At 72.4% G+C, this 57,671-nt stretch carries 41 protein-coding genes (1 of these 41 only partly in view); 21 read left to right on the top strand and 20 right to left on the bottom strand.

Going from position 1 to position 57,671, the window contains the following annotated elements; genetic code table 11:
- From ACFCXS_RS16425 to ACFCXS_RS16415, 3 genes are all read left to right on the top strand, one after another.
- On the top strand, positions 1-1,440 hold the 3' portion of the coding sequence (locus ACFCXS_RS16425) for a gamma-glutamyltransferase family protein (RefSeq protein ID WP_376643981.1). Its footprint begins 354 nt before the window's first position; only the last 1,440 of its 1,794 coding nucleotides appear in the window; its start codon lies beyond the left edge, outside the window; its stop codon occupies positions 1,438-1,440.
- Positions 1,441-1,503: 63 nt separating this feature from the next.
- The gene (locus tag ACFCXS_RS16420; RefSeq protein ID WP_376643980.1) at positions 1,504-3,807 is read left to right on the top strand and encodes an ATP-binding cassette domain-containing protein; all 2,304 of its coding nucleotides are present in this window, start codon (positions 1,504-1,506) and stop codon (positions 3,805-3,807) included.
- A gap of 52 nt (positions 3,808-3,859) precedes the next feature.
- Positions 3,860-4,060 carry a 4-oxalocrotonate tautomerase family protein gene (locus tag ACFCXS_RS16415; RefSeq protein WP_376643978.1) on the top strand — a complete coding sequence of 67 codons (201 nt, stop codon included), beginning with the start codon at positions 3,860-3,862 and terminating at the stop codon, positions 4,058-4,060.
- 62 nt (positions 4,061-4,122) lie between these two features.
- Here ACFCXS_RS16415 and ACFCXS_RS16410 read toward each other — a convergent pair whose 3' ends face one another.
- Positions 4,123-5,307, bottom strand: a complete 1,185-nt coding sequence (locus ACFCXS_RS16410; protein WP_376643976.1) for an FAD-dependent monooxygenase — start codon at positions 5,305-5,307, stop codon at positions 4,123-4,125.
- Between the two features lie 170 nt (positions 5,308-5,477).
- On the opposite strand from ACFCXS_RS16410, the gene ACFCXS_RS16405 reads away from it, so the two are divergent.
- On the top strand, positions 5,478-7,391 hold the full coding sequence (locus ACFCXS_RS16405; RefSeq protein WP_376643974.1) for a chorismate-binding protein: 1,914 nt from the start codon (positions 5,478-5,480) through the stop codon (positions 7,389-7,391).
- Between the two features lie 25 nt (positions 7,392-7,416).
- Here ACFCXS_RS16405 and ACFCXS_RS16400 read toward each other — a convergent pair whose 3' ends face one another.
- The 3 genes from ACFCXS_RS16400 to ACFCXS_RS16390 all read right to left on the bottom strand — a co-directional run bounded on the left by ACFCXS_RS16400 (position 7,417) and on the right by ACFCXS_RS16390 (position 9,637).
- Complete coding sequence (locus ACFCXS_RS16400) at positions 7,417-8,865, bottom strand: flavin monoamine oxidase family protein (protein WP_376643972.1); 1,449 nt, start codon at positions 8,863-8,865, stop codon at positions 7,417-7,419.
- A gap of 102 nt (positions 8,866-8,967) precedes the next feature.
- Positions 8,968-9,219 carry a hypothetical protein gene (locus tag ACFCXS_RS16395; RefSeq protein ID WP_376643970.1) on the bottom strand — a complete coding sequence of 84 codons (252 nt, stop codon included), beginning with the start codon at positions 9,217-9,219 and terminating at the stop codon, positions 8,968-8,970.
- A gap of 103 nt (positions 9,220-9,322) precedes the next feature.
- On the bottom strand, positions 9,323-9,637 hold the full coding sequence (locus ACFCXS_RS16390; RefSeq protein ID WP_376643969.1) for a hypothetical protein: 315 nt from the start codon (positions 9,635-9,637) through the stop codon (positions 9,323-9,325).
- A 467-nt stretch (positions 9,638-10,104) separates the two neighbouring features.
- On the opposite strand from ACFCXS_RS16390, the gene ACFCXS_RS16385 reads away from it, so the two are divergent.
- The 9 genes from ACFCXS_RS16385 to ACFCXS_RS16345 all read left to right on the top strand — a co-directional run bounded on the left by ACFCXS_RS16385 (position 10,105) and on the right by ACFCXS_RS16345 (position 20,174).
- Positions 10,105-11,328, top strand: a complete 1,224-nt coding sequence (locus ACFCXS_RS16385) for an ATP-grasp domain-containing protein (protein WP_376643967.1) — start codon at positions 10,105-10,107, stop codon at positions 11,326-11,328.
- 16 nt (positions 11,329-11,344) lie between these two features.
- Entirely contained in the window at positions 11,345-12,574 is a 1,230-nt protein-coding gene (locus ACFCXS_RS16380; protein WP_376643966.1) for a lysine N(6)-hydroxylase/L-ornithine N(5)-oxygenase family protein, read from the top strand.
- On the top strand, positions 12,571-12,948 hold the full coding sequence (locus tag ACFCXS_RS16375; protein ID WP_376643964.1) for a cupin domain-containing protein: 378 nt from the start codon (positions 12,571-12,573) through the stop codon (positions 12,946-12,948). The genes ACFCXS_RS16380 and ACFCXS_RS16375 overlap by 4 nt, the downstream gene beginning before the upstream one ends.
- On the top strand, positions 12,941-14,044 hold the full coding sequence (locus ACFCXS_RS16370) for an NAD(P)/FAD-dependent oxidoreductase (protein WP_376643962.1): 1,104 nt from the start codon (positions 12,941-12,943) through the stop codon (positions 14,042-14,044). Before ACFCXS_RS16375 ends, ACFCXS_RS16370 begins: the two co-directional genes overlap by 8 nt.
- Complete coding sequence (locus ACFCXS_RS16365) at positions 14,041-15,672, top strand: class I tRNA ligase family protein (protein WP_376643960.1); 1,632 nt, start codon at positions 14,041-14,043, stop codon at positions 15,670-15,672. The genes ACFCXS_RS16370 and ACFCXS_RS16365 overlap by 4 nt, the downstream gene beginning before the upstream one ends.
- Positions 15,669-16,916, top strand: coding sequence for an acetyl-CoA carboxylase biotin carboxylase subunit family protein (locus ACFCXS_RS16360; protein WP_376643958.1), 1,248 nt, complete (start codon positions 15,669-15,671; stop codon positions 16,914-16,916). Before ACFCXS_RS16365 ends, ACFCXS_RS16360 begins: the two co-directional genes overlap by 4 nt.
- A complete protein-coding gene (locus ACFCXS_RS16355; RefSeq protein ID WP_376643957.1) occupies positions 16,909-18,186 on the top strand; it encodes an MFS transporter in 1,278 nt (425 codons plus the stop codon). The genes ACFCXS_RS16360 and ACFCXS_RS16355 overlap by 8 nt, the downstream gene beginning before the upstream one ends.
- A 72-nt stretch (positions 18,187-18,258) precedes the next feature.
- Positions 18,259-19,458, top strand: a complete 1,200-nt coding sequence (locus ACFCXS_RS16350; RefSeq protein WP_376643956.1) for a threonine aldolase family protein — start codon at positions 18,259-18,261, stop codon at positions 19,456-19,458.
- A 299-nt stretch (positions 19,459-19,757) separates the two neighbouring features.
- Positions 19,758-20,174, top strand: coding sequence for a 4-oxalocrotonate tautomerase family protein (locus tag ACFCXS_RS16345; protein WP_376643954.1), 417 nt, complete (start codon positions 19,758-19,760; stop codon positions 20,172-20,174).
- 53 nt (positions 20,175-20,227) lie between these two features.
- Here the strand turns inward: ACFCXS_RS16345 and ACFCXS_RS16340 are convergent, their stop codons facing one another.
- The gene (locus ACFCXS_RS16340; protein ID WP_376643953.1) at positions 20,228-20,815 is read right to left on the bottom strand and encodes a TetR/AcrR family transcriptional regulator; all 588 of its coding nucleotides are present in this window, start codon (positions 20,813-20,815) and stop codon (positions 20,228-20,230) included.
- A gap of 58 nt (positions 20,816-20,873) precedes the next feature.
- Between ACFCXS_RS16340 and ACFCXS_RS16335 the strand changes: the two genes are divergently transcribed.
- The 3 genes from ACFCXS_RS16335 to argB all read left to right on the top strand — a co-directional run bounded on the left by ACFCXS_RS16335 (position 20,874) and on the right by argB (position 24,355).
- A complete protein-coding gene (locus ACFCXS_RS16335; RefSeq protein WP_376643952.1) occupies positions 20,874-21,818 on the top strand; it encodes a patatin-like phospholipase family protein in 945 nt (314 codons plus the stop codon).
- Positions 21,815-23,287 carry a flavin-containing monooxygenase gene (locus tag ACFCXS_RS16330; RefSeq protein ID WP_376643950.1) on the top strand — a complete coding sequence of 491 codons (1,473 nt, stop codon included), beginning with the start codon at positions 21,815-21,817 and terminating at the stop codon, positions 23,285-23,287. The genes ACFCXS_RS16335 and ACFCXS_RS16330 overlap by 4 nt, the downstream gene beginning before the upstream one ends.
- A gap of 138 nt (positions 23,288-23,425) precedes the next feature.
- The gene (argB, locus tag ACFCXS_RS16325) at positions 23,426-24,355 is read left to right on the top strand and encodes an acetylglutamate kinase (protein ID WP_376643949.1); all 930 of its coding nucleotides are present in this window, start codon (positions 23,426-23,428) and stop codon (positions 24,353-24,355) included.
- Here the strand turns inward: argB and ACFCXS_RS16320 are convergent.
- From ACFCXS_RS16320 to ACFCXS_RS16310, 3 genes are all read right to left on the bottom strand, one after another.
- A complete protein-coding gene (locus tag ACFCXS_RS16320; protein WP_376644246.1) occupies positions 24,342-24,803 on the bottom strand; it encodes a GNAT family N-acetyltransferase in 462 nt (153 codons plus the stop codon). The two genes, argB and ACFCXS_RS16320, sit on opposite strands and share 14 nt — an antisense overlap.
- A gap of 251 nt (positions 24,804-25,054) precedes the next feature.
- Positions 25,055-26,629 carry an amidohydrolase gene (locus ACFCXS_RS16315; protein WP_376643947.1) on the bottom strand — a complete coding sequence of 525 codons (1,575 nt, stop codon included), beginning with the start codon at positions 26,627-26,629 and terminating at the stop codon, positions 25,055-25,057.
- 8 nt (positions 26,630-26,637) lie between these two features.
- Positions 26,638-26,850, bottom strand: coding sequence for an MbtH family protein (locus ACFCXS_RS16310; protein ID WP_361881879.1), 213 nt, complete (start codon positions 26,848-26,850; stop codon positions 26,638-26,640).
- Positions 26,851-26,943: 93 nt separating this feature from the next.
- Here ACFCXS_RS16310 and ACFCXS_RS16305 point away from each other — a divergent pair, with 93 nt between their 5' ends.
- Positions 26,944-28,050, top strand: a complete 1,107-nt coding sequence (locus ACFCXS_RS16305) for an alpha/beta hydrolase-fold protein (protein ID WP_376643946.1) — start codon at positions 26,944-26,946, stop codon at positions 28,048-28,050.
- A 191-nt stretch (positions 28,051-28,241) separates the two neighbouring features.
- On the opposite strand, the gene ACFCXS_RS16300 is transcribed toward ACFCXS_RS16305, so the two are convergent.
- The 8 genes from ACFCXS_RS16300 to ACFCXS_RS16265 form a co-directional block, all read right to left on the bottom strand.
- The gene (locus ACFCXS_RS16300; protein ID WP_376643944.1) at positions 28,242-29,942 is read right to left on the bottom strand and encodes an ABC transporter ATP-binding protein; all 1,701 of its coding nucleotides are present in this window, start codon (positions 29,940-29,942) and stop codon (positions 28,242-28,244) included.
- Positions 29,932-40,860 (bottom strand): amino acid adenylation domain-containing protein, encoded by a 10,929-nt coding sequence (locus ACFCXS_RS16295; protein ID WP_376643942.1) that lies wholly within the window; start codon positions 40,858-40,860, stop codon positions 29,932-29,934. Before ACFCXS_RS16295 ends, ACFCXS_RS16300 begins: the two co-directional genes overlap by 11 nt.
- A 57-nt stretch (positions 40,861-40,917) precedes the next feature.
- Positions 40,918-42,705: an ABC transporter ATP-binding protein gene (locus ACFCXS_RS16290; RefSeq protein ID WP_376643940.1), complete on the bottom strand. Its 1,788-nt coding sequence runs from the start codon at positions 42,703-42,705 to the stop codon at positions 40,918-40,920.
- Positions 42,706-42,709: 4 nt separating this feature from the next.
- Positions 42,710-43,765 carry an iron-siderophore ABC transporter substrate-binding protein gene (locus ACFCXS_RS16285; protein ID WP_376643939.1) on the bottom strand — a complete coding sequence of 352 codons (1,056 nt, stop codon included), beginning with the start codon at positions 43,763-43,765 and terminating at the stop codon, positions 42,710-42,712.
- Positions 43,766-43,856: 91 nt separating this feature from the next.
- Positions 43,857-44,711, bottom strand: coding sequence for an ABC transporter ATP-binding protein (locus ACFCXS_RS16280; RefSeq protein WP_376643938.1), 855 nt, complete (start codon positions 44,709-44,711; stop codon positions 43,857-43,859).
- Positions 44,712-44,750: 39 nt separating this feature from the next.
- Positions 44,751-45,812 carry a FecCD family ABC transporter permease gene (locus tag ACFCXS_RS16275; protein ID WP_376643937.1) on the bottom strand — a complete coding sequence of 354 codons (1,062 nt, stop codon included), beginning with the start codon at positions 45,810-45,812 and terminating at the stop codon, positions 44,751-44,753.
- Positions 45,809-46,870: a FecCD family ABC transporter permease gene (locus ACFCXS_RS16270; RefSeq protein WP_376643935.1), complete on the bottom strand. Its 1,062-nt coding sequence runs from the start codon at positions 46,868-46,870 to the stop codon at positions 45,809-45,811. Before ACFCXS_RS16270 ends, ACFCXS_RS16275 begins: the two co-directional genes overlap by 4 nt.
- A gap of 53 nt (positions 46,871-46,923) precedes the next feature.
- Positions 46,924-48,279: a lysine N(6)-hydroxylase/L-ornithine N(5)-oxygenase family protein gene (locus tag ACFCXS_RS16265; protein ID WP_376643934.1), complete on the bottom strand. Its 1,356-nt coding sequence runs from the start codon at positions 48,277-48,279 to the stop codon at positions 46,924-46,926.
- Positions 48,280-48,529: 250 nt separating this feature from the next.
- Between ACFCXS_RS16265 and ACFCXS_RS16260 the strand changes: the two genes are divergently transcribed.
- A complete protein-coding gene (locus ACFCXS_RS16260) occupies positions 48,530-49,477 on the top strand; it encodes a methionyl-tRNA formyltransferase (protein WP_376643932.1) in 948 nt (315 codons plus the stop codon).
- 158 nt (positions 49,478-49,635) lie between these two features.
- Positions 49,636-50,115: a MarR family winged helix-turn-helix transcriptional regulator gene (locus tag ACFCXS_RS16255; protein ID WP_376643931.1), complete on the top strand. Its 480-nt coding sequence runs from the start codon at positions 49,636-49,638 to the stop codon at positions 50,113-50,115.
- On the opposite strand, the gene ACFCXS_RS16250 is transcribed toward ACFCXS_RS16255, so the two are convergent.
- From ACFCXS_RS16250 to ACFCXS_RS16235, 4 genes are all read right to left on the bottom strand, one after another.
- On the bottom strand, positions 50,097-50,798 hold the full coding sequence (locus ACFCXS_RS16250; RefSeq protein ID WP_376643929.1) for a response regulator: 702 nt from the start codon (positions 50,796-50,798) through the stop codon (positions 50,097-50,099). The two genes, ACFCXS_RS16255 and ACFCXS_RS16250, sit on opposite strands and share 19 nt — an antisense overlap.
- On the bottom strand, positions 50,795-52,423 hold the full coding sequence (locus ACFCXS_RS16245; protein ID WP_376643927.1) for an ATP-binding protein: 1,629 nt from the start codon (positions 52,421-52,423) through the stop codon (positions 50,795-50,797). Before ACFCXS_RS16245 ends, ACFCXS_RS16250 begins: the two co-directional genes overlap by 4 nt.
- Before the next feature lie 95 nt (positions 52,424-52,518).
- Complete coding sequence (locus ACFCXS_RS16240; protein ID WP_376643926.1) at positions 52,519-53,022, bottom strand: hypothetical protein; 504 nt, start codon at positions 53,020-53,022, stop codon at positions 52,519-52,521.
- A 102-nt stretch (positions 53,023-53,124) separates the two neighbouring features.
- The gene (locus tag ACFCXS_RS16235) at positions 53,125-55,020 is read right to left on the bottom strand and encodes an ABC transporter ATP-binding protein (RefSeq protein ID WP_376644245.1); all 1,896 of its coding nucleotides are present in this window, start codon (positions 55,018-55,020) and stop codon (positions 53,125-53,127) included.
- 214 nt (positions 55,021-55,234) lie between these two features.
- Here ACFCXS_RS16235 and ACFCXS_RS16230 point away from each other — a divergent pair, with 214 nt between their 5' ends.
- On the top strand, positions 55,235-56,218 hold the full coding sequence (locus tag ACFCXS_RS16230) for a YbhN family protein (RefSeq protein ID WP_376643925.1): 984 nt from the start codon (positions 55,235-55,237) through the stop codon (positions 56,216-56,218).
- A 240-nt stretch (positions 56,219-56,458) separates the two neighbouring features.
- Positions 56,459-57,556, top strand: a complete 1,098-nt coding sequence (locus ACFCXS_RS16225; protein WP_376643924.1) for a mechanosensitive ion channel family protein — start codon at positions 56,459-56,461, stop codon at positions 57,554-57,556.
- Positions 57,557-57,671 lie beyond the last annotated feature (115 nt).

The following is a 57,671-nucleotide window of genomic DNA, read 5'->3' as shown; positions in this document are numbered from 1 at the left end:
CTGAAGGAGTACGGCACGCTGCCCCTGGAGGACGTGCTGGAGCCCGCCATCGGCTACGCGGAGCGCGGCTACCCGGTGCTGCCCAAGTGCGCCGCCATGATCAGCGCCCTCGCGGAGCTGTTCCGCGGCACCTGGACGGAGTCGGGCCGCACCTACCTGCGAGGCGGGGTCGCCCCGCGCGCCGGGGAGCTGGTCACCAACCCGGCGCTGGCCCGCACCTACCGGCGGCTGCTCGCCGAGGCGAAGGCGTCCGGCCGGGACCGTGAGGGGCGGATCGACGCGGCGACGGAGGCGTTCTACACCGGCTTCGTGGCGGAGGCGATCGACACCTACCTCGCCAAGGCCGAGGAGATGGACTCCACCGGGCGGCTCAACGGCGGCCTGCTCACCGGCGCGGACCTCGCGGCCTGGCGGCCGGGCCTGGAGCGGTCCCTCAGCCTCGACCACCGGGACCTCACGGTGCACAAGGCGGGCCCCTGGTCGCAGGGCCCGGTCTTCCTCCAGCAGCTCGCCCTGCTGGCCGACGCCGACCTCGCGGCGACGGGCCCGGAGAGCGCGGCCTACGTCCACAGGGTGGTCGAGGCCGCCAAGCTCGCCTTCGCCGACCGCGAGGCCTGGTACGGCGACCCGGACCACGCGGACGTCCCCGTCGACGCCCTGCTGGACCCGGCGTACTCCGCCGCGCGGCGGGCGCTGCTGGGGGCGGAGGCCTCCCACGAGCTGCGGCCGGGACGGCCCGGCGGGCGGGAACCGCTGCTGCCGCCGCTGCACGACGAGAGCGGTGCGCCCGCCGACCCGGCCTGGCTGGGCGAGTTGGAACAGGGCATCCCGGCGATCATGAAGCTGACCGCGGCGACCGGCGACACCTGCTGCGTCAGCGCCACCGACGCCGCGGGCAACATGGTGGTGGCCACGCCCAGCGGCGGCTGGCTGAAGAGCTCCCCGGTGGTGCCGGGGCTGGGCTTCCCGCTGGGCACCCGGGGGCAGATGGCCACCCTCACCCCCGGCCACCCCAACACGGTGGCACCGGGCAAGCGCCCGCGGACCACGCTCAGCCCGACCCTGGTCCTGCGGGACGGCCGGCCGTACCTGGCGTTCGGGACGCCGGGCGGCGACCAGCAGGACCAGTGGACGCTCAGCTTCTTCCTGCACCACTCGGAGCACGGGATGGGCCCGCAGGCGGCGATCGAGGCGCGCACCTTCCACACCGACCACGTGCCCACGTCGTTCGCCCCGCGCCGCTTCCGCCCGGGGACCGTCGTCCTGGAGGGCGGCTGGCCCGCGGAGGAGGTCGAGGCGCTGCGGCGGCGCGGGCACCAGGTGGACCTGGTGGCGGACCGTTCGCTCAGCAAGGTGTGCGCCACCGGTCTGACCGGGGACGGGCTGGTGCTCGGCGCGGCGAGTCCGCGCGGCGCGCAGGCGTACGCGGTCGCGGGGTAGGAATGAAGGACATGGAATGATTTCCCACAGGAAACCACCAGTCCTATCGCGGAAGGTGCTGACATGGAGGCTCACCGGAAGAACCACGCCGAGGACTTCATCGTGCTGGGCGAGGCCCGGCAGAACAATCTCAAGGGCGTCGACCTGCGCATCCCCAAGGGGAAGCTGACCGTCTTCACCGGGGTCTCGGGGTCGGGGAAGTCCTCGGTGGTCTTCGACACCCTGGCGATCGAGTCGCAGCGGCAGCTCAACGAGACCCTGCCGGCCTTCGTCCGCCACCGGATGCCGAAGTACGAACGGCCGGCGGCGGAGGTGATGGAGAACCTGTCCACGGCGATCGTCGTCGACCAGCGGCAGGTCGGCGGCAACGCCCGCTCCACGGTCGGCACGATGACCGAGATCCTGCCCATGCTGCGGGTGCTGTTCTCCCGCGCGGGCACGCCCAGCGCGGGCCCCTCCCACATGTACTCGCCCAACGACCCGCGCGGCATGTGCGAGGAATGCCAGGGCCTCGGCACGACGGTCCGCCTCGAACTCGGCAAGCTCCTCGACGAGGACAAGAGCCTCAACGAGGGGGCGATCCGGTTCCCGTCCTTCGCGGTCGGCACCTTCCAGTGGCAGCTGTACGGCGAGTCCGGGCTCTTCGACCCCGACAAGCCGTTACGCGACTTCTCCGCCAAGGACCGCGAACTGCTGTTGCACGGCAAGGGGTTCACCGTCGACCGGCAGGGCCGCAACGGCGTCTACAAGAACGAGTACGAGGGCATCGTCGAGCGCTTCACCCGCCGGTACATCACCCCCGGGCTGGACAACGCGAAGAGCAAGGAGCGCGCGGAGATCGAGCGGGTGGTGACCCAGGGCCCCTGCGCCGTCTGCCACGGCGGACGGCTCAACAGGGCCGCCCTCGCCTCACGCATCGACGGCGACAACATCGCGGACTTCTCGGCGATGGAGATCACGGACCTGATCGAACGGCTCGCCCGGATCGACGCGCCGGCCGTCAAGCCGGTGGTGGCGGGCGCGCGGGCCGCGCTGGAGCGCATCCGGGCGGTCGGCCTCGGCTATCTGAGCCTCGGGCGGCAGACCAGGACCCTGTCCGGCGGCGAGGCCCAGCGGCTCAAGATGGTGCGCCACCTGGGCAGCAGCCTGACCGGGCTGACGTACATCTTCGACGAGCCCAGCGTCGGCCTGCACCCCCGCGACGTGCGGCGGATGAACGACATCCTGCTCGCCCTGCGCGACAAGGGGAACACCGTGCTGGTCGTGGAGCACGACCGGGACGTCATCGCGATCGCCGACCACGTCGTCGACATGGGCCCGGGAGCCGGCCGCGACGGCGGCGAGGTGACGTTCGAGGGCACCCCCGCGGGGCTGCGCCGCTCCGGCACCGTCACCGGGAAGCAGCTGCGGAGCGTGACCGGGATCAAGGAGGAGGTCCGCTCCCCCACCGGCGAGCTGACCGTGCGGGCGGCGAAGCTGCACAACCTGCGGGACGTCACCGTCGGCTTCCCCACCGGCGTGCTCACGGCGGTGACCGGCGTGGCCGGGTCCGGCAAGAGCACCCTCGTGTCGAAGGTGTTCACCGCGCAGTACCCCGAGTCCGTGGTGATCGACCAGTCGTCGGTGGGCATCTCCGCGCGTTCCAACCCGGCGACGTACACCGACATCATGGACAGCCTGCGGCAGCGGTTCGCGCGGGCCTCCGGCGAGAAGCCGGGACTGTTCAGCTTCAACTCGGAGGGCGCCTGCCCGGAGTGCGACGGCAAGGGCGTCATCGAGACCGACCTCGCCTTCATGGACCCGGTCACCACGGTGTGCGAGCGCTGCGACGGACGCCGGTTCAACGAGGAGGCGCTGCGCCACACCGTGCGCGGGCGGACGGTCGTCGACGTCCTCGCCATGACCGCCGAGGAGGCGTCGGACTTCTTCGACGACGCGCCCGTACGGCGCAAGCTGGCCCTCCTCACCGAGGTGGGGCTCGGCTACCTCACCCTGGGCCAGCCGCTGTCGACGCTCTCCGGCGGCGAGCGGCAGCGGCTGAAGCTGGCGCACCGGCTGAAGGAGACCGGCACCGTCTACGTCTTCGACGAGCCGACCACCGGCCTGCACATGAGCGATACGCGCCGGTTGCTGAACCTGTTCGACCGGCTCGTGGACGGCGGCAACACGGTGCTGGTGATCGAGCACGACCTCGACGTCGTCAAGCACGCCGACTGGGTCGTGGACCTGGGCCCGGAGGCGGGCAGCCAGGGCGGCCGGGTGGTGTTCGAGGGCACACCCGCCGAGCTGGCCCGGTCGAAGGACTCGCACACGGGCCGCTGTCTCGCGGCCGATCTGCGGGCCGCGCGCAAGCACACCTCGACCTGAGACGCCGTGCCCGGGACGCACCGTCCCGGGCACGCGACGGAAGGAGTCGGAGATGCCCCTCATCCGCGTCACCCTGCTTCAGGGCCGGACGCCGCAGGAGGTGGCCGCCCTCGGCAGGGCGCTCACCGCCGCGCCGCACGAGGCCCTCGGCACCCCGGCGGAGGCCGTCCGCGTGATCGTGGAGGATACGCCGCCGGACCGCTGGTTCGTGGGCGGCCGGTCGGTGGCCGAGCGGCGCGCCTCCCCCTCGTGACCCACCCCGCAGGGGCCTGCGCAGACCGCCCCGGGGTTCCCGGGGCGGCCGGGGTCGCCGGTTCAGCGGACGGCGGTCCCGCGCGAGTTGCGGTCGGCGCGGGCGAAGCGCTCGCGGACGTCTTCGACGCGCTCCGGGGACCAGGACGCGAGGTCGTCGCGGGTGAGGCGGCCACTGCGGGTGATCAGGTGGGCGTTGAAGGCCTCCGGGTCGAGGTCGAGGTACTGCTCCAGTTCCTCGAACCACTCCTGGCTCGTGCGCGCGGTGCGCTGCATGGCCGCGACCTCCGGCAGACGCGCCGCCTCGTACGCGGCGAGCGCCTCGGAAACCGACCCGTGGTCGTCCAGGGCGAGGGCGAGGGCCAGGCCGTCCTCCATGGCGAGCCGGGTGCCGGAGCCGACGGAGAAATGCGTGGTGTGGGCGCTGTCGCCGAGGAGGGCGACGCGACCGTGGCTCCAGCGCCGGTTGCGCACGGAGACGAAGCGGCCCCAGCGCGACCTGTTGGTGCGCAGATCGTGGCCGTCCAGGACGTCGGCGAAGAGGTCCGCGAGCCGGTCCGTGTCGCTCCGGCCGGAGCCGTCCGGCGTGCCGGCGTCGCCCTCGGCGAACCCGGCCGCCTCCCACACCCGGTCGTCGACCTCGGCGATGAAGGTGCTGAGGCCGGGGGCGTAGGGGTAGGCGTGGGCGTGCAGCGTGCCGTGCTCCGTCTCGGCGACGGCGAAGGTCAGCGCGGTGAAGGCCCGTTCGGTGCCGAGCCACAGGTAACGCGAGCCGCGCCGGGTGGTCTCGGTGCCGAACTCCTCCCGACGGGCCTCGCGGGTCGCGGAGTTGACGCCGTCGGCGGCCACCACCAGGTCGTACGTCCGGGCCAGCGCGCCCGCCTCGGGCGCGCGGGTGCCGTGGCGGACGGTGACGCCGAGGTCGGCGCAGCGGGCGCGCAGCATGCCGAGCAGGGCGCGGCGGCCGATCGCGGAGAAGCGGTAGCCGCCGTTGCGTGTGGTACGTCCCCGGTGGTGGACGTCGATCCTCGACCAGTGGGCACATTCGGCGCCGAGCGCGGCGAACAGCGAGGGGTCGGCCGCTTCGATGCCACCGAGCGCCCCCTCGGAGAAGACGACGCCGAAGCCGAAGGTCACGTCGGGGGCGTTCACCTCCCAGACGTCGATCTCGCTTCCCGGCCTCAGCCGTTTGACGAGCGCGGCCGTGTAGAGGCCGCCGGGTCCGGCTCCGATGATCGCGATTCGCATGACACCTCACGGGGACTCGGTCGAGTGACGGGGTGGCGCGACCGGGGGGTGGCAAGTGGCCCCTCCGACGGGCTACTTATTGCCCGTCCGACTGAAAGTATTATCCGCAGGGAAACCAATCGCCTCCGGCGGGCCGCCGCCGCGCGGCCGGCCGGGAGGGAGCGCGGTCGATGAGGCCGACGGCGGACACGGGTGCGCTGGAGCGACTGTACGGGGCGGACGTGCCGCCCTTCGCGCTGCTGCGCAGGCAGCGACCCGGGGCACCCGGACCGGCCCCGGTGGAACTGCTGTTCGGGGCGGTCGAGACCGCGGAGTCCATCGAGGCCGTGGAGAGCGTGCAGACCGTCCGGTCGCCGGACGGGAGGGGTGCGCCCGGTGCAGCGCCGGGTCCCGGTCTGCTGGCGCTGCTGCCGTTCCGGCTGCTGGCGGAACACGGTCTGCCGTGCCACGACGACGGTACGCCGATGCGGGTGCTGCGGGTGCGCGAGCACCACGTCCTGCCGGAGGACGCGTTCACCGGCCGGCACGCGCCGGGGCGACGGCCGCTGGAGTGGCAGGACGCCGGGTTCACGACGACCGACGCGCAGTACGAGGACCTGGTACGGCAGTTCGTGGCGTCGGACGCGGCCCGGGGCGGGCTGAACGTCCTGCTGCGCCGGGACTGGACCGCGCGGCTTGCGGACTTCCGGCCCGCGGTGGCGGTTGAACTGTTCCGGCGGCTGCTGACCACGGAGTCGGGTGCGTACTGGACCTTCGTGGTGCACACCGGGGGCGCGCGGCCGGTCACCCTGGTGGGCGCGAGCCCGCAGGGGCATGTGGGCGTCGAGGGCGGCCGGGTGGTGATGAACCCGCTGTGCGGCACGTACCGGCGTCCGCCCGAGGGGACGCGCGCCGGGGACCTGCTCGCCTTCCTCGCCGACCGCAAGGAATCGGAGGAGCTGGCGGCCACGGTCGACGCGGAGCTGGCGGTCCTGTGCCGGCTTGCCGGGCCGGGGGTGCGAGTGGAGGGGCCGTTCCTGCGCGGGATGGCGCACCTGGTGCACACACAGTGCCGCATCAGCGGGCCCGCGGCGGCCGGGGCCCGGGAGACCCTCGCGCGGGCCCTGTTCGCGTCGACGGTGGTGGGCAGTCCGTACGCGCGGGCGTGCCGGGCGATCCACCAGTACGAGGCGACCGGGCGGGGCTACTACGGCGGTCTCCTCGCACTGATCGGCCGCGACGGGGCGGGCGAGGAGGAGCTGGACACGGCGGCGGTGATCCGGACCCTGATCGTGGACCACCGGGGCGAGGCGCGGCTGTCGGTGGGGGCGACCGTGGGCGGCCGGTCGTCACCGGAGGCGGAGGCGGCCGAGACGCGGGCCAAGGCACGGGCCGTGCTGAGCGCCCTCTCGTCGGACGCTCCCGCCGCCGGGCCGGCGCGCACGCCCCGCGCCCGCACCGACCCGGACCTGGACGCGGCGGTACGGGACGCCCTGGCCCGGCGGCACGCGGCGCTGTCGTCGTTCTGGACGCGGGGCGCCGCCGCACCGCCCATGGACGCCGCCCCGGTGCTGGTGCTGGACCCGGGCGGCGACGCCCACACCGAACTGGCGGCCCTGTTGCACCTGGTGACCGCGGTGCACGGCGCGGCCGAGGTGGTCCGCCACGACGCCCCAGGCGTGGCCGGCACCCTGGTCCGGCACCCGGCACCGGTGCTGCTGGCGTCCGGGCCGGGTCGCCCCGACGACCCCGGGTGCGCACGGATGGCGGGACTGCGCCGCACGGCGGCGGCCCTGGTCCGGGAGCGGCCGCCCGACGGGCGCCCGGTGGCGGGAGTGGGCCTCGGCTTCCAGGTGCTGGCGCTGGCCGCCCTGCCGGACGCCCGGGTCGTGCCGAGGACGGGCGGGACCGGGCCGGCGCGGGAGGTGGAGGTCTTCGGACGGCGGGTCACCGCCGCCTTCCGCAACGCCCACGCGATCGTGTCGGGCCCCGACGGGCGCGAGGTGATCGCGCTGCGCGAACGTGCCGTACGGGGCGTGCAGTTCCGCCCGGAGTCGGTGCTGACCAGCGACGGGGCCGGGGTGCTGCGCCGACTCCTCGGCTGACTCCCCCGGCCCCGCCGCCGCGGGCTCAGGACTCCCCGGCCGCCGCGCCGAGTTCCACCAGGGTGCGGGCCGCGGACTCCAGCGCAAAGGTCATCGAGCCGCCGTTGGGCTCGAAACCGGCGTGGTCGCCGGCGAAGTGGATGCGCCCCTCGGGCCTGCGGATCACCGGCATGAGGGCGCTGTGCCCGCGCTCGGGCAGGATGTACGCGCCCTCGGCGTACGGGCGCCGGTCCCAGCAGACGGACGTGCCGGTCTCGAAGTGGTCCCGGGCGCCCGGCAGCATCCGTTCGACCTCGTCGAGCACGAAGCCGAGACGCTCCTCCTCGGTCATGACCGACACCGCCCGCGCCCGCCACCCCGTCATCAGGCACTCCAGGATCTTGCGCGGGCCGGGGAGCTGGGGCGTGGCGTCGCGTATCCAGCGGATGGGAAGGTCGGTGGAGAAGCTGGCGTTGTGCTGCGGCCAGAACTGGCGGCGCATCTGGAGGTAGACGCGGACGATCGAGGCGTACTTCACCCGGCGCATCACGTCGTGCTTGGCGTCGGAGAGGCCCGCTTCGGTGAAGTCGATGTGCCGGATCGCGCTGAACGGGACGGTGACGACGACCCGTTCGGCCTCCAGGGTCTGCATCCGGCCGTGGGCGAGGACGGTGACCCGGGCCCGCTCGGTGTCCTGCTCCACGCGGACCACCGGACGGCGGTAGTGGATGCGGCTTTTGAGCCGCTGCGCGAAGGCCTGCGGGAAGCGGTCGGTGCCGCCCTTCACCTTGGCCCAGCGCGGGTCGGCGTTGCCCAGCGAGTGCGGGCTCGCCTCGTGGCGCAGCCAGGACAGCGCGGACGCCGACTTCAGGTCGCCGCCGCGCATCTCCAGGAAGAGGGGCTCCATGAGGTCGATCGCCGCCTGGGAGGCGCCGCGGTCGGTGAGGACCGCGTGCACGGAGAGGTGGTCGTAGGGGGCGAGGCGCTGGGTGACCGCCCAGTCGGGGGCGCTCAGGTCGGGCTGGAGGCTGTCGGCGACAGCCGAGACGTACCGCTCGATCATGCCGGCGACGCCGAGGGCCTTCTCGTGCGGGTGCAGGTCGAGCCCGGCCTCGGCGACGGACTCCGGGTCCGGGGTGAAGAAGCGGCCCCGCGCGAAGTAGGAGAACGTGGTGCCGAAGAGGTCGGCGGTGTCCGTCTCGACGCCGAGTTCGCGCAGGTAGTGCATGGCGTAGTGGCAGTGCGGGGTGAGTGTCATCGCGCCGGCCTCGGCGTGCAGGCCGTCGGCGAACGGCGCCCTTAAGGTGTACGCGCGCCCGCCGGGCCGGCCGGACGCCTCCAGGACGGTCACCTCGCAGTCCCGCGCGGCGAGTTCGTGGGCGACGGCCAGTCCGGCGAGTCCGGCGCCGACGACGATGACGGATCGCGGGGGCCGCAGCCCCGGCAGTCCGCTGTCGAAGGCACGTCGTACCTCGGTCTGAGTGGCTTCCCGCATGGCGTGCTCCGTTTCCGTGGTCCGGTGGCTCGACGGTTCCGTGCTGCGGTGGTTCAGCGGCCCGATGGCCGAATACCCCTGCCTGTGCCGCTACTTGTCCGTCTACCACCTGCCGCCGGGGCCATGTTCCGGCCGGCCCGCCTCCGCGGAAGCCCGGCCGGCGCCGCCGGGCGGCTGGGGAAGCCGCTGAGAGGCCGGTTGCGTCTCCAGCTCGGCAAGCGTGCGGTGGCAGGGCATGACGCGGGCGAGGAACACCTCGGGGCCCCGGCCCTCCCGGGTGGCCGCGACGAACTCGCGGTCCTGGAGTTGGATGCCGTCCATGGACACGTCGACGCAGCCGACGTCGATCGGCACCCCCGGAGGACGTCCATGACGGCCGCCACGCGGACGGTCCGGGTAGCCGGAGCCGAGGCTTCGCCGGCCGCTCGGCTCCGCACCTGATCCGGCCGGCGAACCGTCAGCCGGAGATCCGGCGTCCCCTCCGGATCACCATCGCCTCGCCCACGAGGGTGAGGAGCAACAGCACAAGACAGCACGCGAAACCCAGCAGCCCGGCCGCGACCACGTAGAGCGAACCCGGGTCCGCGCACGCCCAGCTGGACGAGCAGTCGACGGTCCGCGCATCCGCCGGCGGCCCCATCGCGTGCCAGCCGATGACGACGCAGAGCACGGAGACGACGGCCCCGGCGGACAGCAGAACCCACCGGACGCGCCGGGCTCCCCACCACGACAGGATCCAACCCGCGACGATCACCGCCGGCAGGACGAACACGTGACCGGGGACTATGTCCACTGTGAACCGCCCCGGGACGTCGAGGTCAGGCCGGTCTGCCGCCGGGTGACGTGGTTGCCCATGTCGATCAACCCTACGGCCGGGTGTTTGACGGTCGCGACGGAGAAGGACGCGGCCACGAGGGCCGTGCCCGGTCCGGCGCCGGTCAGCGTGATCCGCGCGGGGTGAGCAGTACCACCGTTCGCCGTTCGCCCACTCGCAGCCTTCACCATGGCTTCGGCCGCTTCCAGGAGTCGAACAGGCGCCGATAAGGCTCTCGTTCCGGAAATCATGCGGCCCAGGTTCGATCTCACAGAATAATTTGCGGTTCTCCATTGACCAAGGCCAAGGCGTCCGGATAAAAAGATCGCGACCAGGATCGCGCTCGTGAGTGCGGTCCTCACAGCTGCGCCCCGGGGGATTTCGCTTTGCCGCACACAGATGCACTTCGTCCTGCCCGCGTCCTCGTGGTCGAACCGGCCTCCTCGGGAGGCGCCACGCTGATCGGCGTCGCCGCCGAGATGGGACTGCGGGTCGTCGTCGCCACCGCCGACTCCGGCGACCGCCGGCTCTCCGACGCCGTGCGCGCGGCGGCCGATTCGGTGCTGACGGTGGAGACCAACGACCAGGCCGCCCTCGACGCGGCCGTGCTCGAACTGCACCGGGCCGAGCCGTTCGAGGCGGTGCTGCCGGGCTCCGACATCTACGTGACGGCGACCGCGCGCGTCGCCGCGGCACTGGACCTGCCCGGCCTGCCCGTGGCCACCGTCGACCGGGTCCGGGACAAGAGCGTCATGCGAGCCGCCGTGGCGGAGGCCGGGCTGCGCACCCCGCGCTTCGCCCAGGCGACCACCGGCGCCGAACTGCGCGCCGCGGCCGAACGGGTCGGCTTCCCCTGCGTGCTGAAGCCGGTCGCCTGCTCCGGCAGCATCCACGTCAGCCGCGCCGACGACCTCGACCAGCTCACCGCCGCGTTCCAGCGGCTCGTGACCGACCCGGAGCCCGACATGGGCAAGCTGCACGAGCACCGGGTGCTCGTCGAAGAGTATGTCCAGGGCCCCGAGTTCAGCGCCGACGGCTACGTCCGGGAGAGCGGCGAGGTCACCGTCGTCGCACTCAGCCGCACGCTGCTCGGCCCCGAACCCGACTTCATGGAGCTGGGCCACCTCACCCCGGCGCTCGTCGACGACGCCACCCTGAAGAACGTCGAGGCGTACGTCGGCGGCGTCGTCCGCGCCGTCGGCATCACCAGCGGCCCCTTCCACTGCGAACTGCGCCTGAGCGCCGACGGTCCGGTGCTCATCGAGATCGGCGCCCGGCTGCCGGGCGACCGGATCGTGGAGCTGCTGCGGCTCGTGACCGGCGTCAGCCTGCCCAGGGTGGCCGTCGCCACCGCGCTCGGAGTCGGCCTGGAGGCGGCAGGCGCCTTCACGCGGCCGCAGGCCGAGAGCGCCGGCATCCGCTTCTTCTCCGCCGCGGGCCGCTCCTCGTACCGGGAGCTCACCGGGTGGGCGGCGCTGGAGGCACTGCCGGAAGTCACCGAGACCGCCGTGTACTTCGCACCGGGCGAGACGATCCCGGGCGTCGAGGACTGCCGCTCGCGCCTGGGCCACGCCCTGTTCACCGCCGACTCGCCGCAGGCTGCCCTGGACCGCTGGCAGGCGCTCGGCGACCTCGTCGTCCCGGCCTGACCGGGTGGTTGCCACCATGAACGCACACATACTCGACTACGCGGCCGTCGGCGTCGGCCCCGCGAACATGAGCCTCGCCGCGCTCGCGCATCCGGTCGAAGGGCTGCGCGGCGCCCACCTGGAACGCCGTGAGAGCTTCTCCTGGCACCCCGGACTGCTGCTGCCCGAGGCCACCCTCCAGGTCTCGCTGCTCAAGGACCTGGTGACGCTGGTCGATCCGACCAGTCCCTTCTCGTTCCTGTCGTTCCTCGCGAGTGAGGGCCGCCTCTACCGGTTCCTGGCCGCGGACTTCCCGGCCGTCCTGCGCGCCGAGTTCAACCAGTACCTCCAGTGGGTCGCCGGGCGGCTGCCGAGCCTGACGTTCGGGGCGGACGTACACAGCGTGGACTTCCACGACGGGGGCTTCCGTCTGCGTGCCGGAGAGCAGGAAGTGAGGTCACGTCACCTCGTGCTCGGCACCGGGCTCACCCCGTCCGTCCCCGCGCCGTTCCGCCCCTGCCTCGGCCCGACCGTCTTCCACTCCGGGGAGTTCCTGCTGCGGGCCCCCGACGTGACCGGGCGGCGGGTCGTCGTGGTCGGCGGCGGACAGAGCGGCGCGGAGATCGTGCGCCATCTGGCGGCCGGCGCGGCACCCGAGAGCATCACCTGGGTCAGCCGGCGCTCGTCGTTCCTGCCGATGGACGACTCGCCGTTCGCCAACGAGCTCTACACGCCGGACTACGTACGCCGCTTCCACGCGCTGCCCGCCGACCACAAGATTCGGCTCCTGGAGCGGCAGAAGTACACCAGCGACGGCATCGACCTCCAAGTCCTGCAGGACATCTACCGGTTGAGCTACCGCGACGAGTTCATCGAGAACAACCCCGGCAGGCTGCGCTTCCTGGCGGACTGCGCGGTCACCGCGATCGACGGCGGCCCCGGCGAATGGAAGCTCGTCGTCGAGTCCTCGGGCCCGGACGCACCCGCCGTGCTCGCCGCTGACATCGTGATCCTGAGCACCGGATACGCCTACGTGCTGCCGGAGTTCATGGCTCCGCTGGACGCGCGGCTGCGGCGGGACGACGGGATGCTCGTCGTCGGCGACGACTTCTCGGTCGCATGGGACGGGCCCACGGAGAACCGGATCTACCTCCAGAACGGCGCCCGGCACTCCTGGGGCGTGGCCGACCCCAATCTCAGCCTGCTTCCCTGGCGCAGCGCGGTCATCCTCAACAGCATGCTGGGTGAGACGAGGTATCCCGTATGACCGCTCGTCAGGTTCCGCAGTTCCAGGCCGAGGCGGTCGGCGTCCTGGTTCCCTTCGGTCCGACCGAGGTGGAAGCCGACGGAGTGACCGTCGCCGAGGCGGACTTCGCCCGTTCGGTCTTCCCCCGCGTGCCGTTCGAGGCGGCCCGCTTCACCGTGCCGCCGGGCGGGACCAGTTCCCCCGACCAGCACGCGGTCCAGGAGATCTGGGTGCTCCACGCCGGATCCGGCAGCCTGGAGGTGGACGGCGAACGGTCGCTCGTCGGGCCCGGCTCCCTGGTGGGCTTCGCCTCGCAGTCCGTCCACGAGATCTTCGCCGACCAGGGCGAGGAACTGGTCGTCTACTCCTTCTGGTGGCCGGCGTCCGATGAGTGAGCGCACCACCGGGGCCGGTGCGGCGCCCCACTACGACCTCGCGGTCGTCGGCGCGGGCGCGGTCGGCACCCTCGCCGCGTACTACGCCGTGCGCCGGGACCCGGGCCGCCGTATCGCCGTGCTCACGCACGCCGGACGGGGGACGGGCGCGACCCGCTACTCGGCCGGGTTCGACACGCCCACGGGGCACAACCCGGCCCAGCGCGCCCTGGCCGCCCGCAGCACCGCGCTGTTCGACGAGCTCGCCGCCGGACTCGGCGACACCGGACGCGCGCCGGTCGACGTCCGCTGGCTGGTGGCGCGTGAGAACACCGCCGCGCTCGACGCGACCATGGCCGACGGCGGCCGCACCCGCCCGGTCACCGGGGAGCAGCGGGCCGTGCTCGACCGGACGTTCCCCGGGCTCGTGCACGGCGACGACCAAGTCCTGCTGGCAACGGCTCCCATGACGGCCGGTCAGCCTCAATGGCTCGCCGACCGGCTCCTCGACGAGGTGCTCGGCCGCCCGGACAACACCCTCCTGGAGGGCTTCCGGGTCACCGAAGTACGCCGTACGGGCGGGCGCGTCGAACTGGCCGCCGCCGACGGCAGCCGGATCACCGCTGCCAGGGCGGTCCTCGCGCCGGGCCCCTGGGTCCTCGACGGCCCGGTGGCGGCGGCGGCCCGCGAGCGCGGGGCCAGGGTCAAGAAGGTGGTGGCGTTCCACATCATGACGCCGCCCCCGCCGGACGCCCCTGCCCTCGTCCTGGAGGACGCCGACGCCTTCCTGCTGCCCCACCGCCCCGGCGGTCACTGGATCTTCAGCATCACCTCGCCCGACTGGGACCGCGGCCCCGAAGGACCGCTCACCATCGACGCCCGCGACCGGGAACTCGCCCGCGCCCTGCTCGCCCGGCACGTACCGGGATTCCTGCCGCACCTGCTCGGCGGGCGGGTCTTCAGCGACTGCTTCACCCCCGGCCATCTGCCGGTGGTGGACACGGTCGGCGGCGACGACGTGGTCATGGCCATCGGCGGCTCCGGCTCCGGCTACCGCCTCGCTCCGGCCATGGCCGAGGGCGCACTGAACCTGCTCGACGGGAGAACGCGAACATGAGCCGGCTGACCGGGGACACGTACACCCCCCGGCACTACCTCCTGGTGCCGCCCGAGGCCACTCCCAACGGGCCCCTGCACCTCGGCCACATCGGCGGCCCCTTCCTGTGGTCGGACATGGTCGCGCGGCATCTGCGGGTCCGGGGCGACCTGCCGTTGGTGATCACCGGCAGCGATGTGTACGAGTCGTACGTGGCGCTCAGGGCGCACGCCGAGGACTCCACGCCCGGCGAGGTCGCCGCGCGCTACGGACAGCGCATCCAGGACGACCTGGCGGCCCTGCGCATCGGCGTCGACGCGTTCGTCGTCCCCGATCAGCAGCCCTGGAGCGAGCAGTTCGAGCAGGAGGTCGCCGCCTCGATCGAGCGGCTGACGGCCCGGGGCGCGGTGCTGACGCGCACCGAGCGCGTGCCCCACTGCGCGGCGTCGGACCGCTGGGTGGTGGGCGGCTGGCTCCAGGGCCGCTGCCCCGAGTGCGGTGCGGGCATCGCCAGTTACTTCTGCGAGGAGTGCAGTGCGCACTTCCTGCCCGAGTCGGTCGTCGAGCCGCGCCCCCTGCTCGACGAGGGGCCGCTGACGTGGCGGGAGATCTCCAGCCTGTTCCTGCGGCTCCCGGACCGCGACCTCCTGGACGCCACCCTCGTGGACCTGGGCGTCGCCGACCGGTACCGGGCGACCGTGGCGCGCTTCCTGGAGCGCGACGGCCTGACCGTACGGCTGAGCGCCCCGCAGACCTGGGGACTTCCGCTGCCCGGGCCCGAGCCGGACGTGCCGCGCGCCCTCTTCCCGTACGCCGGGATCTTCATGTTCGCCCGCCTCGCCGGCGCCGTCCACGGCCGGCTCTCCGGCACCGGCGTGAACGCCTTCGACCCGGATTCCGGAGTCACCACCATCACCACCCTGGGGGTCGACAACGTGATCCCCACCCTGGTCTCGATCGTCGGCACCAGCCTGCTGCACGGCGACATGAAGCCGTACGACCGGTGCCTGATCAACAACTTCTACCGGCTGGCCGGGCGGAAGTTCTCCACCAGCACCCGGCACGCCATCTGGGCGGCGGACATCGCCGCGTCGCCCGCGATCGGCGTGGACACCGTCCGGTACCACCTCGCGGGAGCCGATCTTGAGTCCGGGGCGGCGAGCTTCGAGACGGCGGACTTCCTCCGGACCGCGAACGCCACGCTCGCCGACGGCCTCGGCAAGCGGATCGACGCCGCCTGGAGCCGGCTGCCCGAAGGGCCGCCGCAGCCGCCCGCCCCGGCCGTCGCCGGCCTCCTGGAATCCCTGCTCGCCGAGCAGTCCGCGGCGCTCGACGCCGCCCGGGTCTCGACCCCGCGTGCGGTCGCGGCACTCGACCGCTGGTGCGCCGACGACGCCGTCGCCCACGCGGCCGAGGACGGCGCCTACTGGTGGCTCAAGGGCCTGTCCCTGCTGGCGTTCCCGGTGATGCCGGACCTCGCCGAGCTGCTCTGGCAGGGCCTCGGCGGCACCGGAGAGCCTCGCGCTGCGGCCTTCCTCGCCAGGACTCCGGCCCACCGGGACCGGGCCGCGCCCGGCTTCGGCCGGGTGAGCGCCGCCGATCTGGGCGCCTGCCTGCCCGACACCCTGCGACCGGGAGCGGACGCGTGAGCGATCTGACCACACCGCTGTACGTCGTCCTCAACCGCTCCGGTGACGAGTTCGGCGAATACCACCGCTTCCTCGACCGCCACCCCTGCCGGACGGTGTACCTCACCACGCCCGGCGGGCTGCCCGCGCTCGACCAGGACGGGGCGACCGAGGTCCATGTGCGCGACAGCCTCGCCCACGACGACCTGCTGCCGCTCGTACGGGAGATCGCGGACCGGCACGGCACGCCCGAGGCCGTCTTCGGCCAGTCCGAGTACGACATCCTGACGGCCGCCCGGCTCTCGGCCGCGCTCGGCGTCCCCGGCGGCTACGGTCTCGACCTCGTCGAGCGGTTCAAGGACAAGCCCGCCATGAAGAGCGCGGTGGGCGCGGCCGGACTGCGGGTCCCCCGCTTCCTGCGACTGGACGACGCACCCTCGGCGGAGACGGTCGTCGACGCCCTCGGCGGTCTGCCCCTGGTCCTCAAGCCGCGCGCCGAAGCGGGCTCTCAGGGAGTCACGGTCGTCCGCAGCGCCGACGAACTGCGCGACGCTCTCCAGGGCGTCGATCCCGCGGCGTACGAGTGCGAGGAGTACGTCGAGGGGGACATCTTCCACGTCGACGGCGTCCGCCGCTCCGGCCGCCTCCACTTCGTCACCGCTTCCGGGTACATCCACACCTGCCTCGACTACGCGCACGGCCGCCCGCTCGGCTCGGTCCTGCTCGACCCCGGCCCCGAGCGCGACGAGCTCACCACGTTCGCCGACCGCTGCCTGCGGGCGCTCGGGCTGCGCGACGGCGCGTTCCACCTGGAGGCGATCCGGCGTCCGGGGGGCGAGCTGGTGTTCCTGGAGGTCGGGCTGCGGCCGGGCGGCGCGCAGGTGCCGTTCCTGCACGTCGACCTCTACGGCATCGACCTGTTCGCCGAGGCCTTCCGGGCCGCCCTGGGCCTGCCGCCGCTGTGGCAGCCGTCCGAACCGGTCGGGCCCCGGGCCGGCGGCTGGCTCATCTACCCCGCTCCGCGCGAGCTGCCCGGACGGGTCGTCGCGCGCACCTCGCCCCGGTCGGCCGTCCCCGAGGTCTACCACGAGGAACTGCCCGAGATCGGCCAGATCATGACGGGGCCCGGCAGTTACGACGAGGGCTGCGGGATCTTCCGCTTCCGGGGGCGGGACGCCGCCGGTGTGCACGCCGCCGTGCACACCGTGATGGAGGTGTACGGCCTGCGGACCGAGCGGGCCGAGGGAGCTGAGCCGAATGGCTGAGGCACGCCGGTACGGCGCCGTGCTGCGCGCCTGGTTCCGGGAGACTCTTCCGGCCGCCGGGAACGCGCGCAGACTCGGCGTCCTCACGCTCATCCAGTCCCTGGGGCTCGGGGTGTTCCTCACCTCCAGCGCCGTGTTCTTCACCCGGACCATCGGCATCCCCGCCCAGCGCGTGGGTCTCGCCCTGTCGGTCGCGGGGCTCTGCGGTCTGCTGTGCACCGTGCCCATCGGCCGGCTCGCGGACCGGCTCGGCGCGGGCCGGGTGCTCACCGTCAACTTCCTGCTCGCGGCCGTCGGCTTCACCGCGTACTGCCTGGTGGACGGGTTCGCCTCGTTCCTCGCGGTCGCCTGTGCCATCGCGGTCCTGGAGACCTCGGCGGGCGCGCTCCAGGCGTCGCTCACCGATGCGCTGGTGGGCGAGGCGGAGCGGGTCAGGGTGAGCGCGCAGATGCGCAGCCTGTTCAACCTGGGCTTCCTCGGCGGCGCCGCGCTGGCCGGAGCAGCCATCGCGGCCGGCACCTCGACCGCCCTGTACGCCACGGTCCTGGCCAACGCCACCCTCCAGTTGGTCTCCGTGGCCGTGCTGCTCGGGATGCGGCTGCCCGCGGGGGCCGGGCACCGCGGCCCCGCCGCCGAGGCACCGGGCGGGGTACTGCGCAGTGCCGCGCTGCGGGACGTGCGCTATGTGGCGGTCGCGCTGGTGTGCGGCGCACTGGAGCTGTACCACCCGCTGCTGACGGTCGGTCTGCCGCTGTGGATCGTCACCCGTACCGACGCGCCCGCGCTGCTGGTCTCGGGACTGCTGATCCTGGACACCGTCCTGGTGCTGCTGTTCCAGGTCACGGTCAGCAAGGGCGCGCGAACCCCGGCGGGTGCGGCACGTATGCTGCGCTGGGCGGGGTGGGCACTGGGGGCGTCCTGCCTGGTCTTCGCGGTGAGCGGGGGGCACGGCGCGCTCCTGGACAGCACGGCCCTGCTGGGCGGCGCGCTGGTGCTCGTCCTGGGCGAGCTGTACCAGGCGTCGGCGAGCTGGGGCCTGTCCTTCGGGCTCGCCCCGGCGGGGCGGCAGGGGGAGTACCAGGCGGTGTTCTCCCTGGGGCGCGGGCTCCAGCAGTTCGCCGGGCCGTGGTTGATGACCTCCCTGGTCGTCGGTGCGGCGGGGACCGGCTGGCTGGCCCTCGCGGCGCTCTTCGCCCTGCTCGGGCTCGCCGCACCGCCGTTGGTGCGCGGCCTGGAGAAGGCCCGCGCGCGGACGGCGGCACCGGCCTGAACGGACCGGCCGGCGCCCGTCCCGGCCACATGTGTCACACCCGTCCGACCGAGACAAGTAAGCGAGCGCACCATGACCGTACAGCGACGACACGACCCGGACGAGCGCGGCTTCGCCAGCGACAACTACGCGGGTGTGCACCCGGAGATCCTTGCGGCGATCGCCCTGGCCAACGGCGGCCACCAGGTCAGCTACGGAGCCGACGTCTACACCGAGCGCCTCCAGGACGTGGTGCGCGGCCACTTCGGCCCCACCGCGCACGCGTATCCGGTCTTCAACGGCACCGGCGCGAACGTGGTCGCGCTCCAGACCATGCTCGACCGCTGGGACGCCGTGGTCTGCGCCGAGTCGGCCCACGTCAACGTCGACGAGGGCGGGGCACCCGAGAAGGTCGCCGGGATCAAGCTCCTGACCGTGCCCACATGGGACGGCAAGCTCACCCCTGAGCTGATCGACCGTCAGGCATGGGGCTTCGAGGACGAGCACCGGGCCCGGCCCAGGGTCGTCTCGATCGCCCAGTCCACCGAGCTCGGCACCTGTTACACGCCGGACGAGATACGGGCGATCTGCGACCACGCGCACGACCTCGGCATGCTCGTCTACCTGGACGGCGCCCGGCTCGCCAACGCCGCCGCCACCCTCGGCGTGTCCCTGCGCGAGATGACCACCGACGCCGGAGTGGACGTCCTCTCGCTCGGCGGCACCAAGAACGGGCTGCTCTTCGGGGAGGCGGTGATCGTGCTCGACGAGGGCGCGGTGCGCGGCATGGCCCACCTGCGCAAGACGAGCATGCAGCTGGGCTCCAAGATGCGTTTCATGTCGGTGCAGTTCGAGGCGCTGCTCGGCGGCGACCTCTGGCTGCGCTCGGCGGCCCACTCCAACGCGATGACCCAGCGGCTGTACGAGGCGGTGCGCGACCTGCCGGGTCTGGAGATCGCCCGCCCGGTACAGGCCAACCAGATCTTCGCCGTCCTGCCGCCGGCCGTCACCGAGCGTCTCCAGAAACGATTCCGCTTCTACACCTGGGACGAGCAGGCCGGGGAGGTCCGCTGGATGACCTCCTTCGACACCACCGAGGGCGACGTGGACGCGTTCGCGGCGGCGATCGCGGAGGAGCTGGCGGCGGAGCGAGGTCAAGGGCGGACGGGCGCTCTGACCGTGGCCGAGCGCGAGGAACTGGTGCAACTGCGCCGTAGGGTGCGCGCGTTGGAAGAGGCGGTCGAAGGGCTGGGGGACGATTCCGCCGTCTCCGCGAACCGCGGGACGAAGTAGCCGGCGGCCACGTCCGGGGTGCGGCGCGGCCCGCGGGGCCGGGGCGCACCCCGCGGCACTTCGGCGTCCTCGTCTGTGCCGGGCGGGCGCCGCCTTCAGGGGCGGTCTCGTAGCCGAGGGACTCGTCCGCCCCGACGGCCCCTCGCCTCCGGGGCCCGGCCTGTTCTCGGCGCCGTGACCCTCATACATCGCGTGGCCGACCCCGCCGGCGCCGGTGAGCGGACGGGCGTGCGTCACCATGTGATGGCACGGAGAACGGCCGGTCGTCACCGCCCGGCCGATGAAAGAGAGGCAGGGCCATGTCCCAGATCGAGCTCACTGTTCCCGAGGGCGCGTTGACCGAGGAAGGCGCGGCGAGCATCCAGCAGGATCTGGCGCGCGCCCTGCTCACCTGGGAGGGCGCACCCGACCGGGAGATATTCCGTTCCCTGCTGTGGTCCTGCCTGCATGTGCTGCCTGCCGGGGCGCTGGTCACCGCGGCCGATGACGCTCCGCGCTTCCGGGTCGACGTCACGGTGCCGTTCGGTGTCCTCGACGACGAGCGGCGCGCGGGTCTGGTCCGAGAGGCGACGGACCTGGTGCTGGCTGCCGCGGGGCTCGGCGCCGATCAGGCGCTCCGGGTGTGGGTGCTCATCCATGAGCAGCCGGACGGGACGTGGGGAGCGGGCGGCAAGATCATGCGCTACACCGAGGTGGCGGGGCTCGCCACGGACTGAGGACCTCATACCGCTGCGCCGTAGCCCGGTGCCTGCCGTGAGCCCTGCCGGGGTCAGGCGGTCATGACCTGACGGAGCAGGTCGACGAGTGGCTGAACGGGGACGGTGGGGTCGAAGGCGCGCTGGACGCCGATGCCGATCCCGAGGCTGAGAAGGATCAAGGCGGCGGTGTCCGCGGGCATGTGGGGCGTGATGCCCAGTTCCCGCATCTGGGCCCGGATGAGGTCAGCCAGGGTCGCGGTGACGGCGCGCCGTCGGTGGGCCAGCTGTTCGCAGACCTGTGCGTCGCGGCGGTTGGCGGTGGCGAACTCGACTTCCAGTGCGGTCCACGAGCTGTCGCCGATGTGCTGCTCGGCCCACCGCGCGAAACCCGCGATCCGGTCCTGCAAGCGGGGCGCGTCGCCCATCTCGGCGGCGATGTACGCCACTTGCCGCAGGGCGATGCGGTCCAGGACCGCCAGGCAGAGCTCGTTCTTGGTGGCGAAGTTGGAGTACACCGCACCCTTCGAGTAGCCGGCGGCCTCCGCGACGCGCTCGATGGAGGTCGTCGTGAAGCCGTCGCGCAGGAAGAGCTCGTGAGCGGTGTCGAGGACGTGTTCGCGGGTGCGGGCCTGGCTCTCGGCCCGGGTCAGTCTTGCCACGCCTGCAGATTACCGCTAGCTTCCGGATTCCATTGATATCTGAATTCCGGGAGAATCCATGGCCTTACGGCGTGCGCTGGTGGTCGGGTGCGGCGGCACGCTCGGCTTCGCCTGGACGGTCGCCGCGCTCACCGCGCTGGAGGAGCGGCTGGGCTGGGACGCGCGGGCCGCCGAGGTGTCGGTGGGGACGTCCGCCGGAGCGGAAGTCGTGTCCGCTCTCGGCTCCGGGCGGTCCGTGTCCGATCTGCTCGCCGCGGTACGGGGAGACCAGGGCGCGGACCCGGTGCTTCTCGGACACCTCCACGCCCACCCGGGTGCGCTGCCTCCCGTGCCGTGGCCCGGACTGCCGGGGGCCGGGCTGGTGGCGGCTGCCCTGCGCGGCCGGGTCTCGCCGGGTTCCGCCCTGGTGGGGCTGCTGCCGCGCGGCCGGGGTGATGCGCGTCGACTGCACCGGTTCGGATCCGCGCTGGCGGAGAGCCGCCCGTGGCCGGGCTCCACACGCACCTGGCTGGTCGCGGCCGACACTCGCTCGGGCCGACGGGTCGCGTTCGGCGCTCCGGGCGCGCCGGCCACGGACCTGGGCAGCGCGATCGCCGCGTCCTGGGCGATCCCGGGCTGGTTCCCGCCCGTGCGGATCGACGGGCGGACCTACCTCGACGGCGGGGCGGTGTCCCCGACGTCGGCGGACCTCCTCGTGCCCCTCGGGCTGGACGAGGTGGTGATCGTGGCCCCCATGTCGACCTCCGGGGGCGCACCCGCCACCGGCCTGAGCCGTCTCGAACGGGTCCTGCGCCGCTGGATGACCCGGACCGTCGACGCGGAGGAGCGTTCGTTGCGCGCGGCGGGCTGCCGCGTGGTCAGGATCGAGCCCGGCGTGGAGGAACTGGCCGTGATGGGACCCAACTTCATGGACCCGCGACGGCGGGCGGCCACCCTCGACGTCTCCCTGCGCACCGCACCCCACCGCGTCGAGCGGGCCATCGACAGGAGCATCGCGGCATGAGCACCCACTTCGAGGTCATCGTCGTGGGTGCCGGCATCTCCGGGGTCGGGGCCGGGGCCGGGCTCCACGGCGCCGGCATCCGGGACTTCCTGATCATCGAGGCGGCCGACGACTTCGGCGGCACGTGGCGGGCGAACACCTATCCCGGCTGCCAGTGCGACGTGCCGTCACGCCTCTACAGCTACTCCTTCGCCCCGAACCCGGACTGGACGCGGGTGTACGCGCACCAGCCGGAGATCCTCTCGTACGTGAGACGGGTCGCCGAGAGGTACCGGCTGCGCGAACACACCCGGTTCGGGGTGCGGATGACCGAGGCGCGATGGCAGCCCGGCCCGGCCCGATGGCTCGTCCGTACCGACGCCGGTGAGTTCACCGCCCGGTTCCTGATCGCCGGCGCAGGGCCGTGGAACGAGCCTCTCGTCCCGGACGTCCCCGGCCTCGACGGTTTCCCCGGCGAGGTGTTCCACTCCGCGCGCTGGAACCACGACTACGACCTGCGGGGCAAGCGGGTCGCGGTGCTCGGCACCGGCGCCTCGGCCGTGCAGTTCGTCCCGGCGATCGCCCCGGACGTCGCCCGGCTCCACCTGTTCCAGCGCACCGCGCAGTGGGTGCTGCCCAAGCCGGACCATCACATACCGAAGGCCGAACGGTGGGCGATGCGCCACCTGCCGGGCCTACGAGCGGCGGTGGCGGGGCTGGAGTACCGGGCCATGGAGACGCTCGGGCGCGGATTCCGGCGCCCCGGGCTGATGCGCGGCGTCCAGGCCGTCGCACGGGCCCACCTGCGGGCCACCGTGCGCGACGCCGAACTGCGCCGCAAACTGACCCCCGACTACACCATCGGCTGCAAGCGCATCCTGTTCTCCAACCACTACTACCCCGCGCTGAACCGACCGAATGTGGCCGTGCACGCCACCGCGGTGGACGCCGTCGAAGGCAACACCGTGCACGGTGCCGACGGCAGCGCCGCCGAGGTGGACGCGGTCGTCCTCGGCACCGGCTTCCGCATCCTCGACACGCCGCTCGCCGGACTGGTCCGTGACGGAGGCGGCCGCTCGCTCGCCGACCGCTGGCAGGGCTCCCCCGAGGCGTACCTGGGCACCGTCGTGGCGGGCTTCCCCAATGCCTTCATGCTCCTCGGTCCCGGCCTGGGCACCGGGCACTCCTCGGCGTTCGCCATCCTGGAGGCACAGCTCGAACTCGTCCTGGGCGCCGTCAAGGCCGCACGGGAGGCGAATTGGGCAGCGCTGGAGGTACGCGCCGACGTGCAGGCCGCGTACAACGCCCGGCTGCAGACCGCGCTGGCCGGCACCGTCTACAACTCCGGTGGATGCAGGAGCTATTACCTCGACACCAACGGCCGCAACAGCTTCAGCTGGCCCTGGTCCACCGGCCGGCTCCGCACCGAGGTCGGCCGTTTTGAAGCGAAGCACTTCACCGTGTCTTCCTCGGAGGGCCTGCGGAGGTGAGAGCGGGCAGCCGGGCGTGACGTGGGCGTGGGTCTGCGGTCCGCGACCCGGCCGTCACTTAGGTTAGGCTAAGCTAAAGTCGCAGGGTGCTCCCCTGGCCCGGCGCTGCCCGGCCCCGCCGTGAAACGGAGTGACCGCGTGACCGTGACAGCCTCCCGGGAAGAGGAGCCGTCCGCCCCTGCACTTCTTCGGCCCGAGCAACTGCGGGGCGGTGTAGTCGTCGTCAAGTTCGGCGGCAACGCGATGGTGGACGCGGATCTCCAACCGACCTTCGCCCGGGACGTCGTGGAGCTGCGGAACGCGGGGCTGCGGCCGGTCGTGGTGCACGGTGGCGGACCGCAGATCAGCGCGATGCTGGACCGGCTCGGTCTGGAGAGCCGCTTCGAGGCGGGGCTGAGGGTGACCACGCCCGAGACCCTGGACGTGGTGCGCATGGTGCTGGCGGGTCGCGTCCAGCGGGAGCTGGTCGGTCACATCAACGCCCACGGTCCCTTCGCCGTGGGCCTGACCGGGGAGGACGCCCACACGATGACCGCCGAGCGGCGTACTGCCCGGGTGAACGGCCGGGCCGTGGACATCGGCCTCGTCGGCGACGTGGTGGACGTCAACCCCGCCATGGTGCGCGCCCTGTTGGAGCAGGACCACATCCCCGTCGTCTCCCCCGTCGCACGCGGCGCGGACGGACAGGTCTACAACGTGAACGCCGATCTGGCGGCCGCGGCCCTCGCCGTGGCTCTCGACGCCGAGCGGCTGGTGATGCTCACCGATGTGGAAGGACTGTACGCCGACTGGCCGCACAGCACCGAGGTGATCGGCCGTCTGACGGCCCGCGCCCTGGACGAGCTGCTGCCCGGACTGGCCAGTGGGATGCTGCCGAAGATGGAGGGCTGCCTGCGGGCCGTCCGCGGTGGGGTGCGCGCGGCGCACGTGGTGGACGGGCGCGTGCCGCACGCGGTGCTGCGCAGTGTGCTCACCGGGTCGGGCCCGGGCACCACGGTGGTGCCCGACGTGGTCACCATCTCTCGGCACGGGTGCGATGAGGCCAACCGCAGGCTCAGCAGGTCCTGACCAGGACCTGCGCGCCGCGTCGTGGATCCAGTGAATCCGCCCAGGAGCGCGGCGCCCGACGGGCCGTCGTCCGCGTGAATCCGTAGCGGAGGAACAGTCCGGCGCCCCCGGTGGTCGCCGTGAACACGCCGTCCAGCGAGCGGGCTCGCGCAGCGGCGAGCGCGGCGCGCAGGAGACCCGCTCCCGCTCCGCTTCCCTGCCGGTGCGCGGCCACGCAGAAGTTGTAGAGGACGCCTGGGCGTTCGCACATGCCCTGCCCCGCGTCCGCGGGGTACGCGCGCAGCCCCACACAGCCGTCGAGGGTGCCGTCAGGGGCTTCCAGCAGCAGGAAGTCGGCCGCCCGGGCGGCGTAGAGGGAGACGGGGCGCTCCCGCAGCGCACCCGAGCGTACGAAGGGTCGGGACAGGGCGGCCAGGGCGGCGGCCTCGTCCGGGCGGGCGACGCGCACGGACGGCTTCGGCGCGAGGGGCACGTGCGGCAGCCGGGCGAGGGGCTGCCGAGCGAGAGGCACGTGCGACAGCCGCAGGGAGGGCTCCGGTGCGGGAGGTATGGGTGGCTGCACGGAGGGATCCGGTGCGAGGGGGGTGGTGGGCGGCAGCAGCGCGGAAGGATCCGGTGCGAGAGGGGTGGGCGGCGGCGCGGTGGGGCGCGGCGTGGCCGTGGTCAAGGGGTTCCTTCCCTCAGGTGTCGGACCGGGGATCAGTCACGCGGACGGGCCGGGTGGCCTGCCACGTACGTCTCCACCACGTCGATGTCACCGATGCGCGAGGTGTCGACGTACCGGGGGTCGTCGGCCAGGACGACCAGGTCGGCGTGTTTGCCCGGGGTGAGGCTGCCCATGCGGTCCTCCCAGTGGCAGGCGCGGGCGCCGGCGACGGTGTACGCGTGGAGGGCCTGGTCGAGGGTGACGGCCTCCTCCGGGCCGATGCGCCGGCCGGAGACGGAGGCGCGTTCGACCATGAACTGGACGGCACGCAGGGGCGATCCGTCCGCGACCGGCCGGTCGGAGCTGCCCACGAGCGGGATGCCGTGGTCGAGGAACGCCTTGCCCCGGTACATCCACGGCGCCCGCAACTCCCCCATGATCGAGGCGTAGTCGTCGCCGAAGCAGCGCAGGAAGCCGGGCTGCACGACCGCGCTGACGCCCAGTCGCGCCATGCGCGGGAGCTGGTCGGGCCGGATCAGGCCGGCGTGTTCGATGCGGTGACGGGCCTCGGGGCGCGGCCGCATTCGCTGGGCGCGTTCGATCGCGTCCAGGGCAATGTCGGCCGCGCGGTCGCCGATCGCGTGCACGGCGAGCTGCCAGCCGGCGAGGTGGCCGTCCACGATCAGGTTCGTGAGGACCTCCGGGTCGTCCTGCAACTGCCCGGCGTGGTCGAGCCCTTCGTACGGGCTGGTCAGCGCGGCCGTACGGGCCATCATGCCGCCGTCGGTCCAGACCTTCAGCGCGCCCACGGAGAGCCGGTCGTCGCCGAACCCGGTGCGCAGGCCGAGGTCGAGGGCGCGTGGGATGCCGTCGGTCTCTTGCGCGGCGACAGGGCGCAGCCGGTCCGCCGACACCATGAGCTGCACGCGCAGCGGCAACAGGTCCTCGTCGCGGGCGAGTTGGTAGGCGCCGAGTTCGACGGGGCTGTGGCCGAAAAGGGTGCCGCCGATACCTGCTTCGGCGCAGGCGGTGACGCCCTCGGCGAGACAGGTGCGGGCCGCGCGGCCGATCGCCTCGGCCAGGTCCTCCTGGGAGTGCGGCGGGCGCAGGGCGCGGGCGGCGCCCATGGCCTGCTCGGCGAGGAAGCCGTTCTCGTGCGGGATGCCGGCCGGGAGCAGGTCCAGGACGGCGGTGTTGACGACGCAGCCGTGTCCGGAGTCGTGCAGCAGGTACAGCCTGCGTCCGTCGCTGACCTTGTCGAGGTCGGCGGCGGTCAGATGACGTCCCAGGGCCCGCTGGTCGTAGCCGACGACGCTCACCCAGTCGCCGGGCGCCCGGGTGCGGGCCACGGCCTCGGCCACGACCGCGAGCACGTCGTCGACGCGGGTGAGGCCGGCGAGGCTCGGGGTGGTCTGCTTGAACCCGGTCCAGGCGAGGTGGACATGGGCGTCGATGAAACCCGGCAGCACCGTGGCGCCCTGCAGATCGACGATCTCCCGGGCGGGCAGGGAGGTCACCGCTTCGTCGAGGCCCACGATCCGGCCCCGCCAGATGCCCAGGTCATGCGCGACCGGACGGCCCGGATCCATGGTGAGGAAACGGGCGTTGGTCAGCCTGGTGCAGAGCATCGGCCGGGTCAGGCGTCCTGGGACGCGGCGAGGGACGTGGGACGCAGGTCCGTCCAGTGGGTCTCCACGTACTCCAGGCAGGCCTCCCGGGTGTTCTCGGCGAAGGCGATCGTCCATCCCCCGGGCACCTCGGCGAAGGACGGCCACAGGGAGTGCTGCCCCTCGCCGTTCACCAGGACCAGGAAACGGCCTTCGTTGTCGTCGAAGGGGTTGGTGCTCATGCGCGCTGCCTCCTCGGAGGGTCAAGATTAGGTTAGGCTCGCCTAATTGACGGAGCTTAGCCTTTGGCCCTTCCCTCTCACAAGGAGACGTTCATGCGCGTGGCGGCGGCCGACGGTCAGGACGCGTTCGCCGGGTTCGGGGTGCCGGGCGCGCCCGGCAGTGCCGCGTTCTGGGCCGCTGTGGGGGCGCCCTCAGCGGTGCCTGCCGAGGGCGGCGGTTGGGTGACCCTGTTCCTGTGGCGCGGGTCGTCGCCGGTGGTCATCGAGTTCGAGAGCTGGTCGGAGCCGGTGGCCCTGCTCCGCTGGCAGGACACCGACTGCTGGTACGCCGAGGTGCGCATGCCCGAGCGGCTGCGGGTGACGTATCGGTTCGTGGCGGGTGACGTCTCCCATGCCGACCCCTTCAATCCGGCCGGGGCGGGCGGCGAGCGGTCCCTCGTCGCGACGCCGGACGCCCCGGAGCAGCCGCACTGGCCCGTCGTCGGGGCGGACGCGGTGCTGCCCCTGCCGCGGGCGCGGATCCGCTGGGCGAGTGAGCGGCTGGGCGGGCGCCGTACGGTGCGGGTGCATCCGGCGGGGGGCGGCGGGCCGGTGGTGCTGCTGCTCGACGGCGACGACTGGCTCTATCTGCATCCGGCCGTGAGCGCGTTCGACTCGGCCGTGGCGGCGGGTGAGGTGCCGCCGGTCACGCTGGTCTTCCTGCCGGCGAAGGACCGGGTCGCCGAGTTCACGTGCCGGCCCGAGCTGTGGGAGGCCGTGCGGGACGAACTGCTGCCGCTGGTGGCGGAGTCGGGGGTGCCGGCCGATCCGGAGCGGCTGGTGGTCGCCGGGCAGAGCCTCGGGGGGCTGAGCGCGGTGTACGCGGCGCTGGAGTTTCCCGGGCTGGTGTCGCGGGTGGCCTGTCAGTCGGGGTCGTTCTGGTGGACGCCGGATGCCCTGCGGGCGGCTGATCCGTTGGGGGGTTCGGTCGGGGGTGTGATCGCCGAGCGGTTGCGGGCGGGGGTTGATCTGTCGGGGCTGCGGGTCGCGTTCGATGCCGGGGAGCACGAGGACCGGATGCTGCCCCACTGTGAGGTGACCGAGGGGCTGGTCGAGCGGGCCGGGGCGACCGTGCGGGTGTCCCGGTCCGCGTCGGGGCATGACCGGGCGGGGTGGCGTCATGCGCTGCTCAGGGATGTGGGCTGGGCGCTTCGCGGGTAGCGCCGTTGTGGGGTGCGGGGGTGTGGGGGCTGATCGCGCCGTTCCCCGCGCCCCTTGAGGCGTCTCCCCCGGGCCCTCCGGGAGTCACACGTGGCTTCGCGCGAAGCGCCGTTGTGGGGTGCGGGGGTGTGGGGGCTGATCGCGCCGTTCCCCGCGCCCCTGAGGGCGTTGCCCCGGGCCCCCTTTGAACGTCAGCGTGCCACCGCCGAGCAGTAGTCCTGGTCCCTTGCCAGCAGGTTGCGGTGGGTGTCCTCCGCGGCGATGACTCCGTCGGCCAGGACCAGGACCCGGTCCGCCGCGTCCAGGAACGCCGGGCTGCTGGTGATCACGATCGTCGTGCGGCCCCGGCGCAGTTTCGCCACGTTGCGGGCGATGAGCTGCTCGGTGACCGCGTCCACCGCCGTCGTCGGATCGTGCAGGACGAGGACGTCCGTGTCGGCGGCCAGGGCGCGGGCCAGGGAGAGGCGTTGGCGCTGGCCGCCGGAGAGGTTGGCGCCCCGGTCGCGGACGCCGTGGTCGAGGCCTTCGCGGTGCAGGGCGACGACGTCGGTCAGCATGGAGGCCTCTACGGCGTCGGGAACGGTCCGGCTGGTGCCCGACGGGTCGATGTTGGTGCGGAGCGTGCCCGCGAAGATCTCCCCGTCGTACGGGTTGACCAGCAGGTGCTCCCGGACCGCCTCGACGGAGAGGTCCGCCAGTTCCCGGCCCCCGATCCTTACCGTTCCCTCGTACGCGGCGGGCGGGACCCGCAGGGCCAGGACGGCCGCGAGGTCGGCCGCGGCGCGGGGCCGGTAGGGGGCGATGGCGACGAACTCACCCGCCCGCACCTGGAACTTCAGGTTGGTCAGCGTGCCGTGGCGAACGCAGTCGACCTCCAGGTCGCCGCCCTCGGACGGGCGTGCGGAGCCCGGCGTCATGACCGGCGGGGCCGACAGCACCAGCGCCATCCGCTCGGCCGACGCGCGCGCGATCATCACGTACTTGGGCATCTCCGAGAACAGCTTGAGCGGCTCCATGATGAACTGCGCCAGACCCACCGCCATGACGAGTTCGCCGATGGTGATGCGGCCCTCGAACGCCAGCCAACCCGCCGTCAGGGTCACGGCGCCGGCGAGGACCGCGTTGAGGGCCAGGGCGGTGCCCGCGTAGGCGCCGTTCACCTTGGCGACGGTGATCGACTGGTGCTTCGCCTCGGTGCTGACCTTCCGGTACGACCGGAACGCCGCGTGGTTGCCGCCGAAGCCGTGCAGCGGGCGCAGGCCGGTGATCAGGTCGGCGACCTTCGCACCCGCCCGGGCCACGCTCGCCTGCTGCTCCTGGGTGCTGCTGCCGATCCGCTTCGACATCACGCTGAGGACCGACAGGATGGCGACGGTGCCCACGATCACCAGCAGGCCGAGCCGGACGTCGGCCAGGCCCAGGGCCACCGCCGCGACCAGCACCGCCACCAGCGAGCTGATCAGCAGCGGCACCACCTCGATGATGTCGGCGGTCTGGTCGGCGTCCTCGGTGGCGATGGTCAGCACCTCGCCGGACTTGAGGTCGACGTCCCGGGCCACCGGCTGCAGGCCGCAGGCCGCGACCTTCACCCGCCAGCGGTGCGCCTCGGTGGTGTTGGCCTTCTGCAGGATCCGCATGCCGAACCGCCACGACAGCGACACCGTCGTGATGATCACGGCCAGGGCGCCGATCGACACGGCGAGCGCCTGGAGGCTGCGACCGTCCCGCATCGTGTGCTCGACGATCAGGCCGAGCGCGATGGGGAAGGCCGTCTCCCCGGCCTGGTAGAGGCCCATGAGGAGAGTGCCCCAGGCCATGGCGCCGATGTTGCGGCGCAGGGCCCTCCGGAGGATCGCGGCCCCGTGGCGGGGCCGCTGGATGTCAGTTGTCATCGAGGTGGCGGGCAATCGCTTCCGGGGTTCGCAGGGTGAACAGATCGCGGATGGTGATCACGGGACCGTACTCGCGGCGGAGCAGCCCGACGAGCCGCACCGCCAGCATGGAGTGTCCCCCCAGGGACACGAAGTCGCTCACCGCGCTCACCTCGTCGTCGTCAAGATCCAGTGCCTCGGCGAAGTACTCGCACACCACGGTCTCGGTCTCGGTCTGCGGGCCCCGCTCCCCCGCCGTGGTCAGCGCGCCCAGCGGCTTGGCCTCGGGCAGCGCCTTGGTGTCGGCCTTCCCGTTCACCGTCAGCGGGATGCTGTCGACCTTGGCGTAGTGCGTGGGCCGCAGGAAGTCCGGCAGCCCTGCGCCGACGTCGGCCGCGACGGTCGCCGGATCCGCCCCGTCCAGGACCAGGTAGGCGGCCAGCCGGTGGGCACCGTCGACCTGCGGGTCGGGCTGGGCGACCGCGGCGACGAACCGGACCGCCGGATGCGCCGCGAACACCGCCTCCACCTCGCCGAGTTCGACCCGGTGGCCGCGGATCTTGACCTGCTGGTCGGTGCGGCCCAGGTACATCAGGTTGCCGTCCGGTCGGCGGACCACGAGGTCGCCGGTGCGGTACATGCGCTCGCCGGGCTCGCCGAACGGGCAGGCGACGAAGCGGTGGGCCGTCTGGGCGGGCTGCCCGAGGTAGCCGCGCGCGATGCCGACGCCCGACACGTACAGCTCGCCGGGCACACCGTCCGGCAGCGGCCGCAGCCAGGGATCCAGGACGTACACGTCGGTGTTGTCGATGGCGACGCCCACCACCGGGTCCTGGCAGTCGAAGGTGCCGACGCCGAGGGTGTTGATGGTGTACTCGGTGGGTCCGTACAGGTTGTAGCCGACCGTGCCCTCGGTTGCCGCGAGCCGCTGCCACAGCGTCGGTGTGACGGCCTCGCCGCCGAGCAGCACCAGCGCCGGCCGCTGCGCCGGGTCGTCGAGCAGGCCCTCGGCGACCAGTTGCTGCGCGTAGGTCGGTGTCACGTTGACTACGTCGATCCCGTGCTCCAGGCAGTATTCCACCAGCCTGGGCGCGTCCCGGCGCAACTCCTCGTCGCAGATGTGCACTTCGTGGCCGTCGGCGAGCCACAGCAGCTCCTCCCACGACATGTCGAAAGCGAACGACACGGTGTGGGCGATCCTGAAGACCCGGTGGCCGTGCCCGGCGAGCACCGGCTCGAAGATCCGGCGCTGATGGTTGATCAGCATGTTGGTCAGACCGGCGTACTCGGTCACCACGCCCTTGGGCTTCCCGGTGGAACCGGAGGTGTAGATCGTGTAGGCGGGGTGGCGCAGGCGGTCGGGGTCGTCCGGCGCGAACGTCACGAACGGCTCGGCCTCGGGAAGCGGCCGGTCCAGTTCGATCAGCTCGCCCGTCAGCCGGGGTGAGACCGCGCTCACGGTGAGGATGACGTCCGGGCGGGCGTCGTCGACGATGGCCGCGATCCGCTCGTCCGGGTGGTCCAGCTCCAGCGGCACGTACGCGGCGCCGACCCGCAGGACGGCGAACAGCGCCGCGATCCAGTCGATCGAGCGCGGGATGGCGAGCCCCACGGTCGTCTCCGGCCCGATGCCGCGCGCGGCGAGCACGCCCGCCACGGCCCGGCTGCGGTCGCGGAGTTCGGCGAACGTCATCGTCGAGCCGTGGGCGACGAGTGCCACCCGCTGCGGGTCGCGGTCCGCCGCCCGGTCGAACCGGTCGACGACGGTGTCCGTGCCGACGTCGGTGCGTGCGGCCGGCTCGGGCACCGCGCCCAGCCCTCGCAAGGCGCCGACCGGCCCGGTCGCCCGGGACAGGTCCCCGAGCACGCTCAGGTAGTCGTCGAGGAGACGGCGGGCGTTGCCTGTGTCGCCGTCGCGGTACTCCAGCTTGACCGTGAGCCGCTCCCCCGGCGTCACGACCCAGGTGAACGGATAGTGGGTGGAGTCGTCCGCCTTCACCGAGGTGATGCCGTGCCGGGTGTTCATCTCGGCGAACGCGTCCATGTCCAGGAAGTTCTGCAGCACGAACAGGTTGTCGAACAGGGTGTCGTGCCCACTGGCCCGCTGGATCTCGCCGAGCCCCAGGTGCTCGTGCTCCATCGCCTCGACCCGGGTGGCCTGGAGGGCCGACAGGTAGGCGCCGACCGACTGCTCCGGGCGGGCCCGGGTCCACATGGGCACGGTGTTGAGCAGCACGCCGACGATGTCGGAGCGCCCCTCGCCCTCGCGGCCGGAGACGGTCACGCCGAACACGGCGTCGGCGCGGCCGGTGTGCGCGCCGAGGAGCAGGCCGAACGCACCGGTCAGCACGGAGTTGAGGGTGACGCCGTGCGTCCGGGCCGCCTCCCGCACCAGCGTGGACTGCTCGGCGGACAGGGTGTGCACGAGGGCCTTCGGCAGGTCGTCCGAGAAGGCCGGTGCGGGCCCGGCGAGCAGGGTGGGGCCGGGCAGGGCGGCCAGCCGGTCCGCCCAGAAGCGTTCCGACGCGGCGGGGTCCCGGGCGGCGAGTGCCCGGGCGTACTCCTCGAAACTCGGCGTGGCGGGAGCCGGGTCGAGCGGCTCGCCGGCGAGGACGGCACGGTAGCTGTCGAAGAGGTCCCGCAGGACGGTCTCGCGGGACCAGCCGTCCCACAGCAGCAGGTGGTAGCTGAGCAGCAGGCCGTCCCGGTCGCCGGGCAGGTGTACGACGGTCAGCCGGATCAGCGGCGGCTCGCCCGGATCGAAGCCCGTGTCCCGGTCCCGGGCGCGCAGGGCGTCGACCTCCGCGTCCGTCGACAGGGCGACCGTACGGACGTCGACCCGTCGCCCGGCCTTGAGGACCTGGACCGGGTTCCCGTCGTCGTCGGTGCCGAAGCCGGCGCCGACGACCGGGTGCCGTGCGATCACGTGGGCCATCGCCTCGGCCAGCGCGCCGGTGTCCAGGCGCCGGTCGAAGGTGAACCAGTTCTGTGCGACGTAGTGGCCGGCCGAGCCCGCCAGCTGGGCCTGGAAGAACAGGCCGCGCTGGAGCGGGGTGACCGGGGCGGTGCGCTCGGCCGTCGTCGCGGCGTCCGCGAGGTGCTTCAGCGCGCTGCGCCAGTGCTCGGTGATCTCGTCGGGTACGCCCTCGGCGAGGACGAACTCGGCGAGCAGGCTGCCGGTGGCCTCGTCGGTCCATGCGTTGACCTCGACGGCGTAGGGGCTGCCCTGGTCGCCGCCGGTGAGGTGCAGGGCCTGGGACTCGCTGCCCCGGCCGAGGTAGTTGAACAGCACCTGCGGGCGGGCGGTGAGCAGCGGGGCCGTCTGCGGGTTGAGGTACCTGAGCCGGCCGTAGTTGACGTGTCCGCCCTCGTCCCGCTGGCGCGCGATGACCTCGCGCGCGGCGGCGACGGGGTCGGTGTGCGGGGTGAGCCGCACCGGCGCGATGGCGGTGAACCAGCCGACGGTACGGGTGTAGTCGTGCTGTTCGAAGGCCGGTACACGGCCGTGCCGCTCCAGGTCGATCGCGAGGTCCCCGGGCGTCGGCTGGATGCGGGTCAGCGCGGTACGGAGGGCTCCGCAGAGCAGCTCGGTGAGCCCGACACCGAGGGCGGCGGGGGCGGTACGCGTGAGGCGGTCGCTCACGTCGGGGGCGAGCACGACCGTCGTCCTGCGCAACGCCCCCGTGAGCGGCAGCAGTTCAGGGGCCTGGAGGGTGGTGACCCAACGGCCGAGGTCGTCGAGGTCCTGGGTCGCCCGGAGCGCCATGGCTTCGGCGTACTCGGCGTACGAGGTGGTCGGCGGGGCAAGGGGCTCGCCGCGCAGCGCCGTGGCCAGGTCCTCGAGCAGGATCAGCCAGGAGACCGCGTCGACGGCGAGGTGGTGCACGGTGACGACGAGGGTCCTGCTCGACTCCAGCCACGCGAACGCGATCACTTCGCCTGACTCGGGGTCGAGTTGTCCGGCGGCCTCGTTCGCGACGGCTGTCGCGTCGGTGGTGTTCGGGCGTACGACGCCGATCTCGTGGGCCGGTTCGGTGCGCAGGGTCCACACGCCGTGTGTGGTGTCGAGGCGCAGCCGGAGGGTCGGGTGGGCGGCGACGACCGTGTTCGCGGCGCGTACGGCTTCGGCGTATCCCGTGCCTTCGGGGGCCTGGACCGTCCTGGCCTGGGCGAAGCGGGTGAGGGTGCCGCCGAGTTGGCGTTGGCGGAGGATGATCGGGGTGGGGGTGAGGGGGCCGTCCTCGCGGTGGGTGGGGGTCCGGGGGGTCTGGGGTGTGTTGTTTCCCAGGTGTTCGGCCAGTGCGCGGGGGGTCTTGAGCAGGAAGACGTCCTTCGGCGCGATGGGCAGGCCTAGGGTGCGGGCCCTGTTCACGACCGTGATGGCGATGATGCTGTCGCCTCCGGCGCGGAAGAAGTCGGTGTCGGCGTCTACGGCTGTGCCGGGCAGCGTCTGAGTGAAGACCTCCACCAGCATGGCGAGTGCTGAGTGTTCGTCTGCGGGTGCGTCGTGGCTTGTCGCGCCCCGCGGCGGAGCCGCACGTTGATACAGCCCCGCGCCCCTGAGGGGGCGTTCCACCAAGGCCTTTCGATCCAACTTGCCGTTGATCGTCAGCGGTAGGGCCTCGATCGTGAGGACCTGGCCCGGAATCATATGGACGGGAAGCCTGGACGACAGACGGGCCGTCAGGTCGGGCGGCACGCTGCCCACCACATGCGCCACCAGGTGATCCCCGGTGTCCGCCATCGTCACCGCCACGTCGGTCACGCCGTCGAAGGCCCTGATCGCGGACTCGACCTCGCCCGACTCGATGCGGAAGCCCTTGAGTTGGATCTGGTCGTCCGCGCGGCCGGTGAAGACCAGTTCGCCGTCGAGGGTGCGGATCGCGAGATCGCCCGTGTGGTACATGCGGGAGCCGTCGGCCGTGAACGGGTTCGCGACGAAGCGGCCCGAAGTGAGCCCGGGCCGGCCCAGATAGCCGAGGGACACCTGGTCACCGGCGACGTAGATGGCGCCCTCGCGGCCCGGCGGCACCGGGCGGAGCCGGTCGTCGAGCAGGTAGGTGACCAGGCCGGGGATCGGGCCGCCGATGGGGCTGACGTCGTCGCCGGGGCCGAAGTCGGCGTCGGTCAGCACCCGGTGGGTGACGTGGACCGTGGTCTCGGTGATGCCGTACATGTTGACCAGCTCGGGGGCGGCCGTGCCGTGCCGTTCGACCCAGCCGCGCAGCCGTCCGAGGTCCAGTGCCTCGCCGCCGAAGATGATCCGGCGCAGTGCGGGCAGCGCTTCGCCGGAGAGCCGGTCGGCCTCGATGAACTGGTAGAAGGCGGACGGGGTCTGGTTGAGCACGGTCACGCCGCGCTCGCGGACCAGCCGGTGGAAGTCGACCGGGGAGCGCGTCAGCCCGTACTCGGGCACCAGCAGCTCACCGCCGTGGGCCAGTGCGCCCCACAGCTCCCAGACCGCGAAGTCGAAGGAGAAGGAGTGGAACTGGACCCAGACGTCCCGCGGGCCGAAGTCCATGTCCGGCCGGGTGTTCGCGAGCAGCGACACGACGCTGGAGTGCGGGACGACGACGCCCTTGGGGCGGCCCGTGGATCCGGAGGTGTAGATCACGTAGGCGGGGGTGTGCCAGTCGGGCGCGGGGCCGGGCTCCGTGAGGGCGGCCGGGGGCTCTTCGCCCCGCACCAGCACACGCGCGGGCACCCCCGCCCTATCCAGGAGGTCCGTGAAGCGGTCGCGCTGGTCCCGGTCGACGAGGACGACCTGCGGGGCCGCGTCGGCGAGGATGTACTCCAGCCGCTCGTCCGGGTACGCCAGGTCGAGCGGGACGTACGCGCCGCCCGCGCCGACGATCGCGACCAGGGCGACGACCTGCTCCAGGGAGCGGGGGACGGCGACGGCGACCCGCTTGCCCGGGCCGACTCCTGCCGCGCGCAGGGCGGAGACCAGGTCGTTCTTGGCGTCGGACAGTTCGCCGTAGGTCAGGGACCGGGTCGTGCCGTCGAGTCCGCACTGGGTGACGGCGGTGGCCTCCGGGTCGCGGCGGGCCGCGGTGTCGAACAGTGCGCCCAGGGTGGTCGGGGCGATCGGGGCGGGGAGCCGTCCGGCTCCTGCCGCCAGGTCGTCCACCGGGGTGTCCGGGTGCGCGAGCAGGCCGGTCAGCGTCCGGCCGAAGGTGTGCAGGATCGACCGGGCGGTCGACTCGCGCAGCAGTTCACCGTCGTAGATGAGGTTGAAGCGCGGGCGGCCGTCGAGGGCGCGCTCGACCACCAGGGTCAGCGGGTAGTGCGGGGCGCCCTCGTTGACGAGGTCCGTGACGGTCGGCGTGTCGCCGGGGCTCCGCAGCGCGGTCAGGTCGGTGGCCACGTCGAACACGACGAGCGTGTCGAAGAGTGACCCGGCTCCGGCCTGGCGGCCGATGCGCGCCAGGGAGACGTGCTGGTGCGGCAGGACGGTGCTCTGGTGGTCGCGTACCGAGGTGAGCAGGCCGGCGGCGGTGGTTCCGGGTGCCCAACGGGCCCTTACGGGGATGGTGTTGATGAAGAGGCCCACCATGTCGCCGATGCCGGGCACCTCGGCGTCGCGGCCGGAGACCGTGGAGCCGAAGACCACGTCCCGGCCCTGGAGGATGCCGCCGAGGGTGACGGCCCAGGCGCTGTGCACGGCCACGCTCAGCGGTACTCCGGCCTCGCGGACGGCGGTGTCGATGTCGTCCTCGGGTGCCATGGAGGTGTCGGCGAACCGGTCGGAGGGGGTGTGTCCCTCGGCGACCAGCGACGGGCCCGGCAGTCCGGCGAGTTCCTCGCGCCAGACGCGGTCGCTCTCCTCGGCGTCGCGTCCGGCGAGCCAGTGCACGTAGTCGGCGAAGCCGCCGATCGGGTGGACGGTGCCCGGCGCGTGATACTCGGCGAGCAGCGCGCGGAGCATGGGCGGCACGGACCAGCCGTCGGCGATGATGTGGTGCACGGTCTGCACCAGGACGTTCCGGGCGGAGCCGGTACGGATGAGCGTGTACCGCATGAGAGGGCCGGTGGCCAGGTCGAAGCCGGTGCGGCGGTCCCGTTCGGCGAGGTCGCGCATCTCCTCGTCGGTGATGCCGGGGCGGTCCAGGGTGGTGAAGGGGGCCTCGACACCGTTCTCCAGGACGGAGACCACGCGGCCGTCGGCCAGCGCCGTGAAGCGCGCGGCCAGGTTGGGGAACAGAGTGAGCAGCCGGGTGGCCGCCGTCGCGAGCCGGTCGGCGTCCACCTCGCCGTCCAGGGTGAGCAGTTGCTGCTCCACGTAGGCACCCGCGGACTCGTCGTCGAAGACCGAGTGGAAGTAGAGGCCTTCCTGGAGCGGGGTCAGTGGGAGGACGTCCCGCAGTCCGGGGCCGTCCAGGGCGTCCACGTCGGACTGTGCGAGCGGGACGAGGGGGAAGTCGCTGGGCGAGTGGCCACCCTCGTCGAGCGCGGCGAGTCCGGTCAGGGCCGTGCGGAAGTAGCCGGCGAGCGTCGTGATGTCGGCGTCGGTGAACAGGCCGTCGGGCCAGGAGATGGTGGTGACCAGCTCGTACGCGCCGGAGGCGGCGGGTTCGGCGATGGCGTTGAACTCCAGGGCGCGCGGCAGGCACATCCGCGGATCGCGGCGCTCCCCCAACTGGCTCGTGGCTCCGGCGAATTGCCAGTCGCCTGGGGCGCCGGCGGCGAAACGGCCGAGGTAGTTGAAGAGCACCTGGGGGGCGGGGGCGTCGAACTCGCTGTGGGTGAGGTAGCGCAGAGCACCGTAGGAGATGCCGTTGTCCGGTACCCGGGCGAGGTCCTCCTTGACGGCCTTGAGGGCGGCGGTCAGGTACGCGGGGGTGGTGAGGTCGGCTGCCGTGCCGGGGTCCACGGTGACCGGGAAGAGCGTGGTGAACCAGCCGACGGTCCGGGACAGGTCCGGCTCGAATCCGGCGGAGCCCGCTACGAACCGCCCTTCGCGACCGTGCCCTTCGAGCTCGATGTGGGCGAAGGTCTGGTCCTGGCCGAGGTCGCGGCGCCTGCGGGCGAGGGCGACGGCGAGCGCGGTGAGCAGAACGTCGTTGACTCCGGCGTGGAACTTCGCGGGGATCTCGCCCAGCAGTGCGGCCGTGACCTCGGGGCCGACCGTGACGGTGCGCAGGCGTTCCTCGGCGACGGTGTCCCTGCCGGACAGGGCGCGGCGGGCCAGCGGCAGGTCCTCGCCGGGCAGGGAGCGCCGGTAGTACGAGCTGCCGGCGTCGAACGCGGCGCGTTCCAGCAGCTGGGTCCAGCGCCGGAACGACGTGCCCACGGGTGGGAGTTCGACCGGCTCACCCGCAGTGAACTGCCGCCATGCGGTGGCCAGGTCGTCCATCAGGATGCGCCAGGAGACGCCGTCGACGACCACGTGGTGGGCGACGAGGACGAGTTGGCGTGCCTCGGGGCGCCAGACGGCCCGGAGCATCACGCCGTTCGCCGGGTCCAGTGCGGCCGTGGCGAGGGCGATGCACTCGTCGAGCGGCCGGTCGCTGCGCTGCGGGCCGGGCTCGGCCCGGCCCGTGTCGGGGATGTCGAAGCTCCAGCGGCTGCCGCGCACCAGCCTGGCGCGGAGCATGTCGTGCCGGGACACGAGCGCGGTGAGGATCGTGTCGAGGGCGTCGGCGGTCAGGTCCGCCGGCGTGTTCAGGACGACCGACTGGACGAAGCCGTCGACGGCGTCCGTGGTCTCGCCGAGCCACTGCACGATCGGCGAACCCACGACGGTGCCGGTGGCGACATCGGCGTGGTCGACGGTGGTGACGTCCTCGCGGCTCGCGACCGCGGCCAGCGCGCCCACGGTGCCATGGGTGAAGATCTGCCGTGCCGTGACGTGCAGGCCCTGCTCGCGCAGCGCGCTCAGCAAGGAGATGGCGAGGATGCTGTCGCCGCCGAGCTGGAAGAAGTCCTGGTCGACGCCGACCTCTTCGAGGCGCAGCACCTCGGCGACCGCGGCGCACACCGCCCGTTCGTCGTCGGTGGTGGGGCGGGTGAGCGCACCGGTCCCGATCGCCGGCTCGGGCAGGGCGTTGCGGTCGAGCTTGCCGTTGGCGGTGAGCGGGAACTCGTTCATCACCACGATGTGGGCGGGCACCATGTACTCGACCATGTGCGCGCCGGCCCACGCCTTGACCTCGTCGGCGCGCAGGTCCTCGCTGCCGGCGGTGGGTATGACGTAGCCGGTGAGGTAGGTGCCGCCGGCCGTGTTCTTCTTCGCGACGACACAGGTGTGCCGGACCCGGGGGTGCTCGGCGAGGCCGGCCTCGACGTCCTCGATCTCCAGCCGCATGCCGCGGATCTTGATCTGGTTGTCGGCGCGGCCGAGGAAGTCCAGCGATCCGTCGGGGGCGAAGCGGGCGAGGTCGCCGGTGCGGTAGAGGCGGGAGCCGTCGTCGGCGAAGGGATTCGCGACGAAGCGGGAGGCGGTCAGGCCGGGTGTGCCCACGTAGCCTCGGCCCAGGAGGAAACCGCCGACGTAGAGTTCGCCGCCGACGCCGACCGGGACGGGGCGCAGTTCGTCGTCCAGGACGTAGAGCTGGGTGTTGGGGTTGGCCTTGCCGATGGACGTCGACAGGCGTTCGGCGGCGCCCCGGTAGATGACGTGGGAGACGCCGATGGTCGTCTCGGCGGGGCCGTAGCCGTGGTACATGGGGATGTTGCCGAGCTTGGTGCGGAAGCGCTCGTACAGCTCGGGGGTGAGGACCTCGCCGCCGCACCACACGTGCCGCAGGCTGTCCAGGCGGCCGGAGTCGCCGGCCATCTCCAGCAGGACGTCCAGCATGGACGACACCAGGTACGTGAAGGTGACGCGCTGTTCGGCGATGACGCTCAGCAGGTGGTGCGGGTCGCGTTCGCCTCCGGGCCGCAGGACGACGAGTCGGCCGCCGGAGACGAGCGGCAGGAAGATCTCGTTGATGGAGATGTCGAAGGACAGCGGCGCCTTGAACAGTGAGGCGTCGTCGTGGCCGAAGCCGAGGATCTCGTTCACCTGCCACAGCAGGCGCTCGCTGATCGCCTCGTGCCGGATCATCGCGCCCTTGGGCCGCCCGGTCGAACCGGACGTGAAGATCACGTAGGCCAGCGCGTCGCCGAGGACGGTGACGTCGGGCCCCTCCGCCGGGTGCGAGCCGTACCGCCAGTCGCCGAGGTCGACGGCCACGGCGTCCGGTTCGGCCGGGTCGTGCTCGCCGGAGGCGTTGAGCTGGACGACGACCCGGGCGTCCTGGATGACGACGGCGCGGCGCGCGGCGGGCCACTGCGGATCGAGCGGTACGAAGGCGCAGCCGGCCTGTAGCACGGCGAGCAGCCCGACGACCATGTCGGCGGAGCGGCCCAGGGAGATGCCGACGACCTGTTCGGGGCCGAGCCCGCGCCCGAGCAGGTGATGGGCCAACTGGCCGGAGAGCTCCGCGACTTGGCGGTAGGTCAGCGACCGGTGCTCGTCGACGACGGCAACGGCGTCCGGCCGGGCGCTGGCCTGCGCGCGGAACATCTCCACGATGGTGGGACGGTCCCGGTCGGCCCGGTTGTCGTTCCACTCGGCCAGGGTCCGCAGCCTCGCCGCCGCACTGGAGGGGCCGACGGTGCCGAGCGGCCGGTCCGGGAAGTCCGCCAGGTCGTCCAGCGCGAGCTGCGCGTCCTCGGGTCCGACACCCTCGGGGACGGTGATGCCGCGGCCGTCCGGGGAGATCTCCCAACCGGCGGGCGTCGTACCACCGTTGTCGACCCAGCCGAGGACGTCGGCGAAGAGCGTGCCGGGCGTGAGGTCGATGCCGTCGGGGCTGTCGCCCGTGGCCCAGTACGCCAGGCCGATGGCGCAGGCCTCGGTGATGGTCCGGTCCGGGTGGTCGCCGATCCGCCGGCGCACGTCGGCCAGACGCGTGGGGGAAAGCAGTACGAGACGAGCGCGCGGTTCCATCATCGAAGACTCAGCGTCCCTTCCAGAATGTGGAGTTAGGCTAACCTAAATAAGGGTTACCTAACTACCCTCTCGCCAGGCCCGCCACAGTCGTGCGTACCGGCCGCCCAGAGCCACCAGTTCCTCGTGCGTCCCCTGCTCAACGACCCGTCCGGCGTCGAGCACGGCAATCCGGTCCGCGGCCGTCGCCTGGGTCAGCCGGTGCGCCACGAACAGCGTGGTCCTGCCCGCGCAGGCGGCAAGGACGGACCGCTCCAGCTCGGCGGCGCCCTCGCTGCCGGCCTCCGCGGTCGACTCGTCGAGCACCACCACCGGCGCCCTCCCCAGCACCAGGCGGGCCAGGGCGACCTGGGCGATTTTGGTGACGTCCAGGCGCTCACCACCCTCACCCACCGGGGTGTTCAGCCCGTCGGGCAGCGCGGCGACCCAGTCCTCGGCGCCGACCGTGCGCAACGCGTCCATCAGCTCCGCGTCGCTCGCCCCCGGCGCGGACAGCCGCAGGTCCTCGGCGAGGGGGCCGGAGAAGACGTGCGTCTCCTGCGTCAGGATGCTGACCAGGGCCCGTGCCCCGGCCTCGTCCAGGTCGGCCAGGTCGGTCGTCCCGATGCGCACCGAACCGGTCTGCGGGGTGCCGATCCCGGCGATCAACGCGGCCAGCGTCGTCTTGCCCGCGCCCGTGGCGCCGACCAGGGCGAGCGATCCTCCGGCCGGGATCGACAGGTCCACATCCCGCAGCACCGGCTCCTCGGAGTCCGGGTAACGGAACGTCAGACCCTCGACCGTCACCGGGTACGCCCCGGAGCGGGCCGTCGTGACGGACTCGTCGCCGACCAGCCGCTCCTCGGCGGGCTCCCCCAGCACCCCGACCAGGCGGGTCAGGCTCGCACCCGACTTCTGCGCCTCGTCGAAGGTGAACATGATGGCGCCCAGCGGGGTGAACAGCCGGTGGAACAGCAGCGGAGCCGCCGACACCTCCCCCAGGGTGGCCGCGTCCGCTTCCAGCAACGCGTACCCGACCACCAGGATCAGGACCAGGCCGATGAACTCGGCGCGGTTCTCCCGGCCGACGAACCGGCCGAAGAACCGGAACACCTCGATGCCGAGCTCGCGCACCCGCCACGACTCGGTGGTGACCTTCTCCCGGAAGGCGCCCTCCAGACGATAGGCCCGGACCGTGTCGATGCCGTTCAGGCCGCTGATGAACGCCTGGGCACGGTCGGCCTGGGCGACTCGCTGCTTGCGGTAGAGCGGGGCGGACCGGGGCAGGTACCAGCGCAGCGCCAGCGCGTACGCGGGCAGCGCGCCGGCGCCGGCCAGGCCGAGCCGCCAGTCGAGCCCGAACATGCCGAGGGTCGCGATGACGACCAGCACGCCCGCCGAGAACACCGTGGGGACGGCCGTGCGGATGCCCTTGGAGATGACGGCCACGTCGTCTCCGACCCGGGAGAGCACGTCTCCCCGTCCGACCTGCTCGATCCGTGCGCTCGGCATGCCGAGCACCGCGCGGACGGCGCCCTCGCGCAGCCGCGCGAGCAGATCCGCGCCCAGCCGTCCGATCAGGTACGTGGAGACGGCGGTGGCCGCCGCGCCGAGCAGCGCGGCGGCACCGATGAGCACCCCGATCGTGACCAGGACCGAACGGTCCTCGCCCCCGACGACCCCGTCGACCACCCGGCCGAGCAGGAGCACCGGGAGCACCTGGAGCGCCGCCCCCGCGACCGTGGTGAGCACGGTCGCGACGGTCAGGCCGGGCATCGCGCGGCAGTGGTCCGCGACCCATCGGGCGGCCTCGCGGCCGGTCGTCGTGCGCAGGGCCGCCGGGGCGACGCGCGCGTCGGTGGTGCTCACTTCCCTACTCGACCGACTTGACGAGCTCGTCGATCGCGTACGGCATGGACAGCAGGGTGCCCTGGGAGATGGCCGCGCCGACCGCGGGTCCCTCGCTGTCGAGCAGGTAGGACACGTTGCCCTTCTTGACCGCGTCGAGGTTGGCGAACAGCTTGAACTTCTTCAGCGCCTCGGTGTCGGCCTTGTCGTTGATGACGAAGATGTGGTCGACGTCGACGAGGTCGATGCGCTCGGGCGAGAGCGAGGTGTAGAAGTTGCCGCCCGCGATCTTGTCGATCCCGGTCTGGTACTTGTAGCCGATGCCCGTGACGAGCCGGCCGCGCACGTCGGTGGAGGTGAAGGGTGCCACCGAGTCCTTGTACCAGGACAGTGCGACCGCGGTCTCCTTGCCGAGCTCGGGGTGTGCCTTCTTGGCCGTGTCGAGCTGCCCCTGGATGTCGTCGACCATCTTCTGGCCCTCGTCGGCCTGGCCGAGGGCCTTGGCGATGTGCAGGGCGTTGTCCTGCCAGGGAGCGCTGAAGGGCTCCTTCTCGCCCTTGGTGCGGGCCACCGTCGGGGCGATCCTGGAGAGCTTGTCGTAGGCGGCCTGGTCGATCTCGGAGTACACCGCGACGATCAGGTCGGGGCGAAGGGCCGCGATCTTCTCGTAGTTGGGGCCGGAGTCGCCGTTCTTCATGACGACCTCGGGCTTGGTGTCGCCCCACTTGTCCTTCACCCAGGGCCACTGGGTGTTGACGTCGGGGCTCTTGCCGGGCGGGTTCGGGTACTGGTCGACCATGCCGACGGGCTTGATTCCGAAGGCCAGGACGGTCTGGTCGTCGGTGTAGCCGACGGTGACGACCCGCTGGGGCGCCTTGTCGACCGTCGTGGATCCGAACGCGTGCTCCACTGTGACCGGGAAGTCGCCGGCGGCCCCGGCCCGGGTGCCCTCACCCTTGCTGTCCGCCGTGTCCGCCGAGCCGGAACCGCACCCCGCGAGGAGACCGACGCCGAGGGCGGCCGCGGACAGTACCGCTGCCAGCCGCCATGGCCTTCCGGGCGTCGTTCGATGGAGGAGCATCCAAATCCCCTTGCTTTCGCGCCAGTTCGCTGCACCCTCGCCTAAGGGCAGCCAAACCTTACCCCGCGAGAGTGAGGTTAGCCTAGCCTTACTACTTCTCCTGCGCCGGAAGGTGCCCCGGCTTCACATGGGCCCGCCCGATGGGCACGATGAGCGGCCGGTCGCCGACCGGGTCGTCGATCACCTGGGCGCGCAACCCGAAGGCCTCGTACAGCAGTTCGGCGGTGACGACGTCACGCGGATGCCCCTGCGCCAGGATCGAGCCCTCGCGCATCACCACGAGGTGGTCGCTGTAGCGCGTGGCCAGGTTGAGGTCGTGCAGCACCATGACGACGGTGCACCCGGACTCGTGCAGATCGTCGACCAGGTCGAGGACGTCGAGGGCGTGTGCCAGGTCCAGATAGGTCGTCGGCTCGTCCAGCAGCAGCAGATCGGTGCCCTGAGCCAGCGTCATCGAGATCCAGACGCGCTGGCGCTGCCCGCCGGACAGCTCGTCGACCGGGCGGTCGGCGAGGTCGGACACCCCGGTCATGGCCAGGGCGCGCTCCACCACGTCGGCGTCGTCGGACGACCACTGCCGCAGCCAGCTCTGGTGCGGGTGACGGCCCCTGGCGACCAGGTCGGCCACCGTCAGCCCCTCCGGCGCGACCGGCGCCTGCGGCAGCAGCCCCAGCTTCTTCGCCACGTCCCGGGTCCGAAGCCCGCCGATGTCCTCGCCGTCCAGCACTACCGTCCCGCCGGCCGGCTTGAGCAGCCGCGACAGCGTGCGCAACAGGGTCGACTTGCCGCATCCGTTGGGACCGATGATCGTGGTGATCACGCCGGGCGGTATCGCCACGTCGAGCTTGCCGATGACGACCCGGCCACCGTAGCCGACCGTGACACCCCGGGCTGCGAGCCGCGAAGCGCCGCCGACCGCGGCCTCGGTGACGGACTGTGCGACCACGGGTCCCCCCTTGCTCAGGTTCAGCTGACTCTTGTACATCTACCGCAGGTTCGCCCGGACCAGCAGATAGACCAGGAAGGGCCCGCCTGTCGCGGCGGTGACCACGCCGACCGGGAGCGAGACCGGCAGCGCCGTGCGCGCGACGAGGTCCGAGCCGGTCAGCAGCAACGCGCCCGTCAGGCCCGAGGCCACCATCGGCGGTGTGGGGCAGCGCGTCAGGCGCATCGCCACCTGCGGTGCCACCAGCGCGACGAACGGCACCGGGCCCGCCGCACTCACCGCCACACCGGCCAGCAGCACGGCGCACAGCAGCAGGACCGCCCGCACCCTCGCGTAGCGGACACCCAGACCCGCGGCGACCTCGTCCCCGAAGTGCATCGGCCTGAACTGGAAGGCGACACAGGAGACGACGACCAGGAGGACGAGCCCGCACCACAGGGCCGTTCGGACCTCGCCCCAGGAGCGGTCCTCCAGCGAGCCCACCAGCCACGCCTGGGCCCGGGCCACGTCCCTGATGTCGGCCGTGACCAGCAGCCAGGTCGTTATCGCCTCCATCACGGCGCTCACCGAGATGCCGATGAGGATGAGCCGGAAGCCGTCCACCCCGCGCCGCCAGGCCAGGAAGTACACCAGCAGGCCCGTGCCCAGCCCGCCCGCGAGCGCCGCGGCCGACAGTCCCACGGAGTTGACGACCGCCGCGGCGGTCCCGCCCGAGACCGTCACCAGGAACACCGCGACCGCGCTGGCGCCCGAGGTGATCCCCAGGACGTCCGGGCTGGCCAGCGGGTTGCGCGCGATGGCCTGCGTGAGCGCCCCGGACACCCCGAGCGCCACGCCCACGACGAGTCCGGCCAGGGCGCGCGGCATCCGCAGGTCCATGATGACGAACTCGTCGACCTGCTCGCCCCGCCCGAAGAGTGTGGCGACCACCTGCGGGAGGCCGATCGGGAAGTCCCCGACGCCGATGGACACGCAGAACACCAGGAAGGCCGCCGCCGCGAGCAGCAGCGTGACGCACAGCAGCCAGGGCCGCCAGACGAACGACACCCGGCCGAGCCGTACGCCCGGCGGCAGGGACGCCTTCACATCGGTCACGTTCATGCTTTCCTGAACTTTCCGCGCCACACGAGAACCGCGAAGAAGGGGGCGCCGAGCAGCGCCACGAGGACTCCGGCGTCCAACTCGCCCGGCCGCACGACCAGTCGGCCGACGATGTCGCACAGCAGCAGTACGACGGCCCCGAGCAGGCCGGCGTACGGCACGAGCCAGCGGTAGTCCGGGCCGGTCAGGTACCTGGCCACGTGGGCGACCATGAGGCCGAGGAAGGCGACGGGGCCGCACGCGGCGGTCGCCGCGCCGGCCAGCAGGGTGATGGCGGTGATGCCGACGGTCCGGCTCAGCGCGATGTTCACGCCCAGCCCCCGGGCCACGTCGTCGCCCAGGTTGAGCAGGTTGAGGGAGGGCAGCGTGGTCAGGGCCAGCACGAGACCGGCACCGATGAACGCCGTCACCGGCCAGATGACGTCGAATCCGGAACCGGCGAGGGAGCCGGCGTTCCAGAACCGCAGGGCGTTCAGCGCCGCCTGGTCCGACAGCGCGACGGCCGTGGTCATCGCCGCGAGGAACACCGTGACCCCCTGCCCGGCCAGGGCGAGGGTGAGCGGGTTGCCGGCCCCGCGTCCGATGCTCGCGAGACCGAACACCACGACACCGGCGACGGCCGCCCCGGCGAAAGCGAACCAGACGTACTGGAAGGGGTTGCCGAGTCCGAACACGGTGATCGCCACCACCACCGCGAACGAGGCGCCGGAGTTCACGCCCAGCAGGCCGGTGTCGGCGATCGGGTTGCGGGTGAACCCCTGGATCAGCGCCCCGCCGACGCCGAGGGCGATCCCCGCGACGACCCCGAGGACCGTACGGGGCACCCGTACGGTCTCGACGATGAGCCTGATCTCCGTGAGCCGCCGGTCGGCGTCCGGGGCGCCGACCAGGGCGTGCCACACCTCGGCGGGACTCAGCGCGCGTGCACCGACGGCCAGCGACAGGACGGCGGCGATCACGAGGACCGTCAGAAGGGTGCCGAGACCCAGGACCCGTCGGTGACGGGTCGCTGTCGAGCCCTTGACCGGGGGGCGCTCCACTGCAGCAGTCGTGCCCATGTCGACGTACGTTATCCCTTGTGCGGCAGGCGAGTTGACCGGACGGTGTCGCCCTAGCGGGCGGCGCTGCCCGTGCCGTCGGCGACCGTGTGCGTCCGGTCGGCGGTGGGTTCGGCCCTGCGGCCGAGGAGGGAGTCCAGGATCTCGCCGACCCTGATGGCGGTGTTGGAGAGCAGCGACGAGGTGATGCCGTGCGTGTGCTCCGTGCCGCCCTGGAGATAGATGCCGCAGCGCAGGGCGGGGTCGGCCGCGACGCGCCAGTCGCGCTCGACGCGGACCCGGCCCTCGTCGTCGCGCAGGCAGCGGTCGGCGACCTCCCCGAGCAGGCTCGTGGGGTCGACGGGGCTGTAGCCGGTGGCGAGGACCACGACGTCCGCGTCCAGCTCGGTCTCCTCGCCGGTGACCAGGGACGTCACCGTGGCGCGGACGCTCGACGGGGTCTCCTTGAGGGCGGTGAGCCGGGAGACGTTGAGGAACCGCAGGCGCTCGGTGCCGAGGACCTTCTCCTGGTACGACTGCCGGTAGAGGTCGTCGATGAGGTCGATGTCCACCACGGAGTAGTTGGTGTTGCCGTGGTAGTCCATCAGCCGGCGCTTGACGTCCTCGGGCGCGGCGAAGTACTCGTCGACGGCCTGCGGGTCGAAGATCCGGTTGGCGAAGCTGCTGTCGTCGGCGGGGCTGTAGCCGTAGCGGGAGAAGACGGCGCAGACCTCGGCCTCGGGGAAGCGCCGGTGCAGGTAGGCGACGTTCTCGGCGGCGCTCTGGCCGGCGCCCACGACGACGAAGCGGGAAGGCGAGGTGCCCTCCAGCTCTTCTACCTTCGCCAGGAGTTCGGAGTTGTGCCAGACGCGGTCGCCGCGTTCCACTCCCTCGGGCACGAGGGGACGCAGACCGGTGCCGATGACGAGGTTGCGGGCCCGGTGGACCTCGAGGCCGCCGCCCGAGCGGACGGTCACCTCCAGGTGGTCCACGACGCCGTCCCGGGTCACGGGTGCGACGCCGACGACCTCGTGACCGTAGGACACCATGTCGTCGACCTGGGCCGCGGCCCACTCGAAGTAGTCGTGGAACTCCACGCGCAGCGGGAACAGGTTCTTGTGGTTGATGAAGTCGATCAGCCGGCCCTTGCTCTGCAGGTAGCAGAGGAAGCTGTACTCGCTGGCCGGGTTCCGCAGCGTCACCAGGTCCTTGAGGAAGGAGACCTGCATGGTCGCGTCGTCGATGAGCATGCCGCGGTGCCAGCCGAAGCGGGGCTGCTGCTCGAAGAAGTGAGCGGTGATCGCCTCCTGGCCGCCGGCGCGGGTGTTGTGCTCGCGGAGCGCGATCGCCATGGCCACGTTGGACGGCCCGAAGCCGATACCGATCAGATCGTGGACCGGTGATGCGCCACCGGGAAGAACCTGCGACATGTCACTCCCATCGTGCGGGGCAGCCGCGCGTGTCAGGTGTGGAGGGAACGGGAGAAGGGCATGCCGACGACGCGGCACGCCAACAAACTTAGGTGAGCCTAAGCTAAACCCGCTGAGGTGTCGACAGGGCAAAACGGACACCGGTCGTGAGCGGGCTCCGTCAACTCGCTTACCGTGTCGACCCGTTGCGCACTAAGGTAAGCCTTGCTTTACTTGCGTCGGCCAACACCTTGCTCTGAGGAGGAACCCCATGCGGGTCGTCATGTTCGGTTACCAGACCTGGGGGCACCGCACCCTGCAAGCCCTCCTGGAGTCCGAGCACGACGTGGTGCTGGTCGTGACCCACCCCAAGAGCGAGCACGCCTACGAGAAGATCTGGAGCGACTCGGTCGCAGACCTCGCCGAGGAGCACGACGTCCCGGTGCTGATCCGCAACCGCCCGGACGACGAGGAGCTGTTCGAGCGCCTCGAGGAGGCCGACCCGGACATCATCGTGGCCAACAACTGGCGCACCTGGATCCCGCCGCGCATCTTCGGCCTGCCCCGCCACGGCACGCTGAACGTGCACGACTCGCTGCTGCCGAAGTACGCCGGCTTCTCCCCGCTGATCTGGGCGCTCATCAACGGCGAGTCCGAAGTGGGCGTCACGGCGCACATGATGAACGACGAACTCGACGCCGGCGACATCGTCCGGCAGGAGGCGGTGCCGGTCGGTCCGGCGGACACCGCGACCGACCTCTTCCACAAGACCGTCGACCTCATCGCCCCGGTCACCATCGGCGCACTCGGCCTGATCGCCTCGGGGCAGACCGAGTTCACCCCGCAGGACCGCTCCGGGGCGTCCTTCTTCCACAAGCGGGCCGACGAGGACAGCCGCATCGACTGGAGCTGGCCGGCGGAGGACCTGGAGCGCCTGGTGCGCGCCCAGTCGGAGCCGTACCCGAGCGCCTACACCTTCCACCGGGGCAAGCGGCTCGACGTCCTGGCGTCGTTCGTGTCCGAGGGCCGCTACGGCGGCACCCCCGGCCGGATCTTCTACCGCGAGGGCGACGGCGTGGTGATCGTCGCGGGCGCCGACGCCCGCACGGGACGCAACCGCGGGCTGGCCATCACCCGCGTCCGCACCGAGGACGGGCGGGAGCTGCCCGCGGCCGAGTACTTCACCTCCATGGGCGGCTACCTCACCACCCGCCCCTGACGTCCGGCCCCGGTACGGTCCCGGAGCCGGTCCGCAGCGCCCCCGCGCGGACCCGGTCCGCGCGGGGGCGATCACGGGAGTGCTGCCAGCCCGGCCGCCAAGTGCCCTATGTTTGGACCGTGTTCACAGAAAAGGCACAGCCGGGCCACCGTGCACGCATGACGCCGCCCGGCGTGCTGGACCTCAGCGCGTACCTGATGTACGCGACGGGAAAGGCAGCCCGCCGCGCCCTGTCGGAGAAGCTCACGGCCAGAGGGCTGCGATTGTGGCACCTGACCGTCCTGACCCTGGTCTCCGATCTCGGCCCGCAGCCCAAGGGCGTCCTGGCCGCCCGGCTGGACATGAACGCCAGTGACCTCGCGAGGATCGTGAAGGACCTGGCCGACACGGGGCAGGTCGAGTGCGTCCGCAGCCTGGCCGACCGCCGCCGTGTCGACGTCCGCATCACCCCGCTGGGCAGAACGGCCCTCGACCATCTCAACGCCGACATCGCCTCGGCCGACGACGACCTCCTGTCCCCGCTGAGCGATGCCGAACGCGAGCAACTGGCCTCCCTGCTGCGGCGCGTGCACGCCCACCACGAGGCACAGGGCCCGGCCGCCGGACTCCGGGAGGGCGCTCAGCCCCGCCAGCCGTAGCGGCGTTCGGGCCGGCCGGCGGCGCCGTAGCGAAGGGACACCTCCGCGTTGCCGGTGCCGTGGAAGTACTCCAGGTAGCGGCGGGCGCTCACCCGGGACACGCCGGTGACGGCGGCGCACTCGGAAGCGGACAAGGTGCCGTCCGCCTCGCGCAGGGCCCGCTCGACGAGTTCGGCGGTCTCCACGCTCATGCCCTTGGGCAGGGTCGGGGCCGGTGCCGGGCCGAACGCGCCGGCCAGGACACGGTCCACGTCCGCCTGCCCGCGGACCACCGTCGTGAGCAGCCTGCCCCGCTGGGCGGCGTAGCGCTCCAGACGCAGGCGCAGATCCTCGAAGTCGAAGGGTTTGAGGAGGTAGTCGACGACGCCGCGACGGACGGCGCCGCGTACCGTCTCGGCCTCGGTGGCGGCGCTGATGACCATGACGTCGCAGTCGTGCCCGGCTGTGCGCAGCCGGGGAATGACGTCCAGCCCGAACAGGTCGGGGAGGTACAGGTCGAGCAGGATGAGGTCCGGGCGCAGGGTCTCGACCGCCTCGATGGCCTGCCCCCCGGTGTGGGCCGTGCCGACGACGCGGAACGGCTCGACGCGTTCGACGAACGCGCGGTGGACCCTGGCCACCATGAAGTCGTCGTCGACCACGAGGACGTCGATGGCGTCCGCCTTGTCGCTCGCCTCTGTCATGGGGCCGCTCCTTCCGCCACAGCGCCGGTGAGGTGGCTGACGGTCATGCGTGCGGTGAACACGGCCCCTTCGGGGGTGTTGGACACCGAGATCTCTCCCCCGTGCCGTTCACAGACCAGCTTGGTCAGGGCCAGTCCGATGCCGCGCTCGCCCTCCCGGGCGGCCTTGGTGGTGAAACCGTGGGAGAAGACCTCGCGGGCCAGTTCCGGAGCCACGCCCGGCCCCGAGTCGCGGACCACGATCTCCACGCTGGAGGCGTCCTGCCGCAGCGCCACCTCCACCCAGGCGTCGTCCCGGGCGCCGGCGGCGTCGACGGCGTTGTCCACGAGGTTGCCGACCACGGTCGCCACATCCGCGGCGTCCTCAGGGGTCAGGCGCTCCAGCGCTGTGTCGTCCGAGATCCGCAGGCTGACCTTCCGTTCCGCCGCGTGGGATGCCTTCGCCATCAGCAGTGCGGCGACCGCGGTGTCCCGGACGCGGCGGCTGAGGGTGACGTCCAGGGACTGGCGGTGCCGGCTCAACGCGCGGATGTAGGCCACGACTTCGTCCTGCTCACCGATCTGGATCAGCCCGGAGATGGTGTGCAGCTGGTTGGCGAACTCGTGCGCCTGCGCCCGGAGCAGCTCGGAGGAACTGCGGAAGGAACCGATCTCCCGTTCCAGCCGGGCCAGTTCGGTGCGGTCGCGCAGCGTGGTGACCGAGCCGAGGGCCCGGCCGTCCTTGGTGACGGTCATCCGGTTCATCACCAGGACCCGGCCGTGGCGGACGACGACCTCGTCGCGCTCGCCGGCGGCGGTGCCGGACAGCACGTCGCGCAGCCGCCCGTCGATGCCGAGGCCTTCGAGGCTCTGGCCGACGCAGTCCTCGGGCAGGTCGAGCAGGCGGCGGCCCATGTCGTTGACGAGGGTGAGCCGGTGCTGCGGGTCCAGGGCGATCACGCCCTCGGCGATCCCGTACAGCATCGCCTCCCGGTGCTCGGCAAGCCCGGCGATCTCGCCCGGCTCCAGCCCGAGGGTCTGCCGTTTCACCCGCCGCGCGAGCAGCCAGGAGCCGGCCACGCCCAGTGCGCTGGCGATGCCCAGGTAGGCGAGCAGATAGGAGGAGGCGCCGCTCAGCCGCTGCCACACCGTCGGGTCGGCCTCACCGATCATCACCGTGCCGAGGATCCGGCCCAGGTTCTCCTCACTCGCGCCGAGGACGGGCACCTGGGCGGCCAGTTCGCGGTCACCGTCCAGGGTCAGCTGCCCGGACCAGCCGCGGCCCCGGGCGGTGCCCGGCCCCAGCCGCATCCGCTCCCCGACGACCGTGGGGTTCGTGGAGCTGACGATCCGCCCGGTCGCATCCGCCACCGTCACCGAGGTCACCCCCGACTGGGCCTGGGTGGCGAGCACCAGGGGGGCGAGCGCCTCCCCCGGCGCGGGACGCGTCAGCTGGCTGCGCACCAGGGGGTTGGCGGCCAGTTGTTCGGCGAGCGCAACCACCCGGCGCCCTTCGACGCGGTTGAAGGTGGCCTGGGACTGGGCGAGGGAGACCGCGGCGACTGCCAGCAGCACCACCACGACGATGGCGAGCTGGAGCACCAGCATCTCGCTCGCGAGCGAGTGGCGACGGAAGGTGGCGACCACGACGGACTCAATCTGCGATGCCGCCGCGAGCGGGGCGGCTCATGTGCCGAGCCGCACCATCATGACGCCCACCAGCCGAAACCGAAAGGGAGCTGTCACCGCCCGCCCGGCTTGGGGCCGATACCCCGCAGTTCCCTGATCGTGCCGCCGAGCTTCGCGCGGAAGGACTCCAGCAGCGCGGGCTTGACGCTGACCACCCAGCGCGTGCCGACGAGGTACTTGCCTCCGTAGACGCGCGCCTCCTCCAGCCAGGTCTCCTTGAACTTCTCCTCGGGGAAGGTGGTGATGAGGTAGTCGGCCTTCCTGGTGTGGCACAGGCCCTGGCGCAGTTCGTCGGCGTCGATGCGGATCTTCGCCCTGCAACCGGTCAGGGCGGCGATCACCTCCACCTTGGCCGGTGCGACGACCCCGGCGGCGGGAGCGGCGGTCACACTCGGCGCCGCCTTGCCGCCACCCCCGTCCCCGGCCTCGTCACCGCCGCCGCAGGCGGTGACGAGGGGGAGGACGGCCAGGACACCGGCCGCTGTGACGGCACGCAGCCGGCGGGGGCGCGAGGGGCTTCGGCGGATGGATCGTGCGGGCGCTTGCTGCTGGGACACGTCGCCTCTCCGGTACTGGCTGTCGGCCTGTGTTCAGGAGCACTCGCTTTCTCAGGAGTACCCGGGGAGGAGTACGCACAGGTCCGGGCGGGCGTTCACGCCCTACGCGGCCTCCCCCACCGCCTCGCCGGGCGCTCCGTCGGCCGGTCCGCCGAACTGGGTGCGGTACAGCTCCGCGTACCGCTGCCCCGCCGCCAGGAGCTCCTCGTGCGTGCCCCGCTCCACGATCCGGCCGGCCTCGACGACCAGGATCTGGTCGGCCGCGCGGACGGTGGAGAGACGGTGGGCGATCACGACGGCCGTGCGGCCTTCGAGGGCTTCGGCGAGGGCTTCCTGGACGGCGGCCTCGGAGGTGTTGTCGAGGTGGGCCGTGGCCTCGTCGAGGATGACGACGCGCTGGCGGGCCAGCAGCAGCCGGGCGATGGTCATGCGCTGGCGTTCGCCCCCGGACAGGCGGTAGCCGCGCTCGCCGACGACGGTGTCGAGCCCGTCGGGCAGGGACCGTACGAGGTCGTCGAGGCGGGCCCGGCGCAGGGCGTCCCACAGGTCGTCCTCCGTGGCCTCGGGCCGGGCGAGCAGGAGGTTGGCGCGGACGGTGTCGTGGAAGAGGTGGCCGTCCTGGGTGACCATGCCGAGAGTCTGCCGCAGCGACCCGGCCGTGAGGTCGCGGACGTCGACGCCGCCGATGCGCACGGCCCCCTCGTCGGTGTCGTACAGGCGCGGCATCAGCTGCGCGATGGTCGACTTGCCCGCCCCCGAGGAGCCGACGAGCGCCACGGTCTGACCGGGTTCGGCGCGGAAGGACAGGCCGTGCAGCACCTCGTCACCGCCCCGGCCGTCCAGGGACGCGACCTCCTCCAGGGAGGCCAGGGAGACCTTGTCGGCGGCCGGGTAGCCGAAGCGGACCTGCTCGAACTCGACGGCGACGGGCCCCTCGGGCACCGGGCGGGCGTCCGGCTTCTCCTCGATGAGGGGCCTCAGGTCGAGCACCTCGAAGACCCGCTCGAAGCTGACGAGGGCGCTCATCACCTCGACGCGCGCTCCGGCGAGCGCCGTCAGCGGCGCGTACATCCGGGTCAGGAGCAGCGCGAGCGACACGACCGCGCCGGGTTCCAGGGCGCCGCGCAGGGCGAACCAGCCGCCGAGGCCGTAGACCAGGGCCAGGGCGAGCGCCGAGACCAGGGTAAGCGCGGTGATGAAGGCCGCCTGGGCGGTCGCGGTCCGGACCCCGATGTCCGCGACGCGGCGGGCCCGCTCGGCGAACTCCCGGGACTCTTCCTCGGGACGTCCGAAGAGCTTGACCAGGGTGGCGCCGGGGGCGGAGAACCGCTCGGTCATGCGGGTGCCCATCGCGGCGTTCAGCGTCGCCGCCTCCCGCTGCATCCGGGCCATGCGGCTGCCCATGCGCCGGGCCGGGATCACGAACACCGGCAGCAGCACCAGCGCCAGCAGGGTGATCTGCCAGGACAGCGTGAGCATCACCGCGAGGGTGAGCAGCAGTGTGACGAGGTTGCTGACCACTCCGGACAGGGTGTTGCTGAACGCGCGCTGGGCGCCGATGACGTCGTTGTTGAGCCGGGAGACGAGAGCGCCCGTACGTGTGCGTGTGAAGAACGCGACCGGCATGCGCTGCACATGGTCGAAGACGGCGGTCCGCAGATCGAGGATGAGGTGCTCCCCGAGCGTCGCGGACAGTCTCCGGCCGAGAATGCCCAGGGCCGCCTCCGCCACCGCGATCAGCGCGATGAGCAGGGCGAGGCGCACGACCCTGTCCTCGTCTCCGTGGGACACGATCGTGTCCACGACCCACCCGGCCAGGACGGGCGTCGCCACGGCCAGCAGGGCGGTACCCACACCCAACAGGACAAAAAGTGCGATACGGCGCCGGTGCGGGCGGGCGAACGCGCCGATGCGGCGCAGGGTGGCCAAGGCGAAGGGGCGGCGTTCCCGTTCGGCGTTCATGACGCTGTACATCTGCGTCCAGGCTGTGGTCTCCATACTCATGCGGAGACCGTAGAACCTCAAGCAATCTTGAGGTCAAGGAGCTCGCACATCACCCCGACATCCCGCACAATCGGCCCGATCCCCCTCTTCCCCGTCCCTTCGCGCAAAGGCCCCGATGACGCTCCCCACCCAGCCGCTTCCCGCGCGCAATCCCCAGTCCCCGCTCCCGCAACCCGCAGTTGGCACGGCCTGGACAGCCTCTACAGACGTGACAGCGGTACAACTCCCCGAACTCCGACCCGGACGACTCCCCCGTCGCGTCCCGGTCCGCCGTCTGCGGCAGATCATGTGTCTGCTCCCGCTCCTGCTCGTCACCGTGGTCGCGGTGCAGCACCGGTCGGTGCTGGGGGCCGGTTTCGCGCACCTGGGCACCGCCGAGTGGCCCTGGCTGCTGGCCGCCGTGGGCGCGACCTGCCTGACCTGGGTCGCGGCCTCCTGCACCCGGCAGGGCGCGGTCGTCGAACGGCTGCCCCGACGACGGCTGCTGGCCACGCAGTTCGCGGCCGGCGCCGCCAACCACCTGCTGCCGACCGGGCTGGGCGCGAGCGCGGTCAACCTGCGGTTCATGACGGTGTGCGGACTGCCCCTCGCCCGCTCCTCCGCCGCCCTCGGCCTGTACCTGCTCGCCGAGAGCGCCGGCCGGGTCCTGCTGCTGGGCGCCCTGCTCGTCGCGTTCCCCGACGCGCTGCGGCTCGGCACGCTGGTGCCGGACACGGCGTTCGGTCCGCTGCTGGCCGGCGTCGGGGTGGTGCTGGTGATCGCCGCGACCGTGCTCCTCCTGGTACGGCGGCTGCGCTCGGCCGTGGTGTCGTTCCTGCGGACGGCGCTCGGCGAGGCGCGCTCGGTGCACACCCGGCCCGCCCGCGCGCTGGCGCTGTGGGGCGGATCCTTCGCCTTCCCGGCGCTGCAGGCGTCGGTCCTGGTACTGGTGGGGCGGGCGTTGGAGCTGGACGTCCCGGCCGCACACGTGGCGGTGGCCTACCTGGCGGCGACGGTGGCCGTCGCGCTGGTGCCGACGCCGGGCGGGATCGGCTCCGTGGAGGCGGCGCTGGTCGTGGCACTGGTCGCGGCGGGCGGCCCGGCCGCGGTGGCCACCGCCGTGGTCCTGGCCTTCCGGGTCATCACCGTCTGGCTGCCGCTGGTGCCGGGCGCGCTGACGCTGGCGGCGCTGGTGCGGCTGAAGGTGATCTGACCCGGACGGAACCGCAGGTGACGGTGTGTCATGTGCAGTAACTCACCCTTCGCTCAGGCCCGTATCCGGTACGGAACCCCGTACGGGATACGGCAGGATGAACGATCGTGCCGACCGCTGGTCAGGGTGGTCGGGCACCTTCGAGCATCCCGGAAAACGAGCAGGTGACGACGTGACGAGACTTCACATCCGACCGCCGGCGGCGGGCTTCGCCGCGGTTCCCCGCCCCGGAGGTGGCCGGTGAACCGGGCGCTCACCGTGGACGATCTGCTGTTCGCCGGCATCGCCCTCGGCTCGGGCCTGCTGGCGGCGTTCGCACTGAGCGTGCTGCTGCGCTGGCTGGGCCGGCACGCCGACCGCACCCGCTGGAGCGGGGACGACGTCATCGTGCACGCGCTGCGGGCCGTGGTGCCCTGGGCCGCGGTGGTGGGCGGCGTGGCGGGCGCGGCGGCGGTGCTGCCGCTGACGCGGACGGTGCAGCACACCACCAACCAGGTGCTCACCGTGCTGCTGATCTTCGTCGCGACGGTGTCGGTGGCCCGGGTGGTGACCGGACTGGTGCGCACCGTCACCCAGTCCCGCTCCGGGGTCGCCGGATCGGCCACGATCTTCGTCAACATCACCCGGATCCTGGTCCTGGCGATCGGCTTCCTGGTGGTGCTCCAGACCCTGGGCATCTCCATAGCCCCGCTGCTCACCGCCCTCGGCGTCGGCGGTCTGGCGGTCGCGCTGGCGTTGCAGGACACTCTCGCCAACCTCTTCGCGGGCATCCACATCCTCGCCTCCAAGACCGTCCAGCCCGGTGACTACATCCGGCTCAGCAGCGGTGAGGAGGGCTACGTCGAGGACATCAACTGGCGGCAGACGACGATCCGCAACCTGTCCAACAACCTCGTCGTGATCCCCAACGGCCAGCTCGCCAAGGCGAACATGACCAACTTCATGCGGCCGGAGGAGCAACTGACCGTCCTGGTCCAGGTCGGGGTGGCCTACGACAGCGATCTGGAGCACGTGGAGCGGGTGACCAACGAGGTCATCGCCGAGACGATGGCCGAGGTCGAGGGCGCCGTGGCGGACCACGAGCCGATCATCCGGTTCCACACCTTCGGCGACTCCCGCATCGGCTTCACCGTCATCCTGGGCGTCGGCGAGTTCAGCGACCAGTACCGGATCAAGCACGAGTTCATCAAGCGCCTGCACAAGCGTTACCGCGCGGAGGGCATCCGCATCCCCGCCCCTGCGCGCACGGTGGCGCTCCAGCAGGGCGGGGCCGTCATCCCGCAGCAGCGGACCGGCGAGATCGAGCCGGGCGGACTGAGCACCGCCCGGTTCGACTGAGGCGCGCCGGCGCGGGTGTGGGGGGGGCGGGCCCGCGGCCCCCCCCGCCCCGCCGAGCGCCCCCCGGGAAAAACACGGGCGGGGGTGTTGTTTTTTTTGGGGGGGGGGGGGGGGG

The sequence above is a fragment of the Streptomyces sp. NPDC056373 genome, from assembly GCF_042262425.1.
Classification (GTDB): Bacteria; Actinomycetota; Actinomycetes; order Streptomycetales; family Streptomycetaceae; genus Streptomyces.
The sequence above is the reverse complement of the archived record's forward strand: the minus strand, read 5'-3'. Positions and strand labels throughout refer to the sequence as shown.

Bases quoted from the DNA above. Each gene is read 5' to 3' on its own strand.
- ACFCXS_RS16420 (WP_376643980.1), top strand. From the start codon at position 1,504: ATGGAGGCTCACCGGAAGAACCACGCCGAGGACTTCATCGTGCTGGGC.
- ACFCXS_RS16415 (WP_376643978.1), top strand. From the start codon at position 3,860: ATGCCCCTCATCCGCGTCACCCTGCTTCAGGGCCGGACGCCGCAGGAG.
- ACFCXS_RS16410 (WP_376643976.1), bottom strand. From the start codon at position 5,307: ATGCGAATCGCGATCATCGGAGCCGGACCCGGCGGCCTCTACACGGCC.
- ACFCXS_RS16405 (WP_376643974.1), top strand. From the start codon at position 5,478: ATGAGGCCGACGGCGGACACGGGTGCGCTGGAGCGACTGTACGGGGCG.
- ACFCXS_RS16400 (WP_376643972.1), bottom strand. From the start codon at position 8,865: ATGCGGGAAGCCACTCAGACCGAGGTACGACGTGCCTTCGACAGCGGA.
- ACFCXS_RS16380 (WP_376643966.1), top strand. From the start codon at position 11,345: ATGAACGCACACATACTCGACTACGCGGCCGTCGGCGTCGGCCCCGCG.
- ACFCXS_RS16375 (WP_376643964.1), top strand. From the start codon at position 12,571: ATGACCGCTCGTCAGGTTCCGCAGTTCCAGGCCGAGGCGGTCGGCGTC.
- ACFCXS_RS16370 (WP_376643962.1), top strand. From the start codon at position 12,941: ATGAGTGAGCGCACCACCGGGGCCGGTGCGGCGCCCCACTACGACCTC.
- ACFCXS_RS16365 (WP_376643960.1), top strand. From the start codon at position 14,041: ATGAGCCGGCTGACCGGGGACACGTACACCCCCCGGCACTACCTCCTG.
- ACFCXS_RS16355 (WP_376643957.1), top strand. From the start codon at position 16,909: ATGGCTGAGGCACGCCGGTACGGCGCCGTGCTGCGCGCCTGGTTCCGG.
- ACFCXS_RS16350 (WP_376643956.1), top strand. From the start codon at position 18,259: ATGACCGTACAGCGACGACACGACCCGGACGAGCGCGGCTTCGCCAGC.
- ACFCXS_RS16345 (WP_376643954.1), top strand. From the start codon at position 19,758: ATGTCCCAGATCGAGCTCACTGTTCCCGAGGGCGCGTTGACCGAGGAA.
- ACFCXS_RS16335 (WP_376643952.1), top strand. From the start codon at position 20,874: ATGGCCTTACGGCGTGCGCTGGTGGTCGGGTGCGGCGGCACGCTCGGC.
- ACFCXS_RS16330 (WP_376643950.1), top strand. From the start codon at position 21,815: ATGAGCACCCACTTCGAGGTCATCGTCGTGGGTGCCGGCATCTCCGGG.
- ACFCXS_RS16315 (WP_376643947.1), bottom strand. From the start codon at position 26,629: ATGCTCTGCACCAGGCTGACCAACGCCCGTTTCCTCACCATGGATCCG.
- ACFCXS_RS16310 (WP_361881879.1), bottom strand. From the start codon at position 26,850: ATGAGCACCAACCCCTTCGACGACAACGAAGGCCGTTTCCTGGTCCTG.
- ACFCXS_RS16305 (WP_376643946.1), top strand. From the start codon at position 26,944: ATGCGCGTGGCGGCGGCCGACGGTCAGGACGCGTTCGCCGGGTTCGGG.
- ACFCXS_RS16300 (WP_376643944.1), bottom strand. From the start codon at position 29,942: ATGACAACTGACATCCAGCGGCCCCGCCACGGGGCCGCGATCCTCCGG.
- ACFCXS_RS16295 (WP_376643942.1), bottom strand. From the start codon at position 40,860: ATGATGGAACCGCGCGCTCGTCTCGTACTGCTTTCCCCCACGCGTCTG.
- ACFCXS_RS16285 (WP_376643939.1), bottom strand. From the start codon at position 43,765: ATGCTCCTCCATCGAACGACGCCCGGAAGGCCATGGCGGCTGGCAGCG.
- ACFCXS_RS16275 (WP_376643937.1), bottom strand. From the start codon at position 45,812: ATGAACGTGACCGATGTGAAGGCGTCCCTGCCGCCGGGCGTACGGCTC.
- ACFCXS_RS16270 (WP_376643935.1), bottom strand. From the start codon at position 46,870: ATGGGCACGACTGCTGCAGTGGAGCGCCCCCCGGTCAAGGGCTCGACA.
- ACFCXS_RS16265 (WP_376643934.1), bottom strand. From the start codon at position 48,279: ATGTCGCAGGTTCTTCCCGGTGGCGCATCACCGGTCCACGATCTGATC.
- ACFCXS_RS16260 (WP_376643932.1), top strand. From the start codon at position 48,530: ATGCGGGTCGTCATGTTCGGTTACCAGACCTGGGGGCACCGCACCCTG.
- ACFCXS_RS16255 (WP_376643931.1), top strand. From the start codon at position 49,636: ATGACGCCGCCCGGCGTGCTGGACCTCAGCGCGTACCTGATGTACGCG.
- ACFCXS_RS16250 (WP_376643929.1), bottom strand. From the start codon at position 50,798: ATGACAGAGGCGAGCGACAAGGCGGACGCCATCGACGTCCTCGTGGTC.
- ACFCXS_RS16235 (WP_376644245.1), bottom strand. From the start codon at position 55,020: ATGGAGACCACAGCCTGGACGCAGATGTACAGCGTCATGAACGCCGAA.